The sequence below is a fragment of the Streptomyces sp. GQ60 genome (assembly GCF_059758875.1).
Genome location: NZ_JCAXEG010000001.1, coordinates 961925 through 1019595, shown reverse-complemented (window position 1 = coordinate 1019595; position 57671 = coordinate 961925). Strand labels below are relative to the sequence as shown.

Genomic DNA, 57671 nt, shown 5'->3' with positions numbered 1-57671 from the left:
CTCGTCGTAGCCGTTGGGGTCCGTGCCGACCTCGATCGGCGGGAACGGGTCGGGACACCGGGACCCCAGGCAGGGGCCCAGCCCGCCCGGCAGCGGGGCCCGCAGGGCCGCCGACTCCCGGGTCGGCGCCGGCGGCTGCCCGCCGGGGCCCGGTGCGGCCGGCGCCGCCAGGGCCGCCGGGGCGCCTGCGGCCAGTACGGCCCCGAGGGCGAGCCCCAGGGGCCCGAGGGTCCACTTCCTTGCTGACATGACGCTCCGTCCGTTGCCTGCCGCCGCGTGCGGGTGGGCCCGTACAGGCTGGCGGCGGGCTCCGGCGAGCCGGGCGGACCGACACTCCCCCGCTACGGCATTCCGGTACGACAATCACTCGACTGGGGTGTTGGGTGAGGGGAGCGGCAGGTGACGGCGGGTCAGCCGAGCGCGGATCCCGCGACCCAGGCCGGCCAGGACATGTTCCAGCCGCCCAGCCCGTTGTCCGGAGCGACCGTCTTGTCCTGCGAGTTCACGACCTCCACGACGTCGCCGACCAGCGTCCGGTCGAAGAACCAGCCTGCCGGGGTGTCCGAGCCGCCGCCCTTGTCGTCGCGCAGTCCGATGCAGCCGTGGCTGACGTTGGTGGATCCGAAGGTGTCGGGGCTGGCCCAGTAGTTGCCGTGCAGGAAGGTCCCGGAGCGGGTGAGGCGCATGGCGTGGGGGACGTCGGGGATGTCGTACTCGCCGCCGAACCCGACGGTCTGCCCGTTCATCCGGGTGACGTCGAAGAGCTCCATCACCACCATCTTCCCGTTGTAGGTCATGTTCTTCGGCGCCCCGGCGGTGATCGGCACGGTGGACAGCAGCTCGCCGTCGCGCCGGACCTCCATGGTGTGCGCGGCCGCGTCGACGGTGGAGATCTGGGAGCGGCCGACGGTGAAGCGCAGGGTCTTGTCCTGGATGCCGTAGGAGCCGGCGGCGCCCTCGACGTCCCGGAGGTCCAGCTTGACCGTGACCTCGGTGCCGGGCTTCCAGTACGTCTTGGGCCGGAAGTCGAGGCGCTCGTCGCCGAACCAGTGGCCCACCACCTCCACGGCCGGGTCGGAGGTGATCGTGATCGCCCGCTCCACGTCGGCGCGGCGTTCGATGGACCGGCTGAACCCGAAGGAGATGATCATGCCGGTGCCGACGGTCGAGCGGTTCTCGGGCTTGAAGTAGCCGATGAACCGCTCCTCGGGAACGTAGGTGGTGAAGGTGGTGTGCCGGGCCTGGCGGCGGTTGTGCCCGTCGAGCGCGACCGCGTCCACGGTGTACTTGGCCGCGAGCGCGAGCCGGCCCGCCCTTGGGTCGGGACTCCAGCTGAGCCCGTCGACGGCGATGGCGCCGGGCACCTTCTCCTGCTGGGCGTCCTCCACCTTGGTGACCACGACGCGCTCCAGCCGGCCCTCGGGCACGGTGACCGTCAGCGGGCCCTCGGCCGGCACCCCCTTGGCGTTGTCGTCGGGGGTGATCCTGATCGCCTCGTCCGGTGACCGGGGTTTGCCGGGCAGCTGGATCTCGATCGGGGAGCCGCCGTTCCCGGTGCATCCGGCCAGGCCTCCGAGGAGGCCCGCCCATACCGCCACGGCGGCCAAGCCCGCCCCTGCCCGCCTCGTCAGAAGAGTCACGTTCCTCCAACGACCGGGCCCCTCCGGGGGAAACGTGGGGGCGGCCCACGTTCCAGGCAGGACAGTCCGGGCAGAACAGTGGGAAGGACCAGACGGGGGCGGGCCCCGGCCGGGACGCCGGGGCCGCACTTCCCCCACCCCCGCAGGTACCGAGAGCCGTGGAGGCGGGCAGTGTCGAGCGCAGCCGAGCAAGAGGCGGTGGAAGCCGTCGCGGGGACCGGGCATCCGAACGGGACCGGACACCCCGACGGGACCGGACACCCCAACGGAACCGGGAACGGCAACGGAACCGGGAACGGCAACGGGACGTCGAACGGAGCGTTGAACGTCAAGGTCAGGGGCCATGCGGCGGCGGTGCGGGAGCGGGCCCTCCCCGGGCCGCCCGTGTGGCCCGGCTCCTCGCATCCGCTGGGGGCCCGGTTCCACCAGGGGCCGGACGGGACGGCCGGGACCAACTTCGCGCTGTGGGCCCAGGGCGCGGAGGCCGTTGAGGTATGCCTCTTCGCGGAGGACGGCTCCGAGAGCCGGTGCGCGCTCACGGAGCTGACCCACGAGATCTGGCACGGCTTCCTCCCGGGCGTCCGCCCCGGACAGCGGTACGGATTCAGGGTCCACGGCCGCTGGGACCCGTGGACGGGGGCCCGCCACAATCCGGCGAAGCTGCTCCTGGACCCGTACGCCCGGGCCGTGGACGGGGACTTCCTGCTGCCTCCGGAGGTGTACGGGCACGTCCGCGACTGGCCCCAGCAGTACATCGCGGACACCGTGCGCGACGACCGCGACTCGGCCCCGCACGTCCCGAAGGGGGTCGTGGTCCACGATGACGACGACTGGGCGGACGACGTCCGGCCGAAGACCCCGTGGGCCGATTCCGTCATCTACGAGCTGCACGTGCGCGGCTTCACGATGCGCCATCCGGGCATCCCCGAGCATCTGCGCGGCACGTACGCCGGCCTCGCGCACCCGGCGGCGATCGAGCACCTGACGGGGCTCGGGGTGACGGCGGTGGAACTGCTGCCGGTCCACCAGTTCGCGCACGAGGACCACCTGCTGCGGCGGGGCCTGCGCAACTACTGGGGCTACAACTCGGTCGGCTACTTCGCCCCGCACGCGGCCTACTCGTCGAGCGGTACGGCCGGCCAGCAGGTCGGCGAGTTCAAGCGGATGGTCAAGGCGCTGCACGCCGCGGGCATCGAGGTCATCCTCGACGTGGTCTACAACCACACGGCGGAGGCCGGCGAGCTGGGCCCGACGCTGTCGCTGCGCGGGATCGACAACCGGGCGTACTACCGGCTCCAGTCGGACCAGCGCCGGTACGCGGACTACACGGGCTGCGGGAACACCCTGCACGCCGGGCGGCCGCACGTGCTGCGCCTGATCACCGACTCGCTGCGGTACTGGGTGACGGAGATGGGGGTGGACGGCTTCCGCTTCGACCTGGCGGCGGCGCTGGCCCGCTCGATGCACGACGTGGACATGCTCTCGCCGTTCCTCGCGGTGATCGCCCAGGATCCGGTGCTGCGGCGGGTGAAGCTGATCGCCGAGCCGTGGGACGTGGGCTCGGGCGGGTACCAGGTGGGGGCGTTCCCACCGCTGTGGACCGAGTGGAACGACCGGTACCGGGACGCCGTACGGGACTTCTGGCGCGGCGCGCTGCCCGACGTACGTGACCTCGGGTACCGGCTGTCGGGGTCGAGCGACCTGTACGCGTGGGGCGGGCGGCGGCCGTACGCCTCGGTCAACTTCATCACCGCGCACGACGGTTTCACCCTGCGCGACCTGGTCTCGTACGAGTCCAAGCACAACGAGGAGAACGGCGAGGAGGGACGGGACGGAACCAATGACAACCGGTCCTGGAACTGCGGGGTGGAGGGCGAGCCGGAAGGGGGCACGGAACCGCGGATCGCGGCGCTGCGCCGGCGGCAGCTGCGGAACCTCCTGACCACGCTGCTGCTGTCGACCGGGGTGCCGATGCTGGTGGCGGGCGACGAGTTCGGCCGGACGCAGGGCGGCAACAACAACGCGTACTGCCAGGACAACGGGACGAGCTGGGTGGACTGGTCCCTGCTGGAGGACCCGTCCTGGCAGGCGCTGCTGGCGCTGACCCGGCGGCTGCTGGCGCTGCGCCGGGCCCACCCGGTGCTGCGGCGGCGGGCGTTCTTCTCGGGGCGCTCGCAGGGCGCGGACGGACTGCGGGACCTGGCCTGGTTCACGCCGGCGGGGGCGGAGATGACCGAGCGGGACTGGTACGCCCCGGCCGGGTCGGTGGGCCTGTACCTGTCGGGGCAGGACATCCCGGGCCGGGACGAGCGCGGACGGCAGGTCACGGACGACAGCTTCCTGGCACTGCTGCACGCCGAGGACCGGCCGGTGGCGTGGGTCCTGCCGGGGGCGCCGTGGGGCCGGGCGTACGAACTGGTCCTGGACACCTCCCGGGAGGACCAGGCGGCGGCTCCCGCCACCGTGCACCGCGGGGGCGAGAGCGTGACCGTCCCGGCCCGCGCGGTGCTGCTGCTGAAGGTGGTGGGCGACCGGGCCCGGGGCGGGGGCTCCGGGTCGGGTCCGGGTCCGGGTCCGGCGGACCCGGAGCGGGAGCCCTCGGACACCCTGCGATGATGTGCCCTTCGTACGCACGCACGCATATACGGATGTTCGAGGGGTTGTGTCGATGGCGAGTGTCGGGACCGCGCTGCGGGAGCTGCGCGGGGCGCAGAAATCGGCGAAGGGCGTGTCGCTGTACTCCCGGTTCGTCAACCGGCCCGTCGGACGGTACCTGGCCGCCGGGTCGTACGGGCTCGGGCTCACCCCGAACCAGGTGACGCTGATCAGCGCCGCCCTGAGTTTCGCGGGCGCGGCCGCCGTCGCCCTGGTCTCTCCCTCGTGGGGGCTGGGGGTCGCGGTGTGGGCCCTGCTCGCGGTCGGCTTCGCCTTCGATTCCGCCGACGGGCAGCTCGCCCGGCTCCGCGGGGGCGGCAGCGCGGCGGGCGAGTGGCTGGACCACGTCGTGGACTGCGCGAAGCTGACCTCGCTGCACACCTGCGTGCTGATCGCCTTCTACCGCTTCCCCGCGGAGTACGGGATCGGCGGCGGCGCGGACGGAGCCGCCGGAGCCGGCTGGCTGCTGGTGCCGCTGGGCTTCCAGTTCGCCGCGGTCGTGACCTTCTTCGGGGGGCTCCTGACGGAGAAGCTCAAGCCGAAGCCGGCGCCGGGGAGCGCGGCGGCCGCGCCGTCGACCCTGCGCGCGGTGGCGCTGCTGCCCGTGGATTACGGGGTGTTCTGCCTGGTGTTCCTGTTCCTCGGCGGCAGCGGGCTGTTCCGCTGGGTGTACGCCGGGGCGGGTGTCGTCGCCGCGCTGTTCCTGGTGGCGTTCCTCGCGAAGTGGTTCCGGGAGCTCAGCGCCGTATTCAGGTGACCGGGGCCCGCCGCCTCGTGGCGGCCCGGCCGGATGTCCGGCCGGTGAGCCGCTCAGCCCCGCTGTTCCGTGGCGAGCGGCTCGGACAGCACGTCCAGAGCCCGGCGCAGCTGGGTGCTGGACGTGTGGACCGTGTACGGGAAGTAGACGACTTCGACGCCGTGCACGGCGAAGTCCTTTTCCAACTGGTCGCCCTTGGGGGTGCCGCGCCAGTCGTCGCCCTTGAATATGACGTCGAACCGGACTTCCTTCCACGTTTCGACCTTGTCCGGAACGGTCTCGACGAAAGCGGAGTCCACGTACTGCACGCTGCGGACGATCTCCAGCCGCTCGACGAGCGGGATCACGGGGCGGCGACCCTTGGCGAGTTCCACCATTTCGTCGGATACGACCCCGGCCACCAAGTGGTCGCACTGACTCCGGGCGTGCCGAAGGATGTTGAGGTGTCCGATGTGGAAGAGGTCGTAGGCACCTGGCGCGTAGCCGATTCGGTGGGGTCTACGCCCAGGCTCGGCAAATTCGGACATATCCTGCTCCGTCACGTGTTATCCCCCAGAAGCCGCACACCCCGGTGTGGCGGATTAGCAGACAATAGCGTGCACGTTCCCCCTGATGCCGGTGAACGAATAGGGTGACGTGCGCATCATCCTGGTGAGAGGGGGACGTCCAGTGTCGAAATCCGGTCAGCGACGACTACTGCTGGTTTCCACGAATTACGCCCCCGAGCACACGGGCATCGGCCCGTACGCCACCCAGATCGCGGAGCACTGGGCCGGTCTCGGTCACGAGACACACGTCCTGGCGGGCATGCCCCACTACCCGGCCTGGTCCGTCGAGCCGGAGTACAAGGGGGCGCTACGGCGCACGGAACAGCGCGCGGGCGTGACCGTGCACCGGCGCGCGCACACCGTGCCGCCGCGTCAGACCGCCGTACGCCGGGCCCTTTTTGAAGGATCGATTCTGCTGCACGGCTCCGTGGCCCCGCCCCGGATGCCGAAGCCGGACGCGGTCCTCGCGCAGATGCCCAGCCTGGCCGGCGGCCTGCTGGCCGCCCGCTTCGCGGCGCGCTGGAAGGTCCCCTTCGTCCCCGTCGTCCAGGACCTGATGGGCGCCGCCGCCGCGCAGAGCGGGATCAGCGGCGGCGACAAGGCCGCCGCGTTCGCCGGCCGGGTCGAGGCCTACGCCCTGAAGCGGGCCACCCTCGTCGGTGTGATCCACGAGACCTTCGTCGACCGGGTCGTCGGCATGGGCGTGCACCCCGAGCGGATCCGGCTCGTCCCGAACTGGTCCCACGTGGCGCTGCCCACCAAGCCCCGCGGGCGGACCCGCCACCACCTCGGGTGGGCTCCCGGCCAGACCGTCGTCCTGCACTCCGGGAACATGGGACTCAAGCAGGGACTGGAGGTCCTCGTCGGCGCCGCCCGGCTGGACCCGAGCGTCCGCTTCGTCCTGATGGGTGACGGAAGCCAGCGCTCCGCCCTCGCCGACCTGGCGGCCGACGTTCCCAATCTCGACATCATCCCCCCTGCCGCGGACGGAGAGTTCCCGGATATCCTCGCCGCGGCGGACGTGCTCGCGGTCACGCAGCACGCCGCCGTGATGGACATGAGCGTGCCGTCCAAGCTGACCTCGTACTTCCAGGCCGGCCGTCCCGTCGTCGCCTCCGTCGCGGCGCTGGGCGGGACCGCCCAGGAAGTGGAACGCTCGGGCGCCGGGGTGCTCGTACCGCCGGAGAACCCGGAGGCCCTGCTCAAGGCCGTACGGGCGCTGGCCGAGGACCCCGCGGGCGCGGACGCGCTGGGGGCGGCCGGGCCGCGCCACGTGGCGGCGCACCTGAGCCGTGAGGCGGGCCTGGCCCGCATCGACGCACTGATCGACGAAGCACTTGGGGGTCCCCGGCCGTGATCGAGACGAACCGACCGGCAGCGGCTCCGGCCGAGGACGAACCGGACCTGCTCCGGGACCAGTTCCGCCAGCTCCTGCGCTACCGCCGGCTCATCGTCGCGGGCGTGGGCATCGGCCTGCTCGGCGGCGTCTACCTCGGCGTCTCCACGGCGGACACCTACGTGGCCACCGCCGACATCGTGCTGCGCGCGCCCACCGACGACCCGTTCAACCCGAGCCTCGCCCCCGACAAGGCGATCAACATCGGCTCGGAGCGGCAGGTCGCGCTCTCCAGCTCCATAGCCAACGAGGCCGCGAAGAAGCTCGGGGTCTCGGCCGCCGACTTCTCGGCCCTGCGCGCCGGTCTGCAGGTGACCAACCCGCCGCAGACGATGGTGCTGCGCTTCACCTACACCGCCGCCACCCCCGCCCAGGCCGCCAAGCGCGCCAACGCGATGACGGAGGCCTACCTGCTCAAGCGGCAGGAGGCCCTCGACGTCACCCGCGACAAGATGGTCAAGGGCTACCAGGACCAGCGCGACCCGGTGGCCAAGCAGCTCGACGACCTCTCCAAGCAGATCACCGGCATGCCGGCCGGTCCGGCGCGGGACGCCGCGTACTCCTCCAAGACCGACCAGCAGAGCAAGATCAACACGCTCAACGGCAACATCGCCAAGCTCCAGGCCCTGGACATGACCCCGGGGCGGGTCACCAGCTCCGCCGTCCCGCCGCAGGGTGCCGACGGCCCCGGACTCCCCATGTCGCTCGCGCTCGGCGCGGCCGTGGGTCTCGCCATGGGCCTCCTCGGCGCCTGGGTGCGCCTCGTCTTCGACCCGGCTCCGCGCTCCGAGGGCGACGTCGCCCGGGCCCTGCGCGCGCCCGTACTGGGCTCCCTGCCGCGGGGCAAGGCCGACGGCGGGCCGCTGCTCGCGGCGGGCGAGGAAGACCCCCGGCTGGCCGAGGAGTTCCGCTCGGTGGCCTTCCGGCTCGCCTACGACTCCCGCTTCGCGGACCGGCGCCGCCTCCTCGTGGTGGCCCCGCGCGGCAGCAGCGAGATCGCCGCCGCCGTGGCGGTGAACCTGGCCGCCTCCTTCGCGGAGACCGGCAAGGACGTGCTCCTCATCGAGGCCGACCTGCGCACCCCGGTGCTGGCCAGCCAGCTGCCCACCGACGCGGCGGGCCGGCCGCGCTGGAGCCAGTCGCAGGGCGGCGCCGGCGCGCAGCACGGGGACACCGAGTGGCCCGACGGACGCCAGCTCCTCGTGGACGCCGGGGAGTCGGGCAGCTTCGACCTGATCCCGGGCGAGCGGGTGCGCAACGTGCCCCGCGCGCTGACGTCGCAGCGGGCCTCCCGGCTGATCTCCGAGGCCGACTCCCCCAACTCCACCGTCGTGGTGCTCGCCCCGCCCGTGCTCTCGTACGCCGACGCCCTCGCGCTCGTCGACCGCGTCGACGGCGTCCTGGTGGTCTGCAACCCCGGCGCGGTGCGCCGCACCGACCTCTCCCGCATCCGCGAGCTGATCAGCGGGGCCGGCGGCACGGTGCTGGGCGCCGTCCTGCACGCGCCGCTGCCGGGCGAGAAGAAGCGCGGATTGGGCCGGAGCCCCAAGGGCGGCGGACCCGCCGCCGAGGAGCCCCGGCCCACGCGCCCTTCCCCGCCCTCGCCCCGTTCGCGGGAGCCGCAGCCGATCCCGTACGAGGTGGCCGCCGCCGACGCCTCGCAGCACATCCCGGGTGACGGCACCGACACGGTCGCCCTGCGTACGGTCCGCACGGGCCGGCGGTGAGCCGGCGCGGCCTCGCCGCGGTCGCCTCGGTACTGGACCAGGCCGCGTCCAGTGCCACGAACATCCTGGTCCTGGTGCTGGCCGCCCGGCTCTCCTCGGCGGCCGGCTTCGCCGACTTCTCGATGGTCTACGTGGCCTTCTCCGTGCTGCTCGGCCTGAACATGGCCTACGTCGGCCAGACGCTGGTGCTGGAGAAGGACCCAACTCACCTCGCCGCGGCCTGCCGCTCGGGCCTCGCCTTCACCGGGGCCGCCTCGGCGGTGGTGGGAGCCGTACTGGCCCTCCTGGGACTGCTGTTGCCCGGGGCGACCGGGTGGGCGTTCCTCGCGCTGGGGCTCGTACTGCCCCTGGTGCTGCTGCAGGACGGGCTGCGCTACTGCTTCTCCGCCCTGCGGCTGCCCGGGCGCGCGCTGGCCGCGGACGTGCTGCGCCTCGCGTGCGTGGTGTCCGCACTGCTGCTGCAGCCCGAGGGCGCCTCGGCGGGACGGCTGGTGCTGGTGTGGGGGGTCTCCGCGCTGCCCGCGCTCGCGCTGGGCCTGTGGCTGCTGCGGCCCTCGGTGCGGGGCGGCTCCGGCGCCATCGACCTACGGCCGTACCTGCGGCGCGGGCACCTGGGGCAGCGGTTCGCGGTCGAGTTCGCCGTGGGCAACGGCTCCAGCCAGCTCGCCGTCCTGGGGCTCGGCGTCTTCGCGACCCCGCTGGCGGTCGGCGCGCTGCGCGGTGCGAGCACCCTCTTCGGGCCGCTGAACGTGCTGTTCAACTCCGCGAACGCCTTCGGCCCGCCGGTCGTCGGCCGGGCCTCCGGGAAGCGGGGCGTGGTCCGGCTGACCGCCCTGCTGGGCGGCGCGCTCGCGGTGACGGGCGCCGGGTGGGGGGCCGTGCTGTACGCCCTGCCGGAGCGGGTGGGCCGCGAGCTGCTCGGCGACACCTGGGCGGCGGCGGCCGCGCTGCTGCCCGCTACGGGCGCCCAGTACGCCGTCATGGGGCTCGGCACCTGTGCGCTGCTGAGCCTGCGGGTGCTGAACCCGAAGGCGACCCTCTCGCTCCAGGTGGTCTTCTCGCTGCTGTCGGTCGGGCTCCTGCTGGGCGGGTACGCCGTCTGGGGCGTGGCCGGGGCAGCCTGGGGGCTGGCCCTGGGCTCCGCCGCGAAGGCCGCGGCGGGCTGGCTGCGCGTGGCCCGGCTGCCGGACCCGGCGCCGGATCCCGCCCCCGACCCCGCCGGGCCCGCGGACCAGGTGCGCGCGGCCTGAGGTGCGGCGTCGCTCGTGGAGCAGATGCGTGGCCCGGGTCAGCGCAGGGAAGTGGCCTTGTCCTGCCGGTACGTGGCCACCAGCGCGAGGCACATCCCCGCGATCGCGATCCGGCCCGAGGCCTGGAGCAGGGGCCCGCGCAGCAGGATGAAGGAGTACCCCGCGACCAGCGGCACCACCGTGGAGATCAGGCTGCCGGGCGGCGAGCTGCGCCGGGCGCGCTTCGCGTAGCGCCGGTCGACGCGGGCGGAGGCGTACCCCATCCCCAGGAGCCCCGCGCCCATGCCCAGCGGGCCGAAGTCGATCCACAGCTCGGCCCAGATCGGCGAGGAGAGGTTGGTGTTGACCGTGCCCATCCACTGGCCGACCATCACGCCGGTGTCGCGCGGCTTGCCCGACCACACCGAGCGGGGCACCGCGAAGAAGACGGATCCCGCGAGCTGGCGCCCGTAGGAATGGCCGGGACCGGACTCCGAGAAGGTGATGGTGTTCGCGAACATGCCGATCTGGTCGTAGTCCTTGAGCGCCATCGGCTCCAGGAACGAGGTCGTCTCGACCGGCTTGTAGTTCTTCTCGTCGTAGCGGAAGCGGTCCGCGAACGGGAAGACGAGGAGGGCGATCACCACGGCCATGGACAGCGCCACCCGGTACATCGCGGCGCTCACCGGGAAGACGGTGAAGAGCAGCGCGAACATGACCGTGAGGAACCAGTAGCGCGGGTTGGAGATCGGGTTGTTGACGATCAGGTTGAGGACCACGAGCGCCGACCAGGTGACGATGGTCGAGACCTTGCGGCGGGCGAACTTCGAGGTGATCAGCCAGCGCGTGTACAGCAGCAGGGCCAGCAGCGCGGGGACCGTTCCGAAGCCGCGCAGCAGGGCCTGGCCGGCCTGGCCGTCCTGGGAGACGCCCGCCTCCTCGATGCCCGCGATGATCTCCTGGCGGCTGGAGAAGAACACCGCCGGGCCGCCGAGCTTCACGATCAGGGCCGCACTGCCCAGGAACGCCAAGGCGGTCAGCAGGTGGAGGCGCCGCCGGTGCGCCATGACCGGGCGCGGCTCCTTCTGCGAACCGCCCGCGCGGCCGACGGGCCGGTGCCGGGCCAGCAGGACGCCGACGTCGAAGGCGGCGCAGCCGAGCAGGACCAGACCGATGGCGGCGGTGAGGTCGGAGCGCGGGCCGACCACAGGCGTCGGGACCTGGCCGAGCACGGCCTGCGCGAGGGGGGCCACGCCCATGGCCATGTAGACGAAGAGCCAGAAGGAGCCCTGGAGCAGCTTGCGCTGGCTCGTCAGGACCATCGCCGAGAGCCGGGCGCCCGCGTACATGGCGAGCAGGAGCTGCAGCCAGAAGGCGGCGTCGTGCTGGCCGGCGCCGGGCTGGACGGCGACGAAGAGGGGCAGGAAGACGGTGAACCCGAGGGCCAGCGGGACGGAGAGCGCCCGGGAGAGCAGCGTCCGCGGAGTGGTGACCCTGCCCCAGCTCTTCTCTTCGCCGGGGTGCGGTGGCGCCGGCCTGGCGCCGGTCTCGCGTATGTCGGTCGCCACGCTTGCCCCCACCCCCTGTGCCTGATCCGGCCGCAGTCTAGTCTGAGCGCTCGGCGCCCGGGGAGGCGCCTTCGAAGGCGCCGTCGGGGGCCGGACTGCGAGGGGTGCCTGTGCGTGATCTTCCTGCCTTCACGCTGGCCGGATACGACAAGGGGCGCGGGCGGCTGACGCAGGCGCTCTGGTTCGCCGTGATGAACACGCTGTTCATGAGCTGGCTGTGTCCCGCCCGGCTGCGGGTCGCGCTGCTGCGCGCCTTCGGGGCCCGGATCGGCGAAGGGGTGCTGATCCGCCACCGGGTGCGGGTGCTGTGGCCCTGGAAGCTGACGGTGGGCGACCACGCGTGGATCGGCGAGGGCGCCTGGGTGCTGAACCTGGAGCCGGTGACGATCGGCGCGCACGCCTGCGTCTCGCAGGAGGCGCTGCTGTGCACCGGCTCGCACGACCACCGGGCCGCCGATTTCCGCTACCGCAACGCCCCGATCACCGTCGGGGACGGCGCGTGGGTGGCGGTACGGGCCACCGTGCTGGCCGGCGTGACCATCGGCCGCTGCGCGGTCGCCGGCGCGGGATCCGTGGTCCACCAGGACCTCCCCGCACTGACCTTGCAGACCCAGGACGGGCGCCGCCGCCCGGTCGAGGAGCCGAAGTGAGAGTCCTGCACGCCGTCACCCTGCACTCCCCCACGCATGCCTTCGGCGGGCCGGTACGGGTCGCGCTGAACCTGGCCGGGGGGCTGCGGGCCCGCGGGCACGAGGCGAGTCTGCTGGCGCTCGGCGAGGGCTTCCCCGACCCCTGGCCGACCTCGGTGGAGGGCATCCCCGCGAAGCTCTTCCCGGCCCGTCGGCTGCTCCCCCTCGGCTTCAGCGGGATGACCTCGCCGGCCCTGCTCGCCTCCGCGGGCCGCCTGGTGCGGGGCGCCGACCTGGTCCACGTCCACCTGGCGCGGGACCTGGTCACCCTGCCCGTCGCCCTGGCGGCGCTGCGGGCGGGCACACCACTGGTCCTGCAGACCCACGGCATGGTCGACCCGAGCGGGAGACTGCTGGCCAAGGTGCTGGACGCGCTGGCGGTACGCCGCCTGCTGCGCGCCGCCGACGCGCTCCTGTACCTCACCCCGCACGAGCGCGAGGACCTCGAAGCGGTGGTCGGGGCGCCGCTCCCCAACGCCGTCCGCCTGGTCAACGGCACCCCGCCCCAGGAGGGGCGCCCCGCCCTGTCCGGGCCCCCGCGGATCCTCTACTCGGCCCGCCTGCAGGCGCGCAAGCGCCCGGTGGACTTCGTGGACGCCGCTCCGGCCGTCCTGGCGGCGCACCCGGACGCGGAGTTCGTGGTGGCCGGCCCGGACGAGGGCGAACTCGCTGCGGTCCGCGCCCGGGTGAGCGCCCTCGGCCTCTCCTCCCGCTTCACGGTCGCGGGCGCCCTGTCGGGCACGGAGGTCCTGGCGGAGCTGCGCCGCGCCCACGTCTACGTACTGCCGTCGGTGGACGAACCGTTCCCGATGTCGGTCCTGGAAGCCCTCGCGGTGGGCGTCCCGTCGGTGGTCACCCACTCCAACGGCCTGGCCCGCGACATCGCCCGCGCGGGCGCGGGCCGAGCGGTCGACCCCGGCCCGGCGGGCGTCGCGGAGGCGGTCCTGTCCCTCCTGGACCCGACCGAGAACGCCACGTCCTCGAAGGCCGCCCGCGAACTGGCGGCGTCCGCCTTCTCGATGGACGCCGTCCTGGACGCGCTGCTGCCGGTGTACGAGGGCATCTCCCGCTGAGGGCACGGGCCCGCACCGGTACGGCGCGGGCCCGTCACGCCGCTGCGAGGCGGCGTGCTTCGGCCAGGATCTCCGCGACGACCTGCTCCACCGGTCTGCCGCCGAACTCGATGCTGTCGTACTCGTCGTCGAGCTCGGCGAGCCGCTCGGCCAGGGGCAGCCCGTGGCCGTAGCGCCGGTGGATCCGGGACGTGAACTCCCGGGGCGTCAGCTCACCGGCGAGCATGCGGCGCGCGAGTGCCGGGACCGCGGCTTCACGCCCGGCCTCGCCGTCGAGCGGGTAGAAGACGAGGCCGAGTTCGTGGAGAGCCGCGGGGAGCAGGTCGTGGACGTCGTAGTCCGCCTCGGCGCGCGTACGGGCGGCGAGGACTCGGAGCCCCGGGGTGTCGAGTCCGGCGACCAGTGCGGCGCAGGCGGCGCTGACGACGTCGCTCCCGCTGACTTCTCCGACGCTCCAGAGGGCGACACGGTCCTGTAGGGCGATCGCTGCGGCTTCTGTCGGCGTCATGGGTCCATGGTGTCCGCGTGACCCGTCCGGGGCGACTTGATATCGCCGAAGGCGCTGTTCAGCGGTCTGTTCCGGACCGTTGCCCGCGCGTCCGGCGGGCGCTCCGTGCGGCGGGCGCGCTCCGTGCGGCTCCGTGACCGGGTCAGAGCCCGCGGCGGGTTTCGTCGACCACCGGGAGGGCGCCGACGCGGCGGCGCTTGAGGACGCTCGCGTAGACCGCGATGCCGATGCTGCCCGCGACCATCATGATGACCCCGACCAGGTCGAGGTTCACGCTCTGCAGCTGCCAGTCGCTCGCGAAGGTGAGGATGGCCCCCACCACGATCAGGCCTATGCAACCGCTGATGCCCCTCATTGAATTCGCCTCCACCATCGTGGACGGGGTGCAGCCCCGCCGTGTGGAGGCGCGGATGCCCCCGATGCGGGAACGGAAACGCCCCCGCTGCCCGGAGGCGGGCAACGGGGGCGGGGGCGTTCGCCGCGCGAGGGCGCGTCAGGCGGCAGGCACCCAGGCGTAGCAGCCGTTCGAGACGAACTGGGCCGTGCCCGCCGGGATCTTGGCGGTGACCTTGTCGCCCGGCTTCAGCGGGGTCTCCGGGCCCGAGGCGAGGGCGGTGCCGTCCTTGCCCTTGGCCTCCCAGGCGCACGTCGTGCTCTGGGTCAGGGCGCGGTAGGTGCCCGCCGCCGGGGACTCCTTCGTGCCGTCCGGGAAGCCCTTCGCCGCCGCGTCGAGGACCGGCCTCTGCTCCGGGCACAGGAAGGTGATCGCGTCCTTCGCGCCCGGGATCTCCCCGGCCACGAGGGCGCCGACCGCCGCGTCCTTGTCCCGCTTCGCCGTGCGCTCCACCCGCTGACAGGCCTCCTGGCCGCCCTGCAGGACGGCCGCCGGGTCCATCTTCTCCGGGACCCGGCCGCTCAGGTACTGCTTCTCCGGCGCGGTGAAGCTGCCCGTCTTCGGGACGAGCTTCGTGTCCGGCAGGACGGGACCCGTCGGCTTCGCGTCCGCCGGGGGCGGCGCCGGGGTGTCCGTGGCGTCGGCCGGGTCCGCGACCGGCGAGGCGGCCGGCGGCTTGGGCGAGGCGGCCGAGGCTTCGGCCTTGCCGTCGCCGCCCGAACTGCAGGACGTCAGCGTCAGGGCGGCGGCCAGCAGGACGGCGGCCGCCGCGGAGCGTCGGTACATGAGGTGGCTCCCGTACGTATGAGATGGGTGTGCGGGGCCGGGCCGTCGGAACGGCCCGGCCCCGCACTCCGTCAAGCGGCTACTTCGCGCCGAAGGTGAGGGTCAGCTGCGGCTTGGCGTCCACGGCCGTGGACTCCGAGGACCAGATCCACAGCGGGTTGGTACCCGTGCTCGTCAGTCCCAGGGTGTAGCTGGTGCCCAGCACCGCGGAGAGCGCGGTGGTGCTCAGCGGCGTGCTCTGGACCGCCGACCCGTCCGGCACGCCCGCGAAGGAGCCGAGCGGGGTGGTGCCCAGGGTGGGCTTGCTGTTGAAGGTCGTGCCCGCACCGCTCCAGGTACCGGTGACCGGGACCACGGAGACGGTGTCGGTGGTGCCGGCACCCGCCACGGTGGTGGTCTTGACCTGGAGGGACGCGGACTTCAGCACCGTGCCGGCCGGGGCGGCCGGGATGTCGAAGCGCAGGTACGTCTCGTAGGCCGAGGTGCCGCGGACGGCCAGCGAGGCGGACGCGCCGTAGGCGGTGCTGGGGGCGCCCTGGTTGATGTAGGTGTCCTCGGTCGCGGTGACCTTGGAGACCGTGTCCGTGACGGCCTTGGCCAGGTTGTAGTGGTTCTTGACCTGGGCCTCGGTCAGCACCTTCGGGTAGACGGCCGTCTCGTCGATCTGGCCGGCGAAGAAGTTGCTGGTCGGCCGGGAGGGCCAGCCGGCGAGGTTGTCGGCGCCGACGTGCCAGTAGCCCTCGATCTGCTGGGAGCCGGTGACGTTCAGAGTGCCCTTGGACTGGCCGTCCACGTAGAGCGCCATGCCGCCGGGACCCTGGGTGGCGACGACGTGGTGCCACTTGTTGTCGTTGTACGTGTCCAGCAGGCCGGTGGAGATGGTCTTCGTCCCGCCGGAGTTGACCCCGAAGAAGATCCGGCCGGTGTTGGTCATGTAGAGGTGCTTGTCGTACAGGTTGCTGTTGCGGTCCTGGTTGGTGCCGAAACCGAGCAGCTTGCCGCCGCGCAGGGTGTTCGTCTTGAACCAGGTCTCCAGCGTGTAGCTGCTGCCGACCGTCTGACGGTGGTCGCTGTACACCTGCTGGCTGGTGCCGTTGAAGCCCATGGCCGTGCTGGCGCCGGTGATCGCACCCGGCGTCTGGCGCAGCGCCGGGGCGTTGAGCTGGATGCCGCTGGTGTTGCCGGAGACCGAGGAGTCGGCCACGTACGGGCTGACGACGTCGTCGTAGCGCCAGTACAGGTTGGCACCGTCCTCGCGGACCTGGTTGGGGTACGCGGTGACCGTGGTCGGGACCGAGACCGAGGTGGTGGCCGACAGGGCGCTGGTGTTGCCCGCCGCGTCGGTCGCGGTGACCCGGTAGCTGTAGGACGCGCCGGGCTGGACCGTGGTGTCCGTCCAGGAGGCCTGCCGGCGCAGCCACTCCAGGGAGTTCGCGCTGACGGTGGCGATCGGGGTCGCGGAGCCGTTGCGGTAGATGCGGTAGGTCAGCTTGTCGTCGTCCGCGTCGTAGCTGGCGCGCCAGCGGACCTGGACCTCGCCGGGCTTGACGCTGGAGACGCTGGAGACCGGGGTGGTCGGGGCGCCGACGTCGCCGGTGGAGGCGAAGCGGGTCAGGGCCTGCTGGGCCTTGCCGTTGATGAGGGTGAACTCACCGCCGACCCACATGTACTTGGTGGTGTCCTTCTGGGCGATGGCCATCACGCGCGGGCCGATGCCCTCGCCGAGGCCGTCGTTGGCGGTGGGGTGCCAGCCGAGCTTGGCCGGGCTGCGCACGAAGCCGCCCACGGCCGAGGGGGCGTCGAGGCCGCCGTTGCCCCAGTCGGTCAGCTGCGCCAGCAGGAAGTGGCGCTTGCCGTCGGGGAACTGGCCCTCGGAGGAGCAGTTGTGCGCGTGCGAGGAGCTGTAGAGGACTCCGTCGTACGGCAGCACCCACTGGGTCGCGCCCAGGCACTGGTCGCGCCACTTCTCGCTGAAGTCGGTGGCGAGGGCGACGCGGCCGTCGAAGCCGCCCGTGCCCTCGGCGCCGGTGTAGTAGCCCGTGGCGTCGGCCGCGATGGACTTGATGACCGACATCGAGGGGATGGTGCCGTACGTCTTGGTCACGGCGCCGGTGGTGGCGTTCACGACGGCGAGCGCGTGGCTCTGGGCGCCGTTGACGGTGAAGAAGTCACCGCCCAGCAGGATGTCCTTGCCGTCGTTGCTGAGCTGGAGCGCGCGGCCGGGCTCGTCGGCGTTGGCGACGAAGGGCTTGAGCGCACCGGAGGTGGCGTCGACCGCGGCGAACCGCTCGCGGGCCGCGCCCTCGACGGTGCTGAAGTCCCCTGCCGCGTACAGGGTCGTGTCGCCGGCGGTGAGCGCGCGCACGGTGGCCGGGAACTTCGGCTTGAACGAGGCCTTGGGGGTGCAGGTCGCGATGTCGATGGCGGCGACGCTGGAGACCGGGGTTCCGTTGACGGCGCCGAAGTAGCCGCCCGCGTAGAGGGTCTTCTTGTCCTTCGAGACGGTGAGCGCGCGCACGGTCGCGCTGCCCTCGCCGATGGTGAAGGAGAGCTTGCAGGAGGTGGGGGCGCCGGTCGCCGCGTCGAGCGCGACGAAGTTCACGGCTTCCTGCTCGGTGCCGGCCGCGCCGGTGGGCGGGCGGACGGCCGAGAAGGTGCCGCCCGCGAAGACGGTGCCGTTGGCCTCGGCCATCGCCCAGACGATGCCGTTGGGCTGCCACGTCGGCAGGCTGTCGGCGGTGAAGGCCACCGGCTGCGTGATGGCCGACGCCTCGGGTATCAGCACCAGGCCTATCGCGGTGCCGGTACCGGCCAGTGACAGGGCGAGGGCAGCAGTCAGCCCTCTGGATCTACGCATGAGCCCCCCAGGGCAATTGCCCGGCTTGAATGGCTGGTTCGACCATTATCAGAACAGCCATATGTACTGGCGCAGACTAGGGCTCACGCGAGGGCCTGGTCACCACGCTCGACCCATTGCTACCAACTTGGAATCAACGAGTCCGGCATGGATGGAGCACTACGGACATACGGCAGATTTACCCCGGCCACAGCCGCCGATAGCTGCGCGAATGACCGGGACACGGCAAATCGTAGGCGAAATATACGGCCTCAGCGGTCAATGCGGATGCTGGCGCCCGCCAGTTGGTCCTCGACCTGCCGGATATCGGAATCCACCATGATCCGGGCCAGTTCGGCCACCAGGACCGTCGGCTTCCAGCCGAGCAGTTCATGGGCCTTGGAGGCGTCGCCGATCAGGGCGTCGACCTCGCTGGGGCGCTCGTACTTGGGGTCGTAGCGCACGTGCTCGTTCCAGTCGAGACCGGCGTGGGTGAAGGAGGCCTCGACGAACTCGCGGACGGTGGCGGCGACCCCGGTGGCCACGACGTAGTCGGTGGCCTCGTCCTGCTGGAGCATCCGCCACATGGCGTCCACGTACTCCGGGGCGTAGCCCCAGTCACGGACGGCGTCGAGGTTGCCGAGGTACAGCTTCTCCTGGAGGCCCGCCTTGATCCGGGCGACCGCGCGGGTGATCTTGCGGGTCACGAAGGTCTCGCCGCGGCGCGGGGACTCGTGGTTGAAGAGGATCCCGTTGACGGCGAACATCCCGTAGGCCTCGCGGTAGTTCACCGTCGTCCAGTACGCGAACACCTTCGCGGCTCCGTACGGGCTGCGCGGGTGGAACGGGGTGGCCTCGTTCTGCGGGGGCGGGGTGGCGCCGAACATCTCCGAGGAGGAGGCCTGGTAGATGCGGGTGTCCACGCCGCTGGCCCGGATCGCCTCCAGCAGCCGCAGGGCGCCGAGGCCGGTCACGTCGCCGGTGTAGAGCGGGGCGTCGAAGGAGACGCGGACGTGCGACTGGGCGCCGAGGTTGTAGACCTCGTCGGGACGTATCTCGCGGAGCAGGTTCACCAGGGCGACGCCGTCGGAGAGGTCGGCGTGATGCAGTACGAAGGAACGGTTCTCCGTCTGCGGGTCCTGGTAGATGTGGTCGATCCGCTCCGTGTTGAAGCTGGAGGACCGCCGCACGAGCCCGTGCACCGTGTAGCCCTTGGAGAGCAGGAGCTCTGAGAGGTACGAGCCGTCCTGCCCGGTGACGCCGGTGATCAGCGCGGTCTTGCCCATTGGGTCCCCCTGGGGATCGTTGCGGTGCGGTCGTGGCTGCGCCCCGGAGTACGGGCCGGAGCTGTTCGGTTCGGGGCGGCTTCCCCGGGTGTGGCTCGGGGCGGCGCCCCGGGTGTGGCTCTCGGGGCACGGCCCCGCGTGTGGCTCGGGGTCACGCCTCGTCGTACGGGTCGGTGCGGGGTCCCGGGCGCGGCTCGGGACCGGGCCCCGGAGTCCGGCTCGGGACCAGGTCCCGCACTCGGGCTCGGAACCAGGCTCCGGAGTACGGCCCGGGACCAGGCTCCGGAGTGCGGCTCGGGGCCGCGCCCCCGGTGCGCGGACCGGCCGCCGGATGCGGAGTGGGGCCGGGCCCGGGGTCTGCGCGGGTCCGCCGCCAGGGGGCTGGAAACGGGTACCGGATGGGTACCGTACACGCTCCCCCCGGAGCCCCTGCCGCCGGATCGGGCCCCCTCGCCCCCTTGCGGGGCGGTATGTACCGGACTGCCCCGATCCGGCCCGAATCCGCCCTGCCCCCGGCCCGGAAACGCGGCCCGGAAACGCGGTCCGGGGCCGGGCCCGGGGCAGGCCCCGGGGCGGGGCGGCCCGGGGTGCGCGGCACCGGATCCGGGCCGGGGCTCCCCCGTAAGACCGCGGACAGCGGACTGGCATCATCGGCGGTATGACAAGTTCGCCGTTCCTGCCCCCGAACGCCCGTGTCTTCGTCGCCGGCCACCGCGGCCTCGTGGGGTCCGCGGTCGTCCGCCGACTCAGCGCCGACGGGTACGAGGTGCTCACCCGCGGCCGCGCCGACCTCGATCTGCGCGACGCCGCCGCGACCGCGGCGTACCTGCGGGACGTCCGGCCGGACGCCGTCGTCCTGGCCGCGGCCAAGGTCGGCGGGATCATGGCCAACAGCACGTTCCCGGTGCAGTTCCTGGAGGACAACCTCAAGATCCAGCTGAGCGTCGTCGCGGGGGCGCACGCCGCGGAGGTCGGCCGGCTGCTCTTCCTCGGCTCCTCCTGCATCTACCCCAAGCTGGCCCCGCAGCCCATCAGCGAGGACGCCCTGCTGACCGGGCCGCTGGAGCCGACGAACGAGGCGTACGCCCTGGCGAAGATCGCCGGCATCGTCCAGGTCCAGTCGTACCGCAAGCAGTACGGGGCCTCGTACATCTCCGCCATGCCCACGAACCTCTACGGCCCGGGCGACAACTTCGACCTGGAGTCCTCGCACGTCCTGCCCGCCCTCATCCGCCGCTTCCACGAGGCCGCGGCCGAGGGGCGCGAGGAGGTCACGCTGTGGGGGTCGGGGACGCCCCGCCGGGAGTTCCTGCACGTGGACGACCTGGCCGCCGCCTGCGCGGTGCTGCTGCGCGAGTACGACGGCGCCGAGCCGGTCAACATCGGCTGCGGCGAGGACCTGACCATCAAGGCCCTCGCGGAGACCGTCGCCGAGGTCACCGGCTTCCGGGGCAGGCTCGCCTGGGACACCTCCAAGCCCGACGGCACGCCCCGCAAGCTGCTGGACGTGACCCGGCTGCGCGGGCTCGGCTGGAAGCCCGCGGTCCCGCTGCGCGAGGGCATCGCCGCCACGTACGCCTGGTGGCGCGAGCAGAGCGACGGGCCGGCCCGCGGGCAGAGCTGATCCCGAGCGAGGTTCCCCCGGCGCCTCAGTACGCTCCGCGACCGTCGACCACGGCGCGGAGCGTGCGGCCCATGACGTCGACGTCACTGGTGAAGGACCAGTTGTCCACGTACTGCAGGTCGAGCTGGATCGTTTCGTCCCACGAGAGGTCGGACCGCCCGCTGATCTGCCACAGCCCGGTCATCCCCGGCCGCACCGAGAGCCGGCGCAGCTCGACCTCGTCGTACTGGGCCACCTCCTCCGGCAGCGGCGGGCGCGGGCCGACCAGTGACATGTTGCCCGCCACCACATTGATCAGCTGCGGCAGTTCGTCCATGGACGTGCGGCGCAGCAGCCGGCCCACCCGGGTCACCCGGGGGTCGCGGCGCATCTTGAACATGAGGCCGTCGTTCTCGTTGGCCCCGGCCAGCTCGTCCTTCCGCGCCTCGGCGTCCACGACCATCGTGCGGAACTTCCACATGACGAAGGGGACCCCGTCGCGGCCGATGCGTCGCTGCCGGTAGAAGGCGGGCCCGCGCGAGCCGAAGCGGATCGCCAGGACCATCGCGAGGAAGGCCGGCGACAGCAGGACCAGTCCGAGCGCCGCGCCCGCCCGGTCCAGTACGGACTTCAGCAGGGGCTGCATGCCCCGGCTCACCGGCGGCGCCACCCGCAGCATGGCCAGGCCGCCCGCGGACAGGGTCTCCAGCCGCTTGACGGAGACCTCCACCAGGCCGGGGAAGACCGCCAGTTCGAGCCCGGCGTCGTGCAGGGCCCAGGAGATCCGCCGCAGCCGCTCCCCCGCGAGCCGGGCCCCCGGCGCGACGAGCACCAGGTCGGCGCGGTGCGCGGCGACGGCGCCGAGCACGGCGGAGGAGTCCCCGTTCGGGGCCGGCGCCATCGCGGAGCCGAGCCGCGCGGCCACGGGCACCCCGCTGTCCAGCCCGCCGGGACCCACCGGGACCACGCCGACCACCACGTAGGGGTGGTCGGTGCGCGCGGCGAGGTGTCCGATGACGGATTCGGCGGCGTCGGGCTCGCCGACGACCAGCACCCGGCTCACCGCCTGCGCTTCGCGCCGTGCCGCGGAGAGGTGGCGGTAGGTCAGCTTGTGGCAGGCGACGGTGACGAGCAGCGCGGGTACGAGGGCGCCGAGGGCGGCCAGCCGGGGGGTGTTCTCCCCCGTGACCACGCGGGCCACGGCGAGTACGCCGATCAGAATCAGCCAGTCGTGTACGACGGGCAGGACTCCCCGGGATTCGCCGAGCGCGCGGCCCGCGTAGCGCCGGCGCATCAGCTGCACGCCGCTCCAGGCCAGGGCCGCGCCGAGCGCCCAGGAAAGGGGCCGGGCCTGCCCGGCGGCCTCGAAGACCAGGCCGACGGGGACTCCCGCGCCGATCAGGTCCGCGCCCACCGCGGCGGGCAGGTACCAACGGGCCTTGTCGCCGAGGCCCCGGGCCGGCATGGCCGACGCCCGGGCCGCTCTGGCCACTCTTTGCACAGGTATATGGACATGCCTCATGGGCCCCCCTGGCACGTGGTCAATGACGGTGCGCGAGTGTCCGCGGCTTCCCCAGGCTGTGGACGTCAGACGCACCGGGAAACAGTACGACAAACGCCAGTACGGTAAATGCCGTTTGCGGGAACCGGGCGTCTTGTTGCCCAAGCGTTAGCGGTCGGTAGTGCACATTCCGGATATTGGGCGCTCCCTTCTCATTCCAAAGTGAATGTTCCGCATACCGGATACGTCTCTTCGGACAACGAACGATTTCCGGCCAACATTTTGACGCGGCCCTGACATCCCAGCGCTCAGGTGGCACTCTTCGACCGTTCTTCGCACCAGCCCGATCTGCCCGGAGGCCCACCCAGCCATCCGGAACCCCCCTTGCAGAAGGAGTCTGCGTTGAGTCCCACCCCCCAGCGGCGCGCCACCACGGCCGGCGCGCTTGTTGCCGCGGCCGCTCTCCTCGCCGTAGGCATCCAGACCGGATCCGCCACCGCCGACGCCACCGCGTCGCAGGCCGGATCGGTCGCCCAGGCCAACCCCGGCGCGGCCAACCTCAAACTCAGCGCTTCGGAGCGTGCGACGCTCCTGGCCGAGGCCAACTCCACCACTGCGCAGGCCGCCAAGGGGCTCAGCCTCGGCAGCGGCGAGAAGCTCGTCGTCCGCGACGTCGTCAAGGACGTGGACGGCACCACCCACACCACGTACGAGCGCACCTACGACGGCATACCGGTGCTCGGCGGTGACCTGACCATCCACGCCAAGGACGGCGTCACCAAGAGCGTCACCAAGGCCACCCACCACGACCTGAAGGTGGACACCACCGCCACGGTCGCGCCGTCCGCCGCGGAGAGCCAGGCGGTCTCCGCCGCCAACGCCGAGGGTGCCAAGGACGCCAAGCCCACCAAGGGCGCCCGCAAGGTGATCTGGGCGGCCGAGGGAGCTCCGACCCTCGCCTTCGAGACCGTCGTCGGCGGCATCCAGCACGACGGCACGCCCAGCGAACTGCACGTGGTGACCAACGCCAAGACCGGCGCGAAGATCACCGAGTGGCAGGCCGTCGAGACCGGCACGGGCAACACGCAGTACAGCGGCCAGGTGACCCTCGGGACCACGCAGTCGGGCAGCGCCTGGAACCTGACCGACGCCCTGCGCGGCAGCCACAAGACGTACAACCTCAACCGCGGCACCTCCGGCACCGGCACGCTGTTCTCCGGACCGGACGACATCTGGGGCAACGGCCTGCCGGCCAACCTGGAGACGGCCGGCGCCGACGCGCACTACGGCGCCCAGGTCACGTGGGACTACTACAAGAACGTGCACGGCCGCAACGGCCTGCGCAACGACGGAGTCTCCCCGTACAGCCGGGTCCACTACGGCAACAACTACGTGAACGCCTTCTGGCAGGACTCCTGCTTCTGCATGACCTACGGCGACGGTGACGGCAACGCCAAGCCGCTGACCTCGATCGACGTGGCCGCGCACGAGATGACCCACGGCATGACCTCGGTCACCGGCAACATGACCTACTCCGGTGAGCCCGGCGGTCTGAACGAGGCGACCTCCGACATCTTCGCGGCGGCGGTCGAGTTCTACGCCAACAACCCGCAGGACGTCGGCGACTACATGGTCGGCGAGAAGATCGACATCCGCGGCAACGGCACACCGCTGCGCTACATGGACAAGCCGAGCAAGGACGGCTCGTCCAAGGACGCCTGGTACTCGGGCATCGGCTCGATCGACGTCCACTACTCCTCGGGCCCGGCCAACCACTGGTACTACCTGGCCTCCGAGGGCTCCGGCGCCAAGGTCGTCAACGGCGTGAGCTACGACTCGCCGACCTCCGACGGCCTCCCGGTCACCGCGATCGGCCGTGACGCCGCGTCCAAGATCTGGTTCCGCGCCCTGACCACCGGTCTGTTCAGGTCGAACACCAACTACGCGGCCGCCCGTACCGCCACCCTGCAGGCCGCTGCCGACCTGTACGGCGCCGGCTCGACCACGTACAACAACGCCGCGAACGCCTGGGCCGCCGTCAACGTCGGTCCGCGCATCGTGAACGGCGTCACGGTCACCAACCCCGGCAGCCAGAGCACCGTCACGGGCAGCGCCGTCAGCCTCCAGGTCCAGGCCACCAGCACCAACGCGGGTGCCCTGAGCTACGCGGCGACCGGCCTGCCGGCCGGGCTGTCGATCAGCTCCTCCACCGGCCTGATCTCGGGCACGGCCTCCACGGCGGGCACGTCCAACGTGACCGTCACGGTGACCGACTCGGCGAACCAGACCGGGACGGCGGCGTTCACCTGGACGGTCGGCACCTCACAGCCGAACGTCTTCGAGAACACCACCGACTACGCGATCGCCGACAACGCGACGGTCGACTCGCCGATCACCGTGAACCGCACGGGCAACGCCCCGAGCACGCTCAAGGTGGACCTGAACATCCTCCACACCTACATCGGTGACCTGAAGGTCGACCTGGTCGCCCCCGACGGCACCCTCTACAACCTGCACAACCGCAGCGGCGGCAGTGCGGACAACATCATCAAGTCCGTCACGGTCAACGCCTCCTCCGAGGTCGCCCAGGGCGTGTGGAAGCTGCGTGTCAACGACAACGCGAACCTCGACACCGGCAAGATCGACAGCTGGAAGCTCACGTTCTGACCCCCACCGGGGCCGTCCGTGAACCAGAGCTGAACCGCTAGACCACGGGGCCGCCCGGGAGAAGACCTCCCCGGGCGGCCCTGTTCCAATCCCGCGCCCCGCGTACCGTTAGCCCCCGCCGGACCGGGTCCAGCGCCCCTGAGGGCCGGGACCTTCGGCGCCCTTCGGCGGGCGGCTCCCGGGTCATAGTGGAATTCAGCGAACCTACGGAACCGTAGGTTCGGGTGATTCCGAGGACGTGACCCATGCCGCAGACCCCCACGACCGCCCCCGCCGCCCAGCACCCCTGGCTGATCCAGGGCGGCATGGGCGTCGGCGTCTCCGGCTGGCGGCTGGCCAGGGCCGTGTCCGGCGAGGGGCAGCTGGGCGTGGTCTCCGGGACGGCGCTGGACGTCGTACTGGCCCGCGTGCTGCAGACCGGCGACCCCGGCGGCCACGCCCGCCGGGCCCTGGCGGCCTTCCCGCTGCCGGAGCTGGCCCAGTCCGCCCTCGACCTCTACTTCCGCGAGGAGGGCCTCGCGGACGGCATGGCGATGCGCACCACCCCGCGACTGCGGGCGACGGGCGGCTCGCAGGCCGAGATCCTCACCGTCCTCGGCAACTTCGTCGAGGTCTGGCTCGCCAAGGAGGGACATGACGGTGTCATCGGCATCAACTACCTGGAGAAGATCCAGCTCGCCACGGCCCCCGCGATGTTCGGCGCGATCCTGGCAGGCGTCGACTACGTGCTCGTGGGCGCGGGAGTCCCCGGTCAGATCCCTGCCCTCGCCTCAAGGCTGGCGCGCTACGAACGCTGCGTGAACAAGATCCACGTGGACGGGGACGACGAGCCGCTGGAGCACCTCTTCGACCCCGCGGCCCTGCTCGCCGGGCACCTGCCCGGCCCGCTGCGCCGCCCCCACGTGCTGGCCATCGTCTCGCTGCCGGTCCTGGCCGCCTACCTGGCGCGGGACGAGACCACCCGTCCCGACGGCTTCGTGATCGAGACCAGCCAGGCCGGCGGCCACAGCGCCCCGCCGCGCGGCCCGATGAAGCTCGACGGGGACGGCGAGCCGGTCTACGGCCCGCGCGACAACCCCGATCTCGCCAAGATGGCGGCGCTCGGGCTGCCGTTCTGGCTCGCCGGCGGCCGGGCCGGCCCCGGCGCCGTGGCCGAAGCCCTCGCCGAGGGTGCGGCCGGGGTCCAGATCGGCAGCGCGTTCGCCCTGTGCGAGGAGTCGGGGATGGCCCGCCACCTGCGCGAGGATCTGCTGGACCGGGCCCACGCCGGCACCCTCTCGGTCCGCAACGACCCCCGGGCCTCCCCCACCTCGTTCCCCTTCAAGGTGGCGGACCTGCCGGGGACGGTCTCCGAGCCGGAGGTGTCCGAAGCCCGGCGCCGGGTCTGCGACCTGGGGTTCCTGCGCACTCCCGTACGGGGACCGCGCGGCCTGGTCTACCGGTGCGCGGCCGAGCCGGTGGCCGCGTACGTCCGCAAGGGCGGCGAGGCCTCCGACACCAAGGGCCGCCAGTGCCTGTGCAACGGCCTGCTGGCCACGATCGGGCTGGCCCAGCGACGGCCGCACGGCCGGGTGGAGCCCCCGCTGGTGACGATCGGCAAGGACCTGTCCTTCCTCCCCGCGCTCGCCCCGAACGCCGAGCCCTACACGGCCGCGGACGTGGTGCGCTGGCTCGCCCCGGGCGCGGACCGGCGTACGGCGGGCTGAGGAGCGCGGCGCGAGAAGGGCCCGGCACCCCCGAGCGGGGTGCCGGGCCCTTCCGGCTCACCGGCCGCGATCAGCCGACGGAGCGGAAGATCCGGTCGAGGAGCTCCGGCGTGGAGTCGGCCGCCGCGGCGGCGCGCCCGCCGATGCGGCGGTCCTCGTCGTCGCGCCAGTCGTCGCGGCCGTCGTGGCCGTCGTGGCGGCCGTCGTAGCCGTCCTCGTCGTCGCGCCAGTCGTGGTGGCCGCCCTGGTGGTGGTCGACCGGCTTGAAGTACACCGAGGCCACGGCCGTGTTCCGCAGCCGCTCGCCCGGCTCCAGCTCCGCCTCCGGCACCCCGCCGCAGCTGCGGTTGCTGTAGACCACCGCGAGGGACTCCGTCTCGTTCGTCACCTCGAAGGCCGGCCGGTTCTCGGTGGTGTGCGTCAGCCGGTAGCAGGTGTCGTTGTCGCCCGGGCGGATCTGCCCGTGGCGGCGGTCGCCGTCGTCGTCGGTGTACCGGTAGTACAGGGTTCCGAGGCGCTCGCGGTCGTCGGCGTCGTTGGCGTAGTTGGCGTACGACAGCCCGGCGGTCGGCAGGACCAGCGCGAGGGCGCCTACGAGTGCGGTGGCGGTGGTGCGAAGACGCATGGGGGGAGTCCGTTTCTCGGGTTCCTCGGGTTCCTCTGATGCCCGGTGCGGTGGCATCCGCGGGCAGCGTAGGAGCGGACGGCCACGGAGAAACGGTTCGGCACGGCAGCGCGTTCGAAGGTTCACCCTCACGGTCCCCTCGCCGCTCGAACGCCCGGACGCCCCGGATCCGCGTGGGATCCGGGGCGTCCGGGTGCGGCGTCCAGGTGGGACGTCCGGTGTGCGGCATCCAGGTGCGGCGATGCCGTCAGCGCAGCACCACGCCGCCCCCCGCGTCCGTGTCCACCGGCCCGGCGACCAGGCCCAGTTCGGCCGGGGTCGCCAGCAGCGGGTGCGCCGGCAGGATCCGTACGGTGTAGCCGAAGGGCCCCGTACGGTCGAGGGCGAGCGGGCCCTCGTACAGCCAGCGGCCCTCCAGGTCGGGTCCGCCGGCGGGCTTGAGCGGGAAGGCCCGCCCGTCCCGGATCACGTCCTGCGCGTCGACCCGGCCCGCGACGGCCTGCACCTCCACGTCCTCGGGAGCCAGGGCGTCGAGGGAGACCTGCACGCGCAGGGTGAGGGTGGCCCCGAGCTCGGCGGTGCCGCCGACCGGGCCCGCGGTCAGGGCCTCCACGTGCTCGACGGTGAGCTGCGGCCAGGCCGCCCGGACCCGCCCCTTCCACCAGGCGAGGTCCCGCGCCGCGTCCGGGGTCAGGGCCCGGTGGGAGAGCGCGGCCGGGGCGTAGAGCCGCTCCACGTACTCCCGCACCATGCGGCCCGCCAGCACCTTGGGCCCCAGGGAGACGAGGGTGCGCCGGACCATCTCGATCCACCGCACGGGGAGTCCGGCCTGTCCGGCCCGGTCGTAGAACCGGGGGGCGACCCGGCCCTCGATCAGGTCGTAGAGGGCGTTCGCCTCCAGGTCGTCGCGGCGGTCCTCGTCCGCGCCGAGTCCGTCGGCGGTCGGGATGGCCCAGCCGAAGTCCGGCTCGAACCATTCGTCCCACCAGCCGTCCAGCACGGACAGGTTGAGGCAGCCGTTGAGCGCCGCCTTCATTCCGCTGGTGCCGCAGGCCTCCAGGGGGCGCAGCGGGTTGTTCAGCCAGACGTCGCAGCCCGGGTAGAGCTTCTGGGCCATGGCCATGCCGTAGTCGGGCAGGAACACGATCCGGTGGCGGACGCGGGGGTCGTCCGCGAACCGCACCAACTCCTGGACGAGCCGCTTCCCGCCGTCGTCGGCCGGGTGCGCCTTGCCCGCGACCACGATCTGCACGGGCCGGTCCGGGTCCAGCAGCAGGCGGCGCAGCCTGTCGGGGTCGCGCAGCATCAGCGTGAGCCGCTTGTAGGACGGCACCCGGCGGGCGAACCCGATGGTCAGCACGTCCGGGTCGAGGACGGAGTCCACCCAGCCCAGTTCGGCGTCGGCGGCCCCGCGCTGGCGCCAGGAGGCCCGCAGGCGGTCCCGTACCTCTTGTACGAGCTGCTCCCGGAGCACCCGGCGCAGGTCCCAGACGTCCTGGTCGGGGATGTCGGCGACGGCGTCCCAGCGCTGCGAGCCGCCGACGGAGAGGGCGTCCTCGGTGCGGCCGGCGCCGATCTGCTTCGCGCCGAGCTTCACCACCTCGGGCGCCACCCAGGTCGGGGCGTGCACGCCGTTGGTCACCGAGGTGATGGGCACGTCGGCGGGGTCGAATCCCGGCCACAGCCCGGCGAACATCTCACGGCTGACGGCGCCGTGCAGGGTGGAGACCCCGTTGGCCCGCTGGGCGAGGCGCAGGCCCATCACCGCCATGTTGAACACCCCGGGGTCGCCGCCGGGGTACGTCTCGGCGCCGAGCGCCAGGATCCGGTCGACGGGTACGCCGGCCAGTTCGCCGCCCTCGCCGAAGTGGCGGGCGACCAGGGCCCGGTCGAAGCGGTCGATGCCGGCGGGGACGGGGGTGTGCGTGGTGAACACGGTGCCGGCCCGGACGGCTTCGACGGCGGCGTCGAAGCCGAGGCCCGGCCGCCCCTCCAGTTCTCTTATGCGCTCCAGTCCCAGGAACCCGGCGTGGCCCTCGTTGGTGTGGAAGACCTCGGGGTCGGGATGCCCGGTGATCCGGCAGTAGGCGCGCACGGCCCGGACCCCGCCGATGCCGAGGAGCATCTCCTGCAGCAGCCGGTGGTCGCTGCCGCCTCCGTAGAGCCGGTCGGTCACCTCGCGGGCGACGGCGTCGTTGTCCTCGACGTCGGAGTCGAGGAGCAGCAGCGGCACCCGGCCGACGCGGGCCTGCCAGACGTGTGCGTGCAGGGCCCGGCCGCCGGGCAGGCTCAGGGACACCCGCGCGGGGGTCCCGTCCTCCTCGCGCACCAGCGCGACGGGCAGTTCGTTGGGGTCGAGCACCGGATAGTGCTCCTGCTGCCAGCCGTCCCGGGAGAGGGACTGGCGGAAGTACCCGTGCCGGTACAGCAGTCCGACACCGATGAGGGGGACGCCGAGGTCGCTGGCGGCCTTGAGGTGGTCCCCGGCGAGGATCCCGAGCCCGCCGGAGTACTGGGGCAGGGCGGCGGTGATCCCGAACTCGGGCGAGAAGTAGGCGATGCCGGCGGGCAGCTCCGCGGCGGCCTCGTGGCTCTGGTACCACCTCCCGCCGTGGACGTAGTCATCGAGGTCGGCGGCGGCGACGGCGAGCCGCCGCAGGAACCGCCGGTCCCCGGCGAGCTCGGCGATCCGCGCGGCGGACACGGTGCCGAGCAGCCGGACGGGATCCCCGCCGGCGGCTTGCCAGCCCTCGGGATCGACGGATTGGAAGAGTTCACGGGTCTCGGCGTGCCAGGACCAGCGCAGGTTGCGCGCGAGGTCGGCGAGCGGCGAGAGGGTCTCGGGGAGGACGGGGCGCACGGTGAATCGACGGATAGCCTTCACGCGTTCCACCTTCGCAGGGGATTACGGATCGGAGCGGCCGCACCACGCTGTGCACCGCGAGCGTCACCCTCGGAAGGCTAGCGCCCGCCTCCCTCCCGGACCATGGCGCCTCCAGCGGCCCTCCGCCGGCCGCCCCCGCCGACTGCCGGGCGCAGCCCCGGCCGTTGGCACCCGGGTCACGGCGGACGCGGTCCCGCGTCCAGCCGCTCGGCAGGTCGCCCGCTTCCAAACCGTCCGGGCCGGTACCGCGCGCCGGAGCGGCGCGGGCGGCGGACATGCGGTAGTCGTATCCGAGTTGACGGAGCATCGGAAGGTGTCGAGCCGCCGGGCGCGGGCAGGCGTTCCAGTACGTACGAGTAGTTAACCGAGCACGCGGGTTGGGGCGGGCTGGAGTGGGAAGGGCTCCTCGGGTACAGCGCACGGCGCACCCCGGAACCGCCTCCCCGCCACCCGAGTGAACGCGGACAGGAGCGGCCATGCCCGCAGCCCAGCCGTCTTCCGAGCAGCTAGAAACAGAGCGAACAGAGCGTGCACTACCAGCCGCCATGCCGGCTGGCCTGTTGTCACCGAGCCCTGCGAACTGCCCCCAGGTGATCCCATCATGATCGGTCGCATTCCCGTGCTGGACGTCCGCCCCGCCGTCGACTGCGGCGTCAGACCCGCCAAGGCGGTCGTGGACGAGGTATTCGAGATTTCCGCCACCGTGTTCCGCGAGGGGCACGACGCCGTGGCGGCCCATGTCGTGCTCCGAGATCCGAGCGGGCGGCTGCGGCCCCCCGTGCCCCTGTCCGAACTCGCTCCCGGCACCGACCGGTGGGGGGCGCGGGTGTCCGCCGACGTCGAGGGCAGGTGGACGTACACCGTCGAGGCGTGGAGCGACCCGGTGGGCACCTGGCGGGCCCACGCGGCGGTGAAGATCCCGGCCGGGATCGACACCGGGCTCACCCTCCTGGAGGGCGCCGAGCTCTACGAGCGCGCCGCCGCCAAGATTCCCAAGCGCGACGGCCGCGAGCACGTACTGGCCGCCGCGGACGTGATGCGCGACGAGGACCGGCCCGTTGCCGAGCGGTACGCGGCCGCCCTCGGTCCCCGCATCGACGCGCTGCTCGCCAAGCGCCCGCTCCGGGAGCTGGTGACGGCCTCCAAGCCGCTGCCGCTGCTGGTCGAGCGCAAGCGGGCCCTCTTCGGCTCCTGGTACGAGATGTTCCCCCGGTCGGAGGGGGCGGTGCTGGTGCCCGGCGAGGCTCCCGTCAGCGGGACCTTCCGGACCGCCTCGGAGCGGCTGCCGGCCGTCGCCGCGATGGGCTTCGACGTGGTGTACCTGCCGCCGATCCACCCGATCGGGAGCACGTACCGCAAGGGCCCGAACAACACACTATCCGCGGGGAGTTGGGACCCGGGTGTGCCCTGGGCCATCGGTTCCACCGAAGGCGGCCACGACGCCGTCCACCCCGAGCTCGGCACCCTGGAGGACTTCGACGCCTTCGTCGCCAAGGCCCGGGAGCTGCGCATCGAGGTGGCGCTCGACTTCGCCCTGCAGTGCTCCCCGGACCACCCGTGGGTGGAGAAGCACCCGGAGTGGTTCCGCCACCGCGCCGACGGGACGATCGCGTACGCCGAGAACCCCCCGAAGAAGTACCAGGACATCGTCCCCGTCCACTTCGACGCCGACATGGCCGGCATCGTCGAGGAGACGGTGCGGATCCTGCGGCACTGGATGGAGCACGGCGTCCGGATCTTCCGGGTCGACAACCCGCACACCAAGCCGGTGGTCTTCTGGCAGAAGGTGATCGCGGACATCAACAAGTCCGACCCCGACGTGATCTTCCTGGCCGAGGCCTTCACCCGCCCCGCGATGATGCGGGCCCTGGCCTCCGTCGGCTTCCAGCAGTCCTACACGTACTTCACCTGGCGCAACACCAAGGCCGAGCTGACCGAGTACGTGACCGAGCTCGCCGACACCCGCTCCGCCTCCGTCATGCGGCCGAATTTCTTCGTCAACACCCCCGACATCCTGCACGCATACCTTCAGCACGGCGGCCGCCCCGCCTTCGAGATCCGCGCGGTCCTCGCCGCCACGCTCTCCCCGACCTGGGGGGTCTACGCCGGTTACGAGCTCTGCGAGAACACCCCGGCCAAGGAGGGCAGCGAGGAGTACCTGAACTCCGAGAAGTACGAGCTGCGCCCGCGCGACTGGGCCGCCGCCGACCGCGAGGGCCGCACCATCGCCCCGCTGATCACCGCCCTGAACCGGCTGCGCCGGCGCAACCCCGCGCTCCAGCAGCTCCGCGACATCCATTTCCACCCGACCGACAACGAACAGGTGATCGCCTATTCGAAGCACGCGGGGAGCAATTCCGTACTGGTGGTCGTCAACCTCGATCCGCACCACACCCACGAGGCGACGGTCTCGTTGGACATGCCGGTACTCGGCTTCGACTGGCACGGGTCCCTCGCGGTGCGCGACGAGCTCACCGGCGAGACCTATCACTGGGGCAGGGCCAACTACGTGCGCCTGGAACCGGGCCGCACGCCCGCGCACGTACTGGCGGCTCTGCGACCGTCCCCGCCCACCGGAGGGTCACCCATCTCATGATGATCAACGATCCCGTCCCCGACACGTTCGAGGACACCCCCGCCAAGGACCGCGACCCCGACTGGTTCAAGCGGGCGGTCTTCTACGAGGTCCTCGTACGGTCCTTCCACGACAGCAACGGCGACGGCGTGGGTGACCTCAAGGGGCTCACCGCCAAGCTGGACTACCTCCAGTGGCTCGGCGTCGACTGCCTGTGGCTCCCGCCGTTCTTCGCCTCGCCCCTGCGCGACGGGGGCTACGACGTCGCCGACTACACCTCCGTGCTGCCCGAGTTCGGCGACCTCGCCGACTTCGTGGAGTTCGTGGACGCGGCGCACACCCGCGGCATGCGGGTGATCATCGACTTCGTCATGAACCACACGAGCGATCAGCACGAGTGGTTCCAGCAGTCCCGCAAGGACCCGGACGGGCCCTACGGCGACTATTACATGTGGGCCGACAACGACAAGCAGTTCCAGGACGCCCGCATCATCTTCGTCGACACCGAGACCTCGAACTGGACGTACGACCCGGTCCGCAAGCAGTACTACTGGCACCGGTTCTTCTCCCACCAGCCGGACCTCAACTACGAGAACCCGGCCGTGGTCGAGGAGATCGTCTCCGCGCTCCGCTTCTGGCTCGACCTCGGCATCGACGGCTTCCGCCTCGACGCCGTGCCCTACCTGTACGCCGAGGAGGGCACCAACTGCGAGAACCTGCCGCGCACGCACACCCTCCTCAAGGCGGTCCGCGCCGAGATCGACGCGCACTACCCGGACACCGTGCTGCTCGCCGAGGCCAATCAGTGGCCCGAGGACGTCGTCGACTACTTCGGGGACTTCCAGAAGGGCGGGGACGAGTGCCACATGGCCTTCCACTTCCCCGTCATGCCGCGCATCTTCATGGCGGTGCGAAGAGAGTCCCGCTACCCCGTCTCCGAAATCCTGGCGAAGACCCCGGCGATCCCGGACCGCTGCCAGTGGGGCATCTTCCTGCGCAACCACGACGAGCTCACGCTCGAAATGGTCACGGACGAAGAGCGCGACTACATGTACGCCGAATACGCCAAGGACCCGCGGATGCGGGCCAACATCGGCATCCGGCGCCGCCTCGCCCCGCTGCTGGACAACGACCGCAACCAGATGGAGCTGTTCACCGCCCTGCTGCTGTCGCTGCCCGGTTCGCCGGTGCTGTACTACGGCGACGAGATCGGCATGGGCGACAACATCTGGCTCGGCGACCGCGACGGCGTGCGCACGCCGATGCAGTGGACCCCGGACCGCAACGCCGGTTTCTCCTCGTGCGATCCGGGCAGGCTGAACCTGCCGGTCATCATGGACCCGGTCCACGGGTACCAGGTGACCAACGTCGAAGCGGCGATGGCCTCACCGTCCTCGCTGCTGCACTGGACCCGCCGGATGATCGAGGTCCGCAAGGCCAACCCGGCCTTCGGACTCGGCTCGTACACCGAACTGCCCTCGACGAACCCGGCGGTGCTCGCCTTCCTGCGGGAGTACGGGGACGACCTGGTGCTGTGCGTGCACAACTTCTCGCGCTTCGCGCAGCCCACCGAGCTGGACCTGCGGTCGTTCAACGGGCGCGTCCCGGTGGAACTCACCGGTGACGTCCGCTTCCCGCCGATCGGCGAATGGCCGTACCTGCTGACCCTGGCGGGCCACGGCTTCTACTGGTTCCGCCTGCGTTCGGAATAGCGGCCGGCCCGGGGCGGGCGCGGCGAATGGGTCAACCGCCCGCCCCTGTACGGATCATCCTGACCCGACACTCGCACACCGGAGAAGCAACCAGCGTGTTCCGGGACACAATGCGCATTCTTTGACGGCCCGGGGAAAGGACGCGACGCCATGTCGGAGGCTGCATCCGCCCGGGATCGGCTCGCCGCCGTCCGGGCCGCCGGGCTCGGGCTCGGTCCACTGGAGCCGATGCTGCGGGCCTGGCTGCCCGCGCAGCGCTGGTTCGCGGGCAAGGGCCGTGCCATCGGACGGCTCAGGACCATCTCGGCGGCCGAACTGCTGCCGCCGGGCTCCGCCCCCGGACTGCTGCACCTGCTGCTGGACGTGGACGGGGACTGCTACCAACTGTTGCTCGGCATCCGCCCGAACCCGCTGCCGCCGGCCCTCGCGCCCGCGCTGATCGGCCGCGCCGAGCAGGGCCCGTACGCCGGCCAGTCGGTCTACGAGGGGCTGGGCGATCCGCGGCTCGCCTCGCTGCTGCTGGAGCGGCTGCGCTCCCCCGGCACCCTCGGCCCGCTGCGCTTCGACCGGGATCCGGCCGCCGTGATCCCCGAGGCGCCCACCCCCCGGCCGCTGTCCGGGGAACAGACCAACTCCTCGCTGATCTACGGGGATGCGTACATCCTGAAGATCTTCAGACGGGTCGGCCCCGGGGTCAACCCCGATCTGGAGCTGCCCCGGGCGCTGGCCGCCGCCGGCTGCGCCCGGGTGCCCGCGCCGGTCGCCTGGTACGAGGCGGAGCTGCCCGGCTCCGAACCGCTGACCCTGGGCGTGCTCCAGCCGTACCTGCGGGGCTCCGACGACGGCTGGCAGCTCGCGCTGCACCGGCTGCGCACCGGGGCCGACTTCACCGCCGAGGCGCACGCGCTGGGCCGGGCCACCGCCGAGGTGCACAGCGCGCTGGCCGGGGCCCTGCCCACCGTCGCGCTGGGTCCGGAGCAGACGGCCCGGCTGGCCGCCGGCATGACGGCCCGGCTCGCCGCCACCGCCCGCGAGGTACCGGCCCTGCGCCCCTACGAGGCGGGGCTGCGCGGGGCCTTCGACGCGCTGGCCGCCTCCCGCGGGGCGGGGGTGCCCGCCCAGCGCATCCACGGGGACCTGCACCTGGGCCAGACCCTGCGCACCGCGGACGGCAGTTGGGCGCTGATCGACTTCGAGGGCGAGCCGGCCCGGCCGCTGGCCGACCGCCGCCGCCCCGAGCCGGCGGTCCGGGACATCGCCGGGATACTGCGCTCCTTCGACTACGCGGCCCGCTCGCACCGGCCGTTCGCCCCCGCCTGGGCGGACGACTGCCGGGCCTCCTTCTGCGAGGGCTACGCCCGCACGACCGGCCGGGACCCGCGCGAGGACCCCGTGCTCCTGCGCGCCTACGAGACCGACAAGGCGGTGTACGAGGCCCGCTACGAGTCCCGGCACCGCCCCGACTGGCTGCACGTGCCGATGGCGGCGATCCGGCGGCTGTCGGAGCCGCAGCGTCCCGGCGTCCACCGCACGCGTCCCCCCGTCCCCGGATCCACCGCCCCCCACCCGAAGCCCCCGAGGAGGCCGCTCGCGTGAGCGCCGCACGACAGCCGTCACCGACCGTCCGCGACGAAGCCAAGACCGCCGCCGGCGATGCCGCCGGCACCGCCGCCGAACCGGGCGTGAAGAAGCCCCGGGCCCCCAGGGCCCGGCGGGCCGCTCCGGCGCGCGGGGTCCGGCCGGTGCCGGCGCTGGGCGCGGAGGAGCGGGCCCGGCTGCTGGAGGGCCGCCACCACGATCCGCACGGGGTGCTCGGGGCCCGCGCCCAGCGGGGCGGGGTGTCCTTCCGGGTGCTGCGTCCGTACGCGAAGGCGGTCACCATCGTCGCCAAGGGGCTGCGGGCCGAGCTCCTCGACGAGGGCGACGGGCTGTTCTCCGGGCTGCTGCCGCTGGCCGGGGTGCCGGACTACCGGCTGCTGGTGACGTACGACGGCGACGAGGTGGAGGTCCACGACCCCTACCGGTTCCTGCCCGCGCTCGGCGAGCTCGACCTGCACCTGATCGGCGAGGGCCGGCACGAGGAGCTGTGGACGGCGCTCGGCTCGGAGCCGATGGAGCACCAGGGCGTGGCGGGCACCCGGTTCACGGTGTGGGCGCCGAACGCGCAGGGGGTGCGGGTCAGCGGGGACTTCTCGTACTGGGACCCGGTCGCCTTCCCGATGCGCTCGCTCGGCGCGACCGGCGTCTGGGAGCTGTTCCTCCCCGGTGTCGGCGAGGGCGCCCTGTACAAGTACGACATCACCCGCCCGGACGGCTCGCACACCCTGCGCGCCGACCCGATGGCGAAGCACGCCGAGGTCCCGCCGGCCAACGCCTCGGTGGTGACGGCCTCCTCCTACACCTGGCAGGACGCCGAGTGGATGGCCTCGCGCGGTGAGCGCCCGCCGCACCAGGCCCCCTTCTCGGTGTACGAGCTGCACCTGGCGTCCTGGCGGCCCGGCCTCTCGTACCGGCAGCTGGCCGAACAGCTGCCGGCGTACGTGACGGAGCTCGGCTTCACGCACGTGGAGCTGATGCCGGTCGCCGAGCACCCCTTCGGCGGCTCCTGGGGCTACCAGGTCACCGGCTTCTACGCGCCGACGTCCCGGATGGGCACCCCGGACGACTTCCGCTTCCTGGTGGACTCGCTGCACCGGGCCGGGATCGGCGTGATCGTCGACTGGGTGCCGGCGCACTTCCCGCGCGACGACTGGGCGCTCGCCGAGTTCGACGGACGGCCGCTGTACGAGCACCACGACCCGCAGCGGGCCGCGCACCCGGACTGGGGGACCCTGGAGTTCGACTACGGGCGCCGGGAAGTGCGGAACTTCCTCGTGGCCAACGCCGTGTACTGGTGCCAGGAGTTCCACGTCGACGGGCTGCGCGTGGACGCGGTGGCCTCGATGCTCTACCTCGACTACTCGCGCGGCGAGGGCGAGTGGACGCCCAACGAGCACGGCGGGCGGGAGAACCTGGACGCGGTGGCGTTCCTCCAGGAGATGAACGCCACCGTCTACCGGCGCTGCCCGGGCGTGGTGACGATCGCCGAGGAGTCCACGGCATGGCCGGGCGTCACGCAGCCCACCGACGGGGGCGGGCTCGGCTTCGGCCTGAAGTGGAACATGGGCTGGATGCACGACACCCTGCGCTACGCCTCGAAGGAGTCGGTGCACCGCAAGTACCACCACCACGACATGACCTTCGGAATGGTCTACGCGTTCAGCGAGAACTACGTGCTGCCGATCTCGCACGACGAGGTGGTGCACGGCAAGGGCTCGCTGGTGTCGAAGATGCCCGGGGACTGGTGGCAGCAGCGGGCGGCACACCGGGCGTACCTGGGCTTCATGTGGGCCCACCCGGGCAAGCAGCTGCTCTTCATGGGGCAGGAGTTCGCGCAGGGCTCGGAGTGGTCCGAGACGTACGGCCCGGACTGGTGGCTGCTGGACTCCTCGTACGCGGCCGCCGGTGACCACCGGGGCGTGCGCAGCCTCGTGGGCGACCTGAACCGCGGCTACCGGGCGGCTCCCGCCCTGTGGGAGCGGGACACGGTGCCGGAGGGCTTCGCGTGGGTGGAGGCGGACGCGGCGGAGGACAACGTCTTCGCCTTCCTGCGGTTCGCGCAGGACGGCTCGCAGCTGCTGTGCGTCTCGAACTTCTCGCCGGTGGTGCGCCACGGGTACCGGCTCGGTGTCCCGGAGGAGGTCCCGCTGTGGCGGGAGGTGCTCAACACCGACCAGCAGCTCTACGGCGGCAGCGGCGTCCACCACACCCAGCCGCTGCGCCCCGAGCCGGTGCCCGCGCAGGGCCGGCCGGCGAGCCTGCGCCTGACCCTCCCGCCCCTGGCCACGCTCTGGCTCAGGCCGATGCCGCGGCGGTAGTCCCGAGCACCCCTTCCAGCTCCTGGAGGAGCCTGCGCTTGGCGCGGGCTCCGACCAGTTGCAGGACGGGCTCGCCGTCGCGGAAGACGAGCAGGGTCGGCATGGACAGCACCCCGTAGCGCGCGAGCGTGGCGGGGTTGGTGTCCGCGTCGATCTGGACGACCTTGAGGCGGTCGGCCTCCTCCGCGGCGACGGCGGACAGGACGGGTGCGAGCCGGCGGCACGGGCCGCACCAGGCGGCGGTGAACTCCACCAGGACGGGCCTGCCGCGCTCGGCCAGCACCTGTGCCTCGAAGTCCTCGTCGGTCACTTCGGCCACACCGTGAGCCTTCTGGTCCTTCATCGTGCTCTCCCCTCTCGTCCCGGCCGGATCAGCCGGTCATCTCGCATCTGGGCTGTGCCGCTTCGGCTTCCGCGAGCTGGCTCGCGACCTGGTCGCGCACGGCGCCGAGCCGGCCGATCAGACCGTCCAGTTCGGTGAGCTTGCGCCGGTAGACGGCCAGTGAGGCCGGACAGGAGTCGCCGGCCGGATGCCCGGCGCGCAGGCATTCCACGAACGGGCGGGTCTCCTCCAGGTCGAAGCCGAAGTCCTGGAGCGTGCGGATCTGGCGGAGCAGCCGCAGGTCGTCCTCGTCGTAGGTGCGGTAGCCGTTGCCGTCGCGCCGCGCGGGCAGCAGTCCCCGTGACCCGTAGTACCTGAGCGTCCGGGTGCTGGTGCCCGCACGCTCGGCCAGTTCGCCGATTCGCATGGCCCCGACGGTAATCCTTGCCGTCGACGTCAAGGCAAGGAGATCCCGTGTGGGGATCGTGCACGGGTCTACCGCTACCGCGGCCGGAAACGTACGCTGGGAAGTGGATCACCGATCACCCCGATTACCGGACAGTCGCAGAGAAAACCGACTAAAGCCCTTAACTTCATAGGACGTTCCTACGAGTTATGGGCTTGTTTGATTGGTCTGTAGTCGCCGCGCCTCGGCCACTCCTACGGTGTGCCATGTGCACTCCAGCCCTCCTTTCAATGCCCCCGCCGCGCGTCGTCTCCGCGCTGCCCTGGGCATGGCTCCCGGTCATGTCGCCTATGGCCTGCGCGCCCAGTACGGACTGCTCGTCACTCCCGAGACCGTGATGGCGTGGGAGCGTGGCGAGATTTCGCCCACCTCCCCCGAGCTCACCGCCCTTGCGGGCGTGCTCTGGTGCTCCCCCGGCGAGCTGCTCGCCGAGCCCGTCACCCTGCGGGAGCACCGCATCGCCCGGGGTCTGGCCGCCGAGGACCTGGCCCGCCGGGTCGGGGTGGAGGCGGGCGCGTACCAGAAGATGGAGGACACCGGCCGCTGGAAGGGCAACGAGCGGCAGTCCGCCGCGCTGGCGACGGCGCTCGGGCTGACGCTGGCCCAGTTCGTGACGGCGACCGGCAAGCACGAGGAGCTGGCCGAGCTGCTGCGCAGTGCGGTGACCACGCGCTGGCAGGCGTACGTGAAGCCGCTGTCCAAGCTGCTTCCGGTGCCCAAGGGGCACCTGGAGCGGGTGCTGGAGCAGCTTCACGGCGAATACCAGTCCCGGATGGTGGCGACCCTGAGCTGGGGCGGCGGGCAGGGCGAGGCCGGCAGCGGCGACTCGGGGCGTGAGTACCTCACGGACATCGTGGAGCGGTTCTGGGCCCTCGCGGGCGGTGCGGCGTAGGACACGTTTCGCCCGCGGGATCCCTACGGGAAAGGCCCCGGCCGCGTCCGGACGAGGACGTGATCGGGGCCTTTCGGCGCTCGAAGTCGGGACGGGGGTCCCGCCCCGGGGGCCGGTCGGCAGCCCCCGGAGCGTCGGCCGGGCACGACCCGAAAGCGACGGCCTAGGACAGCGGCGCGTGCACGACGGTCGCCGTGATGCCCGCCCGGGCGAGGTCCTTCGTCAGCCGGTCCGCCACCGTCCGGTCTCCGACCAGGATGGTCGGCGCGGCGGGGAGCCCGGCGATCGCCTTCTTCAGGTGGACCAGCGACTGGTCGTAGTACGTCGCGGCCTCCTGCTTCTTGGCGTCCTTCTCGGTGGGCGGGCCGCCCATCTTGACGTAGAAGATCTCGTACAGCTCCACCATGTCGCCCGCCCGGTGGTTCAGGAGCTGGGCGAGGAAGGTGGACTTCAGGTTCAGGTACGCGTCGTTGGAGTACAGGGCGATCACCGGACCCCGCCGGTCCGCGAGGTCCCGTCCGACGAGCGCCCGGGCGGGCGGGCCCATGTCGCTGCGGGCCTCGCCCCTGGCCCACTTGAGCATCGGGCTCTCGTTGAAGGCCGAGGTGGTGTCCAGCCGCTTCGCGAAGCTGATCCATCCGGAGGGGACCCCGAACTGCACGCCTCCGAAGAGCGCGAGTGCGGCGACCACCGCGAGGCCTGACTGCAGCAGCCGCTCCGCCTTGCGGCGCCACGGTGAGCCCTTGGGCCGCTCGGCGGGCAGGAGCAGCAGCCCGACCAGGCCCAGCGAGATCACGCTGATCACCAGACCGGCGGCGGCCAGCTTCTCGAAGTAGTACGAGAGGTAGCCGATCGTCCTCGTCTGGTAGACGCCGAAGAGGGTGAGCATCGTGATCGCGCCGAGGACCAGCACGAGGACCATCTGTCCGGTGGCCGTGCGGCGGTTCGTCCGCAGGGAGGCGGCCAGCAGGGCCGCCAGGGCGCATCCGATGAGCACCGGGCGGTCGGGGACGACCATCGGGCCGGCGAGGTTCGAGGTCTTGGAGACGTCGAGCTTGGTCAGGACGGAGAAGGCGCTGGGCAGCCCCGCGATCAGAGTGCCGCCCGCCAGCACCCCGAGCAGCAGCAGCCGCCGGGGGGCGAAGCGCCGCCGGTGGACGATGAGGACCGCGGCCAGGGCCAGGCCGAGCAGGGCCCCGTAGAGGTTGTAGACGAAGGTCACGGTCACCAGGCCGACCACCCCGACGAGGGCGAACTCGGCCCGTCCCATCGCGGGCCGCACGAGCAGCGCCAGGCCGACGGCGAGGAAGAGCAGGCCGACGGTCTCGGAGTCGAAGCCCTTCTCGACGAGGTTCGCCATGGAGCCGGACAGCATCACCGCCATCACGGTGGCGCAGACCGCCGCGGCGCGCCAGCCGCGCAGGCGGGGGCCGCCGATCCAGCGGGCCGCCCAGACCAGGACGGCGCAGAGCAGGGCGTAGGCGCCGATGACGTACAGGAGGTACCGGTTCATCATCTCGGCGGCGGGACCGCCGTCGGTCGAGGACTTCACGAGGACGTCGATCCACGCCAGCAGGAAGTGGGTGCCCTGCGGGTAGACGGCCTCCGACGGGGTCATCATGAACGTCTTGGCGGCCTCCTGGTGGAGGAAGTTGTAGCCGCCCACGTGGTGGATGCCGTCGAAGTACGAGAAGTGCCCCATCCGGTCCTCGGACGTGACGAAGTAGGCCAGCCGCTCGGTGATCGATTTACCGGCGAGCGGGTGGTGCATGTAGTGCCAGACCACCCCGGCGGTACCGAGCACCAGCGCGTCCGTGCCGCGCAGCCGCAGCGGGATGTGCGGGCGGCGGCCGGACAGCCAGCCGCAGACGGACACGACGGTCAGCAGGAAGCCGGCGCCCGGGACGGGGGCCAGCCCCCACGGCCAGACGGAGAAGAGCAGCCCGAAGGCCATGACGGCGCCGCAGAGGATGAAGGCGGAGACGACCAGCCGGTCGAGGAGGCCGCCGCCCACCCGGATCAGGGACCCGATCGCCAGGACCAGGACGGGGATCAGCACCACGTCCAGGCTCAGCGCGTCGAGGAGCGCCGGCAGCGCCCAGGAAAGCGCCACGGCCGCGGCGAGGACGGACCACCGCCGCGGGGCCGGGGACGGCCCCGGGGCGCCGGGCTGTCCCGCCTGCGGGTCTTCGGCGTTCCTACGGGTCAAAAGGGCAGGGCGGGTCGCCACGGGAGACGGGAACCTTCCATCGTGCGCACGGGAGCCGGATGAGGGGCCTGGACTTCACGGCCCGATCCGGCCATGTGCGGCTCGGCCAATCAATCCCCCAACGGCGGAGTCTTCGGATCATAACGCGGGGCGGGGTCCGAACGAGGTGTGGCCCGTCCCCGTCCCGGTGGGGACGCGGACGGGCCGTCCGGGCCGGACGGCCGGTCTCCGCGGCCCCGGAGGGGCGGTGCGGACCGGGCCGTTCGGCGACGGAATTCGGGACGGAAGTCCCGGCCGGGACGGTCAGAAGACGGACTCGGCCTCGTACATGCGGTCCTCGGGGACGGTCTTCAGCTCGGTGACGGCGTCGGCCAGCGGGGCCATGACGATGTCGGTGCCGCGCAGGGCGGTCATGTTGCCGAAATCACCGCGGTGGACTCCCTCGACCGCGTGCCAGCCGAAGCGGGTCGCGAGGACGCGGTCGTACGCGGTGGGGGTTCCGCCGCGCTGGACGTGGCCGAGGATGACCGGGCGGGCCTCCTTGCCCAGGCGCCGCTCCAGCTCGACGGCGAGGCGGTTGCCGATGCCGGCGAAGCGCTCGTGGCCGTACTGGTCGATCGCGCCCTTCTCGTACGGCATCGAGCCCTCGCCGGGATGCGCGCCTTCGGCCACGCAGATGACGGCGAACTTCTTACCGCGGGCGAATCGTTCCTCCACCATCTTGACCAGGGCGTCCACCTCGAAGGGGCGCTCCGGCAGGCAGATTCCGTGGGCGCCGCCGGCCATGCCGGACTCCAGGGCGATCCAGCCCGCGTGCCGGCCCATGACCTCGACGACCATGACGCGCTGGTGCGATTCGGCGGTGGTCTTGAGACGGTCGATGGCCTCCGTGGCGACCATGACCGCGGTGTCGAAGCCGAAGGTGCGGTCGGTGGAGGAGATGTCGTTGTCGATGGTCTTCGGCACGCCGACGACCGGCATGCCCGCGTCCGACAGCATCCGGGCGGCGGTCAGGGTGCCCTCGCCGCCGATCGGGATCAGGGCGTCGATGCCGTAGCGCTTGGCCAGTTCGGCGGCGTTCTCGGCCGCCTCGTGGAGGCGCGCGCGCTCCATGCGGGCCGATCCGAGGATCGTGCCGCCGCGGGCGAGGATGCCGCTGACCGCGTTGATGTCGAGGGGGCGGAAGTTGCCGTCGAGGAGGCCCTTGAAGCCGTCCTCGAAGCCGATGACCTCGTCCCCGTGCCCGACCACGGCACGGTGTACGACCGACCGGATGACAGCGTTCAGCCCCGGGCAGTCGCCGCCTGCTGTGAGAACTCCGATACGCATCGTGCTGTGTCTCCTGCTCCTGGTCGTACCTGGCCGTCCGCGTGCGGGCGTCCGGCCGAGGGGACATATGAGGTGCCATATGAGGCGCCCTATGAGGGCGCATTGATGAAGCCTGTCCGATTGTTCCACGGGCTCCGGGTGGCGCGCGCTCTGTGGCACGCCACCCACGGAGGGCCCGCAGGGCCTTTCGACCCCCTCCCGCGGGCCCTTCTGCCGGCGGGCGTCCTAAGGAATCGCGGGGGTATTGTCAAGAGGTCAAGCCCTTATTTACTGGGACAACCGACTCGAATTGGGACGGAGAGCACGCGTGACGCGCAGCGTGTACGTGACGGGTATCGAGCGGGGGGACGGCCGCCAGGTCGTCGAGCTGGGCATCATGGAGCTCCTGACCCGCCAGACAGGCCGGGTGGGCGTGTACCGCCCCCTGTTGCACGACGGGCCCGACCGGCTCTTCGACCTGCTCAAGGGCCGGTTCCGGATCGACCAGGACGCGGCGACGGCCTACGGCATGGAGTACCACGAGGCCTCCGCCATCCTGGCCGAGAAGGGTACCGACGAACTGGTCTCCCAGCTCGTGGGCCGCTACCAGAAGGTGGCGCGCGACTACGAGGTCATGCTGGTCCTCGGCACCGACTACGCCGACACCAACCTCCCGGACGAGCTGGCGCTCAACGCCCGCCTCGCCAACGAGCTGGGCGCGCTGGTCATCCCCGTCGTGGGCGGCACCAAGCACCCCGCCGAGGCCGTGCGCGCAGAGACCCGCAACGCCTACCGCGCGTACGAGGCCCTGGGCTGCCACGTGGGCGCGATGGTCGTCAACCGGGTCGCCGCCGAGGACCGCGACGTGATAGCCGAGCGCCTGGCCGCCCGGCTCCCCGTGCCCTGTTACGTCCTGCCGGACGACAAGCACCTGTCCGCCCCGACGGTCGCCCAGATCACCCGGGCGCTCGGCGGCGAAGTGCTCCTCGGCGACGAGGCCGGACTGGCCCGCGACGCCCTGGACTTCGTCTTCGGCGGGGCCATGCTGCCGAACTTCCTGAACGCCCTGACCCCCGGCTGCCTGGTCGTCACCCCCGGGGACCGCTCCGACCTGGTCATCGGGGCGCTCGCCGCGCACACCTCCGGCACCCCGCCGATCGCCGGTGTGCTGCTGACGCTGAACGAGCGCCCGGGCAAGGACATCCTGACGCTGGCCTCCAAGCTGGCTCCGGGCACCCCGGTGGTCTCGGTCGCGGGCAACAGCTTCCCGACCGCCGCCGAACTCTTCTCGCTGCAGAGCCGGCTGAACTCCGCGACCCCGCGCAAGCTGGAGACCGCGCTCGGCCTGTTCGAGCGCCACGTGGACACCGCCGAGCTCCGCGAGGTGCTCTCGGTGGCCCGCTCCGAGCGGGTCACGCCGATGATGTTCGAGAACCAGCTGCTGGAGCAGGCCCGCGCCGAGCGCCGCCGCGTGGTCCTCCCCGAGGGCACCGAGGAGCGCGTGCTGCGCGCCGCGGACGTGGTGCTGCGCCGCGGGGTCTGCGACCTCACCCTGCTGGGCGAGGAGCAGGCGATCCTGAAGAAGGCCGCCGACCTGGGCATCGACATCTCGGCCGCCCAGCTCATCGACCCGGCCACCTCCCCGCTGCGGGAACGATTCGCCGAGTACTACGCCAAGGCCCGCGCCCACAAGGGCATGACGGTCGAGCTGGCCCACGACGTGGTCACCGACGTCAACTACTTCGGCACCCTGATGGTGCAGGAGGGCCTCGCCGACGGCATGGTCTCGGGCTCGGTGCACTCCACCGCCGCCACCATCCGCCCGGCCTTCGAGATCATCAAGACCAAGCCCGACGCGTCCATCGTCTCCTCGGTCTTCTTCATGTGCCTGGCCGACAAGGTCCTCGCGTACGGCGACTGCGCCGTGAACCCGGACCCCGACGCCGAGCAGCTCGCCGACATCGCCGTCCAGTCGGCCACCACCGCCGCCGCCTTCGGCCTGGAGCCGCGGATCGCGATGCTCTCGTACTCCACCGGCACCTCCGGCTCGGGCGCGGACGTGGACAAGGTCCGCAAGGCCACCGAGCTCGTCCGCGAGCAGCGCCCCGACCTGCTGATCGAGGGGCCGATCCAGTACGACGCCGCCGTCGAGCCCTCGGTCGCCGCGACCAAGCTGCCCGAGTCGGAGGTGGCCGGCCGCGCGACGGTGCTGATCTTCCCCGACCTCAACACCGGCAACAACACGTACAAGGCCGTGCAGCGCTCGGCCGGCGCCGTGGCGGTCGGACCGGTCCTGCAGGGTCTGCGCAAGCCCGTCAACGACCTCTCGCGCGGCGCGCTGGTCCAGGACATCGTCACCACCGTGGCCATCACCGCCATCCAGGCGCAGTCCCGGCCCGTGGCCGGCTGAGCCGCTGTCCGGCTGAGCCCGTCGCCGACCGGGCCCGTGGCCGGCTGTCCCCCCACCGAGACCCCACCGCAAAGGAAAGACCCTCATCGTGACCGCATCGCGCGTACTCGTCCTCAACTCCGGCTCCTCGTCGGTGAAGTACCAGCTGCTCGACATGGCGGACTCCTCCCGCCTGGCGGTCGGCCTGGTGGAGCGCATCGGCGAGGAGACCTCCCGCCTCGTGCACGAGGCGCTGACCGGTCCGGGCGCTGCGGGCGGCAAGCGCGAGCGGACCGGGCCGATCGCCGACCACGGGGCGGCGCTGCGGGCCGTCGCGGCGGAGCTCGCCGCCGACGGGCTGGGGCTGGACTCGCCCGAGCTGGCCGCCGTGGGCCACCGGGTGGTGCACGGCGGGACCAAGTTCACGCACCCGACGCCGGTCGACGACGCGGTGCTGGCCGAGATCCGCGCCCTGATCCCGCTCGCCCCGCTGCACAACCCGGCGAACGTGACCGGCATCGAGGTGGCGCGGGAGCTGCGCCCCGACCTGCCGCAGGTCGCCGTCTTCGACACGGCCTTCCACTCGACCATGCCGGAGCACGTGGCGCGGTACGCGATCGACGCCGCGACGGCCGACAAGTACTCCATCCGGCGGTACGGGTTCCACGGCACCTCGCACGCCTACGTGGCCCGGGCCACGGCGAGGCTCCTCGGCAAGGCCGAGGAGGACGTGAACGTGATCGTGCTCCACCTGGGCAACGGCGCCTCGGCCTCGGCCGTGCACGGCGGCGTGTGCGTGGAGACGTCCATGGGCCTGACCCCGCTGGAGGGCCTGGTCATGGGCACCCGTTCGGGCGACCTGGACCCGGCGGTCGTCTTCCACCTGGCTCGGGTCGGGGGCATGTCCGTCGACGAGATCGACTCGCTGCTCAACAAGAAGAGCGGTCTGCTGGGTCTGTGCGGCGACAACGACATGCGCGAGGTGCAGCGGCGGGCCGCGGAGGGCGACGCCTCCGCGCGGCTGGCGCTGGCCTCGTACATCCACCGTCTGAAGAAGTACATCGGCGCCTACTCGGCGGTCCTCGGCCGGGTGGACGCGGTCGCCTTCACGGCGGGCGTGGGCGAGAACTCCTCGGAGATCCGCGAGATGGCCGTGGCAGGTCTGGCCGAACTGGGCCTGGCGCTCGACCTGGAGGCGAACTCGGTACGGTCCTCCGAGCCGCGCCTGGTGTCCGCGGAGTACGCACGGGTGGCCGTGGCCGTGGTCCCGACGGACGAGGAACTGGAGATCGCCAGCCAGACGTACGCGCTGGTTACCGGTTAGTCACTTTGGACTTTCCACCAGACGGAATATTCCGCTACGAAACAAACCGATAGGATCCGCTCCATGCGCCGTTCCAAAATCGTCTGCACGCTGGGCCCCGCCGTCGACTCTTACGAGCAGCTGAAAGCTCTCGTAGAGGCCGGTATGAACGTGGCCCGATTCAACTTCAGCCACGGCTCCCAGGCAGAACACCAGGAGCGGTACGACCGCGTCCGGAAGGTCTGCGAGGACACCGGGCGTGCCGTCGGCGTCCTCGCCGACCTCCAGGGCCCGAAGATCCGTCTGGAAACCTTCGCCGAGGGTCCCGTCGAGCTCGTCCGCGGTGACGAGTTCACCATCACCACCGAGGACGTCCCGGGCGACAAGTCCATCTGCGGCACGACCTACAAGGGTCTGCCGGGCGACGTCTCCAAGGGCGACCAGATCCTGATCAACGACGGCAACGTCGAGCTCCGGGTGACCGAGGTCGAGGGCCCCCGGGTCAAGACCATCGTCATCGAGGGCGGTGTCATCTCGGACCACAAGGGCATCAACCTGCCGGGTGCCGCCGTCAACGTCCCCGCCCTGTCGGAGAAGGACGTCGACGACCTCCGCTTCGCCCTGCGGATGGGCTGCGACATGGTCGCCCTCTCCTTCGTGCGTGACGCCGACGACGTCAAGGACGTCCACAAGGTCATGGACGAGGAGGGCCGCCGGGTCCCCGTCATCGCCAAGGTCGAGAAGCCGCAGGCCGTCGCCAACATGGAGGGCGTCGTCGCGGCCTTCGACGCGGTCATGGTCGCCCGTGGCGACCTCGCCGTCGAGTACCCGCTCGAAAAGGTCCCGATGGTGCAGAAGCGCCTCGTGGAGATGTGCCGCCGCAACGCCAAGCCGGTGATCGTCGCGACCCAGATGATGGAGTCGATGATCACCAACTCGCGCCCGACGCGCGCGGAGGCCTCCGACGTCGCCAACGCGATCCTCGACGGCGCGGACGCGGTCATGCTGTCCGCCGAGTCCTCGGTCGGCGCCTACCCGATCGAGACCGTCAAGACGATGTCGAAGATCGTCGAGGCGGCCGAGGAGGAGCTCCTGTCCAAGGGCCTGCAGCCGCTGGTCCCGGGCAAGAAGCCCCGCACCCAGGGCGGCTCCGTCGCCCGCGCGGCCTGCGAGATCGCGGACTTCCTCGACGGCAAGGCCCTGGTCGCCTTCACCCACTCCGGTGACACCGCCCGCCGCCTGTCGCGCTACCGCGCGAACCAGCCGATCCTGGCCTTCACCACCGACACCGGCACCCGCAACCAGCTCACGCTGAGCTGGGGCGTCGAGTCCTACGTCGTCCCGCACGTGGACAACACCGACTCCATGGTCGACCTCGTGGACGTGGAGATGCTCAAGCTCAAGCGGTACAACAAGGGCGACACCATGATCATCACCGCCGGTTCGCCCCCCGGCGTCCCCGGCACCACCAACATGGTCCGGGTCCACCACCTTGGCAGCGGCGCCCGCGACTGACCTCGCCGCACCGCACCGCACCACCCGTACAGCCTCTGCCGCACAGAGACCGAGGGCGGCACCCCGATCCGATGAGGATCCGGGGTGCCGCCCTCGGTGCGTGCGGCCGCGCGAGGCCGTACGCGTCTACTCCGCCGGGCCGATGTAGTTCTTGAGGCCCGGGATGGTCAGGGTGCCGCCGAACTGGCCGGCCTGGACGACCTTGACGTTCGTGAAGAATGCGAACGGAACGTTCAGGGGCGGCGGGCTCTTCGGGGTGAACTCGATCGGGATCAGGCCGAAGAGGTTGCCCTTGAGGCTCTCGGTGTACATCGTCACCTTGGCCCCGCGGAACTTCGAGGTGGACCCCGGACGGGACTTCAGGTGGGCGACCTGCCCGCCCTTGCCGACCGTCTGGTAGAGGTCCTTGATGTCCAGCGAGTCCGCGGTGAACTTCAGGACGGTCTTGGTCTTGCCGCCCGCCGTCTTCACCTTGACGATGCCCTCGTAGTCGAGGCCGTAGAGGGTCAGCAGCGAACTGTCCAGGTACCAGGGCTCGTCCGGGAGCAGGGGGATCCCCTTCTCCAGTTCGGCGTTGGCCAGGGCCTCGGCGTCGTAGGTCGGGCACGGGAAGGGCTCCTTCCCGTCCTTGCCCTTGCCGCCCTTGGCGCCCTCCGGCTCCGTCACCGTTTCCGGCTTCGGCTTCGCCGCCACCCCCGTCTCGTCCTTCGGGGTGGTCGCGGTGCCCTTGACCTCCTCGGAGAGCTCCGTAACCGTGGCGCCGGCCGTCTTCGCGGCGTCGCGGATCGCGGCCTCGGACGGGTTCGGAGCGGGCGCGGCGGTCGCCGTCGGGGACGGGGCAGGGGCCGGCGCTGCCGGGGCGCCCGTGAGGGACTTGCCGAGGTCGTCGACCAGACCCTTGAGGGCATCGCCGACGCCGAGCGGGTCCAGCGGGTTCGCCGCCTTGGCCGGGGTGACCGCCGCCGGCATGAGGCCGGGCTGCTCGGCGGGCTTCTCGGAGGTCCCCGCCGCCGGCTTGGAGGCCGACGGGCTCGCGCTCGGCGAGGGCACCGCGGTGGGCGACTTGCCCGGTGCGGGCGTCGTCCGCGGAGCCTTCGAAGGAGTCTTGGACGGCGTTTTCGCCGACGGGGAGGCCGACTCCGCGGGCTCGTCGGACCGCGTCACACACGGTCCGGGCGCGAAGGGGATGTCCTTGTCGTCGGCCACGGCCAGCTTCGGCGCCATGCTCATGCCGACGAAGACCGCGGTCGGCATGGCGGCCAGCGCCATCGTCTTGCCGACGGGTATCTGGATCTTGGTCAGCAGCGACTTCCTGGGCGCCGCGTGGCGCGGGCCCTTCCTCTCACGGGACTCCGCACCCGGGGCCTCGCCCCGTCGCGTTTCGTCACCCCGCACTGTTCCTCCCGCCATCGGCGTGGGCAGTCGTCTCGCTCGCGTATGCCGGCGTTTCCGTTTCGCGCTGTCCCGGGACCCCGTGGGGGCCCGCCATCGCCTCGGCCTTGCCCAGGTTCACGGCGTGCGCCGGGTCTCCGGCGTCCCTCGGGCCGGTCTCGTCCGCCGGCTTGCCCGGCACCCACGACAGTGCGAGGCCGCCGCCGGTGAGGGCGAGGGCGATGCCCAGCCCGAAGCCGCCGAGGTTCGACACCGGCAGGGACACCAGCCCCAGCAGGATCGCGGCGACGCCCGCGAAGATCCGTACCCCGTGCTGGAACCAGAGCGTCAGCCCCAGCGTGATCAGGAGGATGCCGATGATCAGCGAACCGGCGCCGGTCGTCGTCGCCATCGCGAGGGTGACATTGCCGAGGCGGACGTCCCCGTAAGGGAAGTAGAGGATCGGAGCACCGCTGAGGAGCATGAACAGACCTGCCCAGAAGGGGCGGTGACCGCTCCACGCGTGGAAGCGGTAGTACACCGCGGTGAGCCAAGCGTCGTCTTCGGCGCGCACGTAAACCGGGGCCTGGGGGTTCATGGACAACAGCTCCCTGGAAACGGGTGGTACTGAGAACTATGTGGAGCCCGGACGGGCGGGCGACGGCGACTGCCGCCGGCACCGCCCACCCGTCCGGTTATGCACCGGGAACGACTACTTCTCGTCCTAGTAGCAGGGCTGGTCGCCACTGAGGAGGCGCAGCTTGAGGTTGGGCAGCTTGAAGGTGCCCGCCGTCGTCGCCCACGCCTTCTGACGCACGTTCGACAGCACCGCGCGGTCCGCACGCTGCGAGAACGCGTACGGGCTGGCGACCGTACCGGCCTGCGGCTTGGTCTTGTGGCTCGCGTCGCCGACGGCGACACCGATGTCGAGGTTCTCGAACTCGGCGTCCGTGTCGAGCTCGGCGACATCCAGGTAGATGTTGGTCGCCACCGCGGGCTTGTTCTTCTCGGTACCCGTGTTCAGCCTCAGCGTGATGTTGCCGAGCGGCGTCGGCGTCACCAGGGACTGGCACATGTTGGTGATCTCGGCGTAGCTGAACCCGGAGATGGTGACCGGGTGGTGCGCCGGCTTGCCCTTGAGGTCGTGCCCCTCGGCGATGCCGCCGTACTGGATCAGGTTCTTGCCGTCGAGCTTGTCGGCCGACACCTTGAAGTCCTGGCCCGAGACGCTGAAGGACGCCGCGAGGGCACCCTGCGCCAGACCCACTCCGACCGCCGCCGTGGCAGCGATGCTCGGCACCATGACGAGCGCGAAGCGCTTCCATCTGGTCCCGCCACGAATCTGGGAAATCATGTTCGTTCCTCCTTCTCGGACGTACATCTCCGGTCCGGGCGGTGCCCGTCCTGGGATGGGAGAAGTGCTACGTCCTCGGGAAGGAGCGCGAGCGGCCGAACCACGGCGATACCGCGTCCGTACACCGGCGTTCACCCCCGAGCGACAACCACTTGGCCACGCGTTCGCGCAACCTGGAGGACAGGCCCCGCCATATGACGGAGACCCCCCTGTCCCACGGCCGGTGCCACTGCCACCGGCCGGCCCGGTGGGGACCCTCCACCGCGGCTCCGTATGAGCGGCTCTGCGGGAAGGACCGAGCGACGCCGATCGTGGTCCATTCGCGACCGGGGCACAAGGGGGTTCGTTACTGGCGGGTAACGGCCAGATAACCTGTGGGAGTCGCGCACCCGTAGGACCGCAACACAGGGTGTCACCAAGGGCCATGACAGACCGGGGGAAGAGTGAACACACCGGACAGTTCACGGGGTTCGATTTACTGCGAGTAACAGCGGCCGCGATTGCCAAGTTTTGGCAAAGCGCGGCCGCTGTTTACCTCTGTGTCAACAAATCACCGGTGGCGTGCCGGTGCTGTGCGGGTGCTGTGTCGGTGGTACGCCGGTGGCGTGACGGCGCCGTGCCGACGCCGTGGTGCCGTGGTGGTGCCGAGCCGGTGCTAGAACAGCACCCGCGCGAGCGCCGTACGGGCCGACGTGACGAGCGGGTTGTCCGCGCCGACCACCTCGAACATCTCCAGCAGCCGCAGGCGCACCGAGTCACGGTCCTCACCGAACGTCACCTTCACGGTGTCCACCAGCCGCCCGAAGGCGTCCGCCACGTGACCGCCGGCCAGATCCAGGTCGGCCGCGGCGATCTGCGCCGCCGGGTCGCGCGGGTTCTCGGCCGCCGCGGCGCGCACCGCCTGCGGGTTCATGTCCTTGACCCGGGCGAACAGCTCGGCCTGGGCGAGGCCCAGCTTGGCGTCGGTGTTGGACGGATCGGCCGCCAGTACGTTCCGGTAGGCGCGCACCGCTCCGTCCAGGTCGTCGGCGTCCAGCGCCTCGATCGCCTCGTCGAGCAGCGCGTCGTACGGACCGGCCGGCTCCTCGGCCTCCACCGCGCCCGGTCCCGGGGCGGCCGCGCCCTCGGCGGCGGGGTCCACCGCCACGCCGATGACACCGAAGCGCTCCTCGGCGATCTGGACCAGCTGGGCCAGGACCGCGCGGACCTCGGCCTCGGGGGCGAAGTCCTGGAACAGCGGCATCGCCTGACCGGCGACCACGGCGAAGACGGCCGGGAGGGCTTCGATGCGGAACTCGCGGATCAGGTTCTGGTTGGCCGCGACATCGAGCGCGGCCAGCGCCAGCCGGCCGTTCGCCTCGATCGTGAGCCGCTCCAGCAGCAGGCTCAGCTCGCGCCCCTGCTCGAAGCCTTCGGCGCGGAAGTCGAGGATGACCGGAACCTCGCCCGAGAGCGGGACGACGTGGCTCTCGAAGCGGGTCTCGTCGGTGTCGAAGACGAGCGCGGACGGCGGAACGGCCCCGGCGGCCGCGGGGGCACCGCCCTGAGCGGCCTTCCGGGCCGCCTCGGCGCGGGCCTGCTCGGCCTTGGCCTTGGCCTCACCGGCCGCCTTCACCGCGGCGAGGTCGACGACACCGCTCATGGACATGTTTCTGGGCTGCATGCGTACATCCTCCCCCGAGTGCGCGCGCCGACGAAAAAGATCGGCCGAAACGAACCGATCGCGGTACCTGACGTGCTGTGCAGTTGTACTGCCGTGCTGCTGGACTGCCGTACTGCCGTGCCGTGACGCCGGGTCCCCACCTGGCGCCGGTAGCTCTTCGCGTGGTTGTCGCTCTTACGCTACGAGTCGTAGCGTAACTCCCTCCGCACTCCCGCGCCCCGTGATCTGAACCACACATCCGGGGGGCGGATCGATTCTGCTACCGGCGGGTATGGTCTCCGCCATGCGCAACCCCAGCTCGGACGCCTCCTCCCCGCACGGCCGCACCGGCCGCCCGCGCAGCGCCGCGGCGGACGCCGCGATCCTCGCCGCGACCCGGCACGCACTGGTGGAGCTGGGCTGGTCGAAGCTGACGATGGGGGACGTCTCGACGCGGGCCGGGGTCGCGAAGACCACCCTCTACCGGCGCTGGGCGGGCAAGAGCGAACTGGTCGTGGACGCCGTCGCGGAGCTCTTCGACTCCCTCGAACTCCCCGACCGCGGCTCGCTCCAAGCCGACATCGAGTACGTGGTGCTCCAGTTCGCGGCGCTGCTGCGGCGCCCGGAGGCCCGTACCGCCCTGATGGCCGTCGTCGCCGAGTCCACGCGGGACGAGGCCCTGCGGGACCGGATCCGGTCGGCGATCGTGGACCGGCAGAAACGTCTCGTCGTACTGGGGCGCGAACGGGCGCAGGCCCGGGGCGAACTCCCCCACGAGGAGGACGAGTCCCTCGCCGCCCACACCACGGACCTGATCTTCGACGTGATCGCGGGCACGGTGGTCCACCGCGCGCTGGTCAGCTCCGAGCCGGTGGACGAGCTGTGGGTGGCCACCTTCACGGCCCTGCTCATGCACGGCCTCCAGGGTTCCGCCGCCGGCCCTTCCGGCCCCGCGCCTGTGGTGTGACCACCGCCGGCCGGCCGCCGTCCGACAGGGGCAGGAAGTCCTCGCACCAGGCCGGGGCGGAGGCGATCAGTGCCTCCGAGCGCGGGTTGTGGCCCGGCCAGGGCCTCGGACGCCCGGGCCAGTCGGCCCAGCGCAGGCTGTCGGCCTCCTCCGGAGGCAGCAGCCCGGAGGCCACGAGTGCGGCCCGGCCCGCTTCGAGCCCGGCGAGCCGGTAGCCGTACTCCGAGGAGTCCACCTCGTGGACGTGGGCATCGGTGAGCAGCACGGAGGCCGCCACACCGTCGAGGCCGCGCACGATGCCCGCCCGCACGCAGGAGACGTACACCTCGGGCAGCCGGCGGTGGGCCGCCACGGCGTTCAGGACCTCCGTCAGCCCGTCCCGGCCGGGTGGCTCGAAGTCGGCGGCGATGTACGCGTACGGCCCGCAGCTGGTCTGCATGCGCACGCGGGCACTCACCCCGTACACGGGGACGGGAAGGCGGCGGCCGGTCATGGCCGCCACCTTAGGCCGTCCCTTTCGGAACCCGCCCGGCCCGCGCCGCCCGGCGCGGGGCCCCTCATGCCCCTCAGAACCCCGGCGGCTCCGTGTAGGTGCCCCACTCGTCCCGCAGCAGGTTGCAGATCTCGCCCATCGTGGCCTCGGCGCGCACCGCGTCCAGCATCGCCGGGATCATGTTGGACCCGTCGCGGGCGGCGGCCAGCATGGCGTCCAGCGCCGCCGTCACCTTCGCGTCGTCCCGGCCGGCCTTGCGCTCCGCGAGCTCGCGGACCTGCACCTTCTCCACCTCGTGGCTGACCCGCAGGATCTCCAGGTCACCGGTGACCGAGCCGTGGTGGACGTTGACGCCCACGACCCGCTTGTCGCCCTTCTCCACCGAGCGCTGGTACTGGAAGGCCGACTCGGCGATCTCCCCGGTGAACCAGCCGTCCTCGATGCCCCGCAGGATGCCCGAGGTGATCGGGCCGATCGGGTGCTGCCCGTTCGGGTGGGCGCGCAGCCCGCGCTCCTTGATCTGCTCGAAGATCTTCTCGGCCTCGGCCTCGATGCGGTCGGTGAGCTGCTCGACGAACCAGGAGCCGCCCAGCGGGTCGGCCACGTTGGCCACGCCGGTCTCCTCCATCAGCACCTGCTGCGTGCGCAGCGCGATCTCGGCGGCCTGCTCGCTGGGCAGCGCGAGGGTCTCGTCGAGGGCGTTGGTGTGGAGCGAGTTGGTGCCGCCGAGGATGGCCGCGAGGGCCTCCACGGCGGTGCGCACGACGTTGTTGTAGGGCTGTTGTGCGGTGAGGGAGACCCCGGCCGTCTGGGTGTGGAAGCGCAGCCACATCGTCTTCTCGGACTTCGCCCCGTACACCTCCTTCATCCAGCGGGCCCAGATCCGGCGGGCGGCGCGGAACTTGGCGATCTCCTCGAAGAAGTCGAGGTGGGCGTCGAAGAAGAAGGAGAGCCCGGACGCGAAGTGGTCCACGTCCAGCCCGCGCGAGAGGCCCAGCTCCACGTACCCGAACCCGTCGGCGAGGGTGTACGCGAGCTCCTGCGCGGCCGTGGCCCCGGCCTCGCGGATGTGGTAGCCGGAGACGGAGAGCGGCTTGTAGGCGGGGATGCCGTTCGCGCAGTACTCCATGAGGTCGCCGATGAGGCGCAGGTGCGGCTCGGGCTCGAAGAGCCACTCCTTCTGGGCGATGTACTCCTTGAAGATGTCGGTCTGGAGCGTCCCGTTGAGGACGGCCGGGTCGACGCCCTGGCGTTCGGCGGCCACGAGGTACATGCAGAAGGCGGGCACGGCGGGGCCGCTGATCGTCATGGAGGTGGTCACGTCGCCGAGCGGGATGTCCTTGAAGAGGATCTCCATGTCGGCGGCGGAGTCGATGGCCACCCCGCAGTGGCCGACCTCGCCGAGCGCGCGGGGGTCGTCGGAGTCGCGCCCCATCAGGGTGGGCATGTCGAAGGCGACGGAGAGCCCGCCGCCGCCGGCGGCCAGGATCATCTTGTAGCGCTCGTTGGTCTGCTCGGCGTTCCCGAACCCGGCGAACTGCCGGATGGTCCAGGTGCGCCCCCGGTAGCCGGTGGCGTGCAGGCCCCGGGTGTACGGGTACTCCCCCGGCCAGCCGATGCGCTCGAAGCCCTCGTACGAGTCGCCGGGCCGGGGGCCGTAGACGGGATCGACGGGGTCGCCGGAGAGCGTGGTGAAATCGGCCTCGCGCTTGCGGGCCTTGTCGTACCGGGCCTGCCAGCGACGGCGGCCCTCCTCAATGGCGTCAGCGTCCATACCGCTGAATTTACTAGGACGTCCTAGTAAATGTCGATGGGCAACCCCCGGGGAGTCGCCCCGGGGGCGGAAGGATCACCCGAGGTCAGGCGCGGGCGGCGGCCGGATCGCCGACGACGAGGGGCTCGACCTCGGCCCGGATCTTGCGCTCGACGAAGAACGCGGCGAGCGGGATGGTGCCGGAGACCAGGACCCAGAGGAGCTTGCCGAAGGGCCACTTGGCCTTGGAGCCCAGGTCGAAGGCGAACACCAGGTAGATCATGAACAGCACACCGTGCGTCTGCGAGACCGCGAAGGTCAGGTCGGCGCCGGTGTCGAAGCCGTACTTCGCCACCATGCAGGCACAGAGGATCAGGAGCATGACCGCGGTCACGTAGGCCATGACGCGGTAGCGGGTCAGCACGCTTCGTTTCATGCCGTCGAGCCTAGCCGTCCGGTTCGCACGATCTTGACGGGGGCCGGGTCGGCGCCCGTGACGCCCGCCCGCCCGGCCGTCGACCCCCGGGACGGCGCCCGCGTCAGCCGGCGGTGCCGGGGACGGGGGCGGGGAACGGGACGGGGAGGGTCACCTCTCGTCGAAGTCGGCCGCGGCCACCCGGAGCGGGCGCAGGAGCGCGAAGATCTCCCCGCACTCCTCGGCGTCGTAGACGCCCAATCCGAAGTCGATCTCCATCAGCGCCTTCGTGGCCGCCTCGACCACCTCGCGGCCCTTGTCCGTGATCGACGCGAGCGTGCCGCGCCCGTCGTTCGGGTTCGGGCGCCGGGCGACGAGGCCGGACTTCACCAGCCGGTCCACCGTGTTCGTCACCGACGTCGGGTGGACCATCAGCCGCTCGCCGATCTTCGACATCGGCAGTTCGCCGGCCTTGGAGAAGGTCAGCAGTACCAGCGCCTCGTAGCGCGCGAAGGTCAGGCCGTACGGCTTGACGACCGCGTCGACCTCCCCGAGCAGGATCTGGTGCGCCCTCATGATCGAGGTGATCGCGGCCATCGAGGGGACCGGGCCCCAGCGTTGCTGCCACAGTTCGTCGGCGCGGGCGATGGGGTCGAAGGGAAGGCTGAGCGGTTTGGGCACGCACCAGACCCTACCGGGCGGTCATTTGGCGGCGGGATCCGTCTCACGCCTCGGCCCGTCCGTCCGGCGCGCCTCGGCGAGCAGCAGCAGGACCACCCCGGTGCCGAGCACCGCGGCCGACGCGACCACCACGTGGACCGGCAGGAACTCCGCCGCGACTCCGGCCAGCGCCATGCCGACACCCTGAAGGGTCATCAGCCCGGTGCTGAGCAGGGTCATCGCCCGGCCGCGCAGCTCCTCGGGCACGGCCTCGACGTACCACTGGTCGAGCCCGAGGGTGTACGCGTGGGCCAGCCCGGCCAGCACGAG

43 protein-coding genes and 1 pseudogene (2 of these 44 running past the window's edge) are annotated in these 57671 nt (G+C 71.9%); 19 read left to right on the top strand and 25 right to left on the bottom strand.

All coding sequences use genetic code 11. The features are described 5' to 3' along the window. Window positions 1-249, bottom strand: the beginning of a protein-coding gene (locus AC6CKD_RS04660) for a choice-of-anchor A family protein (RefSeq protein WP_498325272.1). 1950 nt of this gene lie to the left of the window's left edge; only the first 249 of its 2199 coding nucleotides appear in the window; its start codon is at window positions 247-249; its stop codon lies off the left edge, out of view. A 161-nt stretch (window positions 250-410) separates the two neighbouring features. After that, a complete protein-coding gene (locus AC6CKD_RS04655; RefSeq protein ID WP_498325271.1) occupies window positions 411-1607 on the bottom strand; it encodes a L,D-transpeptidase in 1197 nt (398 codons plus the stop codon). A gap of 204 nt (window positions 1608-1811) precedes the next feature. Between AC6CKD_RS04655 and glgX the strand changes: the two are divergent. Continuing rightward, window positions 1812-4169 (top strand): annotated as a pseudogene (gene glgX, locus AC6CKD_RS04650) (glycogen debranching protein GlgX); the annotation flags it as partial. Window positions 4170-4308: 139 nt separating this feature from the next. Beyond that, window positions 4309-5052: a CDP-alcohol phosphatidyltransferase family protein gene (locus tag AC6CKD_RS04645; RefSeq protein WP_498325269.1), complete on the top strand. Its 744-nt coding sequence runs from the start codon at window positions 4309-4311 to the stop codon at window positions 5050-5052. Window positions 5053-5105: 53 nt separating this feature from the next. Here the strand turns inward: AC6CKD_RS04645 and AC6CKD_RS04640 are convergent, their stop codons facing one another. Beyond that, window positions 5106-5579, bottom strand: a complete 474-nt coding sequence (locus AC6CKD_RS04640) for an FAD synthase family protein (RefSeq protein WP_498325268.1) — start codon at window positions 5577-5579, stop codon at window positions 5106-5108. A 172-nt stretch (window positions 5580-5751) separates the two neighbouring features. On the opposite strand from AC6CKD_RS04640, the gene AC6CKD_RS04635 reads away from it, so the two are divergent. The 3 genes from AC6CKD_RS04635 to AC6CKD_RS04625 are packed head-to-tail and all read left to right on the top strand — an operon-like array spanning window position 5752 to window position 9973. Then, on the top strand, window positions 5752-6957 hold the full coding sequence (locus tag AC6CKD_RS04635; RefSeq protein WP_498325445.1) for a glycosyltransferase: 1206 nt from the start codon (window positions 5752-5754) through the stop codon (window positions 6955-6957). Then, entirely contained in the window at window positions 6954-8723 is a 1770-nt protein-coding gene (locus tag AC6CKD_RS04630) for a tyrosine-protein kinase domain-containing protein (RefSeq protein WP_498325267.1), read from the top strand. Before AC6CKD_RS04635 ends, AC6CKD_RS04630 begins: the two co-directional genes overlap by 4 nt. Next, window positions 8720-9973, top strand: a complete 1254-nt coding sequence (locus AC6CKD_RS04625; protein WP_498325265.1) for an MATE family efflux transporter — start codon at window positions 8720-8722, stop codon at window positions 9971-9973. The genes AC6CKD_RS04630 and AC6CKD_RS04625 overlap by 4 nt, the downstream gene beginning before the upstream one ends. 38 nt (window positions 9974-10011) lie before the next feature. Here AC6CKD_RS04625 and AC6CKD_RS04620 read toward each other — a convergent pair whose 3' ends face one another. After that, window positions 10012-11520, bottom strand: coding sequence for a hypothetical protein (locus AC6CKD_RS04620; RefSeq protein WP_498325263.1), 1509 nt, complete (start codon window positions 11518-11520; stop codon window positions 10012-10014). 110 nt (window positions 11521-11630) lie between these two features. On the opposite strand from AC6CKD_RS04620, the gene AC6CKD_RS04615 reads away from it, so the two are divergent. Continuing rightward, entirely contained in the window at window positions 11631-12170 is a 540-nt protein-coding gene (locus tag AC6CKD_RS04615) for a WcaF family extracellular polysaccharide biosynthesis acetyltransferase (protein ID WP_498325262.1), read from the top strand. Beyond that, window positions 12167-13282 carry a glycosyltransferase gene (locus tag AC6CKD_RS04610; RefSeq protein ID WP_498325261.1) on the top strand — a complete coding sequence of 372 codons (1116 nt, stop codon included), beginning with the start codon at window positions 12167-12169 and terminating at the stop codon, window positions 13280-13282. The genes AC6CKD_RS04615 and AC6CKD_RS04610 overlap by 4 nt, the downstream gene beginning before the upstream one ends. A gap of 34 nt (window positions 13283-13316) precedes the next feature. Here the strand turns inward: AC6CKD_RS04610 and AC6CKD_RS04605 are convergent, their stop codons facing one another. The 5 genes from AC6CKD_RS04605 to gmd form a co-directional block, all read right to left on the bottom strand. Next, window positions 13317-13790, bottom strand: a complete 474-nt coding sequence (locus AC6CKD_RS04605; RefSeq protein WP_498325259.1) for a hypothetical protein — start codon at window positions 13788-13790, stop codon at window positions 13317-13319. A 142-nt stretch (window positions 13791-13932) separates the two neighbouring features. Then, a complete protein-coding gene (locus tag AC6CKD_RS04600) occupies window positions 13933-14145 on the bottom strand; it encodes a hypothetical protein (protein WP_498325257.1) in 213 nt (70 codons plus the stop codon). 138 nt (window positions 14146-14283) lie between these two features. Then, a complete protein-coding gene (locus tag AC6CKD_RS04595; protein WP_498325256.1) occupies window positions 14284-14970 on the bottom strand; it encodes a hypothetical protein in 687 nt (228 codons plus the stop codon). A 79-nt stretch (window positions 14971-15049) separates the two neighbouring features. Continuing rightward, window positions 15050-17827, bottom strand: coding sequence for a LamG-like jellyroll fold domain-containing protein (locus AC6CKD_RS04590; protein ID WP_498325254.1), 2778 nt, complete (start codon window positions 17825-17827; stop codon window positions 15050-15052). Window positions 17828-18078: 251 nt separating this feature from the next. Then, window positions 18079-19092, bottom strand: a complete 1014-nt coding sequence (gene gmd, locus AC6CKD_RS04585) for a GDP-mannose 4,6-dehydratase (RefSeq protein WP_498325252.1) — start codon at window positions 19090-19092, stop codon at window positions 18079-18081. A 658-nt stretch (window positions 19093-19750) separates the two neighbouring features. Between gmd and AC6CKD_RS04580 the strand changes: the two genes are divergently transcribed. Then, on the top strand, window positions 19751-20716 hold the full coding sequence (locus AC6CKD_RS04580; RefSeq protein WP_498325251.1) for a GDP-L-fucose synthase family protein: 966 nt from the start codon (window positions 19751-19753) through the stop codon (window positions 20714-20716). Window positions 20717-20741: 25 nt separating this feature from the next. On the opposite strand, the gene AC6CKD_RS04575 is transcribed toward AC6CKD_RS04580, so the two are convergent. After that, the gene (locus AC6CKD_RS04575) at window positions 20742-22217 is read right to left on the bottom strand and encodes a sugar transferase (RefSeq protein WP_498325250.1); all 1476 of its coding nucleotides are present in this window, start codon (window positions 22215-22217) and stop codon (window positions 20742-20744) included. Window positions 22218-22598: 381 nt separating this feature from the next. Between AC6CKD_RS04575 and AC6CKD_RS04570 the strand changes: the two genes are divergently transcribed. Next, window positions 22599-24863 carry a M4 family metallopeptidase gene (locus AC6CKD_RS04570; RefSeq protein WP_498325249.1) on the top strand — a complete coding sequence of 755 codons (2265 nt, stop codon included), beginning with the start codon at window positions 22599-22601 and terminating at the stop codon, window positions 24861-24863. Window positions 24864-25108: 245 nt separating this feature from the next. Next, a complete protein-coding gene (locus AC6CKD_RS04565) occupies window positions 25109-26569 on the top strand; it encodes a nitronate monooxygenase (RefSeq protein ID WP_498325248.1) in 1461 nt (486 codons plus the stop codon). A gap of 70 nt (window positions 26570-26639) precedes the next feature. On the opposite strand, the gene AC6CKD_RS04560 is transcribed toward AC6CKD_RS04565, so the two are convergent. Both AC6CKD_RS04560 and glgP read right to left on the bottom strand, forming a co-directional pair. After that, a complete protein-coding gene (locus AC6CKD_RS04560) occupies window positions 26640-27194 on the bottom strand; it encodes a hypothetical protein (RefSeq protein WP_498325247.1) in 555 nt (184 codons plus the stop codon). A gap of 247 nt (window positions 27195-27441) precedes the next feature. Beyond that, on the bottom strand, window positions 27442-30078 hold the full coding sequence (glgP, locus tag AC6CKD_RS04555; protein WP_498325246.1) for an alpha-glucan family phosphorylase: 2637 nt from the start codon (window positions 30076-30078) through the stop codon (window positions 27442-27444). A 601-nt stretch (window positions 30079-30679) separates the two neighbouring features. Between glgP and AC6CKD_RS04550 the strand changes: the two genes are divergently transcribed. From AC6CKD_RS04550 to glgB, 4 genes are all read left to right on the top strand, one after another. Beyond that, a complete protein-coding gene (locus AC6CKD_RS04550; RefSeq protein ID WP_498325245.1) occupies window positions 30680-32674 on the top strand; it encodes an alpha-1,4-glucan--maltose-1-phosphate maltosyltransferase in 1995 nt (664 codons plus the stop codon). Then, window positions 32671-34365: a maltose alpha-D-glucosyltransferase gene (treS, locus tag AC6CKD_RS04545; RefSeq protein ID WP_266904332.1), complete on the top strand. Its 1695-nt coding sequence runs from the start codon at window positions 32671-32673 to the stop codon at window positions 34363-34365. Before AC6CKD_RS04550 ends, treS begins: the two co-directional genes overlap by 4 nt. A 150-nt stretch (window positions 34366-34515) precedes the next feature. Continuing rightward, the gene (locus AC6CKD_RS04540; protein ID WP_498325244.1) at window positions 34516-35961 is read left to right on the top strand and encodes a maltokinase N-terminal cap-like domain-containing protein; all 1446 of its coding nucleotides are present in this window, start codon (window positions 34516-34518) and stop codon (window positions 35959-35961) included. After that, window positions 35916-38282: a 1,4-alpha-glucan branching enzyme gene (gene glgB, locus AC6CKD_RS04535; RefSeq protein WP_498325444.1), complete on the top strand. Its 2367-nt coding sequence runs from the start codon at window positions 35916-35918 to the stop codon at window positions 38280-38282. The genes AC6CKD_RS04540 and glgB overlap by 46 nt, the downstream gene beginning before the upstream one ends. Here glgB and AC6CKD_RS04530 read toward each other — a convergent pair. Continuing rightward, entirely contained in the window at window positions 38260-38625 is a 366-nt protein-coding gene (locus AC6CKD_RS04530; protein ID WP_498325243.1) for a thioredoxin family protein, read from the bottom strand. The genes glgB and AC6CKD_RS04530 overlap by 23 nt on opposite strands. 28 nt (window positions 38626-38653) lie before the next feature. After that, on the bottom strand, window positions 38654-39031 hold the full coding sequence (locus AC6CKD_RS04525) for a MerR family transcriptional regulator (protein ID WP_498325242.1): 378 nt from the start codon (window positions 39029-39031) through the stop codon (window positions 38654-38656). A gap of 307 nt (window positions 39032-39338) precedes the next feature. On the opposite strand from AC6CKD_RS04525, the gene AC6CKD_RS04520 reads away from it, so the two are divergent. After that, window positions 39339-39962 carry a helix-turn-helix domain-containing protein gene (locus AC6CKD_RS04520; protein ID WP_478685965.1) on the top strand — a complete coding sequence of 208 codons (624 nt, stop codon included), beginning with the start codon at window positions 39339-39341 and terminating at the stop codon, window positions 39960-39962. A gap of 163 nt (window positions 39963-40125) precedes the next feature. On the opposite strand, the gene AC6CKD_RS04515 is transcribed toward AC6CKD_RS04520, so the two are convergent. Then, on the bottom strand, window positions 40126-42192 hold the full coding sequence (locus AC6CKD_RS04515; RefSeq protein ID WP_498325240.1) for a hypothetical protein: 2067 nt from the start codon (window positions 42190-42192) through the stop codon (window positions 40126-40128). A gap of 282 nt (window positions 42193-42474) precedes the next feature. Continuing rightward, window positions 42475-43500: an ATP-dependent 6-phosphofructokinase gene (locus AC6CKD_RS04510; protein WP_399376887.1), complete on the bottom strand. Its 1026-nt coding sequence runs from the start codon at window positions 43498-43500 to the stop codon at window positions 42475-42477. Window positions 43501-43807: 307 nt separating this feature from the next. Between AC6CKD_RS04510 and pta the strand changes: the two genes are divergently transcribed. The 3 genes from pta to pyk all read left to right on the top strand — a co-directional run bounded on the left by pta (window position 43808) and on the right by pyk (window position 48686). Then, window positions 43808-45889 (top strand): phosphate acetyltransferase, encoded by a 2082-nt coding sequence (gene pta / locus AC6CKD_RS04505; RefSeq protein ID WP_498325239.1) that lies wholly within the window; start codon window positions 43808-43810, stop codon window positions 45887-45889. Window positions 45890-45977: 88 nt separating this feature from the next. Continuing rightward, window positions 45978-47192: an acetate/propionate family kinase gene (locus tag AC6CKD_RS04500; protein ID WP_498325238.1), complete on the top strand. Its 1215-nt coding sequence runs from the start codon at window positions 45978-45980 to the stop codon at window positions 47190-47192. A 63-nt stretch (window positions 47193-47255) separates the two neighbouring features. Beyond that, entirely contained in the window at window positions 47256-48686 is a 1431-nt protein-coding gene (pyk, locus tag AC6CKD_RS04495) for a pyruvate kinase (protein WP_498325236.1), read from the top strand. 126 nt (window positions 48687-48812) lie between these two features. Here pyk and AC6CKD_RS04490 read toward each other — a convergent pair whose 3' ends face one another. From AC6CKD_RS04490 to AC6CKD_RS04475, 4 genes are all read right to left on the bottom strand, one after another. Further along, entirely contained in the window at window positions 48813-50081 is a 1269-nt protein-coding gene (locus AC6CKD_RS04490; RefSeq protein WP_498325234.1) for a hypothetical protein, read from the bottom strand. Next, a complete protein-coding gene (locus AC6CKD_RS04485; RefSeq protein ID WP_498325233.1) occupies window positions 50071-50655 on the bottom strand; it encodes a DUF6114 domain-containing protein in 585 nt (194 codons plus the stop codon). The genes AC6CKD_RS04490 and AC6CKD_RS04485 overlap by 11 nt, the downstream gene beginning before the upstream one ends. A gap of 126 nt (window positions 50656-50781) precedes the next feature. Further along, entirely contained in the window at window positions 50782-51411 is a 630-nt protein-coding gene (locus AC6CKD_RS04480) for a DUF6230 family protein (protein ID WP_478685958.1), read from the bottom strand. A 655-nt stretch (window positions 51412-52066) separates the two neighbouring features. Further along, window positions 52067-53074: a co-chaperone YbbN gene (locus tag AC6CKD_RS04475; RefSeq protein WP_498325232.1), complete on the bottom strand. Its 1008-nt coding sequence runs from the start codon at window positions 53072-53074 to the stop codon at window positions 52067-52069. Between the two features lie 283 nt (window positions 53075-53357). Between AC6CKD_RS04475 and AC6CKD_RS04470 the strand changes: the two genes are divergently transcribed. Next, window positions 53358-54020 (top strand): TetR/AcrR family transcriptional regulator, encoded by a 663-nt coding sequence (locus AC6CKD_RS04470; protein ID WP_498325230.1) that lies wholly within the window; start codon window positions 53358-53360, stop codon window positions 54018-54020. Here AC6CKD_RS04470 and AC6CKD_RS04465 read toward each other — a convergent pair. The 5 genes from AC6CKD_RS04465 to AC6CKD_RS04445 all read right to left on the bottom strand — a co-directional run. Next, entirely contained in the window at window positions 53962-54513 is a 552-nt protein-coding gene (locus tag AC6CKD_RS04465) for a hypothetical protein (RefSeq protein WP_498325229.1), read from the bottom strand. The genes AC6CKD_RS04470 and AC6CKD_RS04465 overlap by 59 nt on opposite strands. Before the next feature lie 73 nt (window positions 54514-54586). Continuing rightward, window positions 54587-56287 carry a coenzyme B12-dependent isobutyryl-CoA mutase large subunit gene (icmA, locus tag AC6CKD_RS04460; protein ID WP_498325228.1) on the bottom strand — a complete coding sequence of 567 codons (1701 nt, stop codon included), beginning with the start codon at window positions 56285-56287 and terminating at the stop codon, window positions 54587-54589. Window positions 56288-56372: 85 nt separating this feature from the next. Then, window positions 56373-56702, bottom strand: coding sequence for a DUF3817 domain-containing protein (locus AC6CKD_RS04455; RefSeq protein ID WP_498325227.1), 330 nt, complete (start codon window positions 56700-56702; stop codon window positions 56373-56375). 150 nt (window positions 56703-56852) lie between these two features. Next, entirely contained in the window at window positions 56853-57362 is a 510-nt protein-coding gene (locus AC6CKD_RS04450; RefSeq protein WP_498325226.1) for a MarR family winged helix-turn-helix transcriptional regulator, read from the bottom strand. 21 nt (window positions 57363-57383) lie between these two features. Then, a protein-coding gene (locus AC6CKD_RS04445) for an MFS transporter (protein WP_498325225.1) crosses the window boundary here: on the bottom strand, window positions 57384-57671 show its 3' portion. The gene runs 1080 nt beyond the window's last position; 288 of the gene's 1368 nt are visible here — the last part of the coding sequence; the start codon falls outside the window, past its right edge; its stop codon occupies window positions 57384-57386.

What these genes read in the sequence shown, in the direction of transcription:
- icmA (WP_498325228.1), bottom strand. Translation starts at nt 56,287, where the DNA reads ATGGACGCTGACGCCATTGAGGAGGGCCGCCGTCGCTGGCAGGCCCGG.
- AC6CKD_RS04485 (WP_498325233.1), bottom strand. Translation starts at nt 50,655, where the DNA reads ATGAACCCCCAGGCCCCGGTTTACGTGCGCGCCGAAGACGACGCTTGG.
- gmd (WP_498325252.1), bottom strand. Translation starts at nt 19,092, where the DNA reads ATGGGCAAGACCGCGCTGATCACCGGCGTCACCGGGCAGGACGGCTCG.
- AC6CKD_RS04595 (WP_498325256.1), bottom strand. Translation starts at nt 14,970, where the DNA reads ATGTACCGACGCTCCGCGGCGGCCGCCGTCCTGCTGGCCGCCGCCCTG.
- AC6CKD_RS04590 (WP_498325254.1), bottom strand. Translation starts at nt 17,827, where the DNA reads ATGCGTAGATCCAGAGGGCTGACTGCTGCCCTCGCCCTGTCACTGGCC.
- AC6CKD_RS04455 (WP_498325227.1), bottom strand. Translation starts at nt 56,702, where the DNA reads ATGAAACGAAGCGTGCTGACCCGCTACCGCGTCATGGCCTACGTGACC.
- AC6CKD_RS04560 (WP_498325247.1), bottom strand. Translation starts at nt 27,194, where the DNA reads ATGCGTCTTCGCACCACCGCCACCGCACTCGTAGGCGCCCTCGCGCTG.
- AC6CKD_RS04580 (WP_498325251.1), top strand. Translation starts at nt 19,751, where the DNA reads ATGACAAGTTCGCCGTTCCTGCCCCCGAACGCCCGTGTCTTCGTCGCC.
- AC6CKD_RS04530 (WP_498325243.1), bottom strand. Translation starts at nt 38,625, where the DNA reads ATGAAGGACCAGAAGGCTCACGGTGTGGCCGAAGTGACCGACGAGGAC.
- AC6CKD_RS04605 (WP_498325259.1), bottom strand. Translation starts at nt 13,790, where the DNA reads ATGACGCCGACAGAAGCCGCAGCGATCGCCCTACAGGACCGTGTCGCC.
- AC6CKD_RS04475 (WP_498325232.1), bottom strand. Translation starts at nt 53,074, where the DNA reads ATGCAGCCCAGAAACATGTCCATGAGCGGTGTCGTCGACCTCGCCGCG.
- AC6CKD_RS04600 (WP_498325257.1), bottom strand. Translation starts at nt 14,145, where the DNA reads ATGAGGGGCATCAGCGGTTGCATAGGCCTGATCGTGGTGGGGGCCATC.
- AC6CKD_RS04470 (WP_498325230.1), top strand. Translation starts at nt 53,358, where the DNA reads ATGCGCAACCCCAGCTCGGACGCCTCCTCCCCGCACGGCCGCACCGGC.
- AC6CKD_RS04565 (WP_498325248.1), top strand. Translation starts at nt 25,109, where the DNA reads ATGCCGCAGACCCCCACGACCGCCCCCGCCGCCCAGCACCCCTGGCTG.
- AC6CKD_RS04645 (WP_498325269.1), top strand. Translation starts at nt 4,309, where the DNA reads ATGGCGAGTGTCGGGACCGCGCTGCGGGAGCTGCGCGGGGCGCAGAAA.
- AC6CKD_RS04520 (WP_478685965.1), top strand. Translation starts at nt 39,339, where the DNA reads ATGGCTCCCGGTCATGTCGCCTATGGCCTGCGCGCCCAGTACGGACTG.
- pyk (WP_498325236.1), top strand. Translation starts at nt 47,256, where the DNA reads ATGCGCCGTTCCAAAATCGTCTGCACGCTGGGCCCCGCCGTCGACTCT.
- AC6CKD_RS04525 (WP_498325242.1), bottom strand. Translation starts at nt 39,031, where the DNA reads ATGCGAATCGGCGAACTGGCCGAGCGTGCGGGCACCAGCACCCGGACG.
- AC6CKD_RS04550 (WP_498325245.1), top strand. Translation starts at nt 30,680, where the DNA reads ATGATCGGTCGCATTCCCGTGCTGGACGTCCGCCCCGCCGTCGACTGC.
- AC6CKD_RS04465 (WP_498325229.1), bottom strand. Translation starts at nt 54,513, where the DNA reads ATGACCGGCCGCCGCCTTCCCGTCCCCGTGTACGGGGTGAGTGCCCGC.
- AC6CKD_RS04640 (WP_498325268.1), bottom strand. Translation starts at nt 5,579, where the DNA reads ATGTCCGAATTTGCCGAGCCTGGGCGTAGACCCCACCGAATCGGCTAC.
- AC6CKD_RS04510 (WP_399376887.1), bottom strand. Translation starts at nt 43,500, where the DNA reads ATGCGTATCGGAGTTCTCACAGCAGGCGGCGACTGCCCGGGGCTGAAC.
- AC6CKD_RS04575 (WP_498325250.1), bottom strand. Translation starts at nt 22,217, where the DNA reads ATGAGGCATGTCCATATACCTGTGCAAAGAGTGGCCAGAGCGGCCCGG.
- treS (WP_266904332.1), top strand. Translation starts at nt 32,671, where the DNA reads ATGATGATCAACGATCCCGTCCCCGACACGTTCGAGGACACCCCCGCC.
- AC6CKD_RS04540 (WP_498325244.1), top strand. Translation starts at nt 34,516, where the DNA reads ATGTCGGAGGCTGCATCCGCCCGGGATCGGCTCGCCGCCGTCCGGGCC.
- AC6CKD_RS04480 (WP_478685958.1), bottom strand. Translation starts at nt 51,411, where the DNA reads ATGATTTCCCAGATTCGTGGCGGGACCAGATGGAAGCGCTTCGCGCTC.